Origin of the sequence: Roseibium sediminis (genome assembly GCF_008711325.1) — a bacterium.
Classification (GTDB): Bacteria; Pseudomonadota; Alphaproteobacteria; order Rhizobiales; family Stappiaceae; genus Roseibium; species Roseibium sediminis.
Genome location: NZ_VXDB01000003.1, coordinates 227326 through 284436, shown reverse-complemented (window position 1 = coordinate 284436; position 57111 = coordinate 227326). Strand labels below are relative to the sequence as shown.

Below are 57111 nucleotides of genomic sequence, written 5' to 3'. Positions count from 1 at the left end.
TCATCGATTCGCTTCTGGAGATCGGGGATCTTTCACAGGACGAAAGGCGGCAGATCGAACTGCAGGTACATGCCTCCACGCGCGCAAATTCCGTCGAACAGGTGCTGACCGAAGCCAGCCAGATGCTGTCCGGCCTGTCTGCCGGCGCAGGTGTTGTTCTGACGCACAAGTCGGACATGCGCCTCAAACACATTGAATTCGTCCGCATTGAACCGCTGCGGGCGCTGGCCATTCTTGTCGGTGAGGATGGCAGCGTGGAAAACCGGGTGGTCGACCTTCCTGCCGGATTGCCCTCGTCGGCTCTGGTTGAGGCGGGAAACTATCTGAATGCCCATCTTAAGGGTCGAACGATACCTGAAGTGCGGGCGGAGCTGGAAAAGGTGAAGGCCGCTGGCGAAGCGGAACTGGACCAGCTCAGCCGAAAAGTGATCGATGCCGGCCTTGCGGTCTGGAGTGGAAACAATAGCGAAGAGGCCGGAACCCTCATCGTGCGCGGTCAGTCCAACCTTTTGACGGATGTCGGCGCGGTTGAGGATCTGGAACGCATTCGCCTTCTCTTTGATGACCTTGAGAACAAGCGCGATCTCATCCAGCTGCTTGGCCTTGCCGAAAAGGGCGACGGAGTTCGGATTTTCATCGGATCGGAAAACAACCTGTTTTCCCTGTCCGGTTCCTCGCTGGTTGTCTCGCCTTATCGGGACCGGGATCAGCGCATCATCGGCGTTCTGGGCGTGATTGGACCAACCCGGCTCAACTATGCCCGCGTTATTCCCATGGTGGATTATACAGCGCGCATGGTCAGCAAGATCCTCGGGTGATAAGAGAGCTGACAGACCAACACGACCAACGGAATACAGATGCTGTCACCTGCCGAACTGGAACGCTATGCCCGCCATATCATCATGCAGGATATCGGCGGGGCTGGTCAGCAAAAGCTGAAACAGGCCCGTGTTCTTGTTGTGGGGGCAGGTGGCCTGGGTGCGCCAGTGTTGCAGTACCTTGCCGCTGCCGGTGTCGGAACACTTGGAATTGTCGACGACGACACCGTGTCGTTGTCGAACCTGCAGCGGCAGGTGATCCATGGCACGGATCAGCTGAGCGAACCCAAGGTGGCCAGTGCCGCGGAAGCAATTGCCCGGCTCAATCCGAATGTTCACGTCGAGCCACACCCGACCCGCATCGCCGGGCATAACGCCATGGCCCTTGTTTCCAATTATGACCTGGTGGTCGACGGGTCGGACAATTTCGACACGCGCTATCTTTTGTCTGATGCCTGCTTCTTTGCCAAGAAACCTTTGGTGACCGCGGCCGTTGGTCAATTCGATGGCTCGATCACCACCTTGCGCCCCTTCGAAAACCGCGAGGACGGCACGCCCAATCCGACCTACAGATGCCTGTTTCCGCAAAAGCCCAAGGCAGGTCTGCTTCCAACCTGTGCCGAAGCGGGTGTCCTCGGCGCCCTGACAGGCATCATCGGAACAATGCAGGCCATGGAAGTCATCAAGGAGATCGTCGGCTTCGGCGACCGCCTGACAGGGCGACTGATCCTTTTTGACGCAAAGAGCTTTCGGATGGAGATAATCCGCTACAAACACTCTGCCAAAAATCCCCTGTCCGGGGACGAGCCACGATCCTGGCCTCAGATGCTGGAATTACAATAGCTCGCCACGTCTCGTTTCAGCGAACCATTGATACCTGAACCCGACCTCATTTCGGCAACCCTTGCCGCGTCAATGCATCGTAGATAACCCAAAGTATATGTCGGCAGCCTGATCGACCCTTACCCTATTGAAATTTTTGCTGATTTCCTCCGTTTTTCTGACTATCAGATAGCACCTAATGCGTGAAATCCCATACGTCATATTACCAATTTTTCTATCTGTGATTGTTTTATTAACTCCTCATATACTTTTGAGTGTTGATGTATTCACATAACAAATAATATAAAAAGTATAAATATAAAAACTATTAAAACTATAAATCTTGATGGTTTGACGTATTTATACTTCAAAACTGTAAAATTGAAGAGAATAGCCAAATAATATTGGCGATTTTCTTTTCGTTTGGAAAATTTTCCTTAGCCGCTGAACACAGCGGCAAGTACTTCTGGAGATTGCCATGTGGAACCGAATGTCTGTTCGCGCGAAAATTCCGACCGCCATTCTTGGCTGCGTCTTTCTGGTCGGCATCGGTATCGGCACGAGCAGCTACCTGACCGCATCAAATGAAATCACCCGTATGACGGAGGAACGGCTGAATGCGGCCTCCCAGAACCGCTCCCGCGAGTTGGGTGACTATCTGAATTCAATCGAGAAAGATCTTGCGTTCGTCTCCGAACTGCCTTCCACCGTGGCAGCACTGGAGGCGTTCAATGCCGCTTTTTCCACCCTTGGGTCAGATGCAACGAACGCACTCAAAACAGCCTATATCCGAAACAATCCGAACCCCTTGGGAGAAAAGCACAAGCTCGACTTTGCCCAGACAGGTTCTGGCTATGATCTGGTGCACAAGGCACACCACCCGCGGTTCCGCAAATTGCTGAGTGATCAGGGCTACTATGACATCTTCCTGTTCAACGCCAACGGGGATCTCGTTTACACGGTGTTCAAGGAAGAAGACTTTGCCACCAATTTTTCCGCAGACGGTCAATGGGCTGCAACTGACCTTGGAAAGGCTTACAGGGCGGCTCGCGACGGCCAACCGGGAGCCGTGCATTTCTTCGATTTCAAGCCCTACGCACCAAGCCATGATGTTCCGGCAAGCTTCATCTCAACGCCCGTCATGGACAATGGCACGCTTGCAGGTGTTCTCGTTTATCAAATGCCCATCGACAATCTGAATGCGGTCATGGCGCGCAAAACAGGACTTGGTGAAACCGGCGAAACACTGATCCTTGGTGACGACGGTTTCCTGCGCAACGACTCCGCCCATACAGAGCAAAACGATATCCTCGTTGCCAGCCTGCCGCGCGAGACGATGATTCAGGCCGTTTCTTCGGGAACCCATCTTTTCCAGATGGAGACCTGGCGCGACATGCAGATGGTTGGGGTTGCCAGTCAACTGGAGTTCGGCGGAACCCACTGGACGCTGCTGACACTGCAGAGCGCGGATGAAGCCTATTCCGCCCTGCAAAGCCTGCGCCTGACCATGATCGGCTCCGCGGCCGCCTTCCTGTTGATTGCATCCGTATTCGGCTGGTTGCTCGCCCGCTCGCTGACAAATCCACTCGGCGTTCTGGTCAAGAACATCAAGGCTCTGGTGGACGGCAAGCTCGATATCGAAATCAGCGACATCAAGCGGCAAGATGAAATTGGTGACATGGAACAGGCGTTGAAGGTGTTCCGCGAAAACGCCATCGCCCGCGCGAGCATGGAGGCCCAATCCGCAGATCGGGCGACACGGGCAATCGAGACCCGTCGTCAGATGAATGACGTTGTGGCGACATTCCGCAGACAGGTACAGGCCATTCAGGAACAGCTAAACACCCAAACCAGCGAGATGTCACATATCGCGAGCCAGATGGTGCAGATCACCCAGGTCGCGACAGGGGCCAGCGAAAGCGCCATCAAGGCGAGCGAGACCTCCGACCACAGTGTGCAGGCCTCCGCTTCGGCTGCCGAGGAACTGCGGGTTTCAATCGAGGAAATCAGCCGTCACGCAGATCAGGCCCTGAAGATCTCCGGGGAAGCGTCAAATGTCGCCGATCGGACCAACGCAGATGTGACCGCCTTGACCAATGCTGCGGACAAGATCGGAGAAGTGATCAACATGATCCGCGAGATTGCCGAGCAGACCAATCTTCTCGCTCTCAATGCAACCATTGAGGCGGCCCGCGCCGGAGATGCCGGCAAGGGATTTGCCGTGGTTGCTGCGGAGGTGAAGGAGCTTTCAAACCAGACCGCGCATGCGACCAACGAAATCTCGTCGCAGGTGGCGGAAGTCCAGACCTCGACCGCACAGGCAGTGGAGGCCATTCGCCTGATCAGTGAGCATATCGGCTCTGTTCGTCAGGTCACCTCGTCGATCGCGGCAGCTGTCGAGGAGCAGGGGGCTGCAACCGGGGAAATCAGCCGCGCCATGATCATTGCAGCAGAAGGAAGTTCCAACGCGTCGGACAGCGTCAACCAGCTGAGATCAAACATCAAGCAAACGCAGGAAAATTCGCAGACGGTCCAGAATGCCTCGACAACTCTCGCCCAGGTCGGAGCGGAGCTGACGGCAGCGGTCGAGAGTTTCCTGTCGGCAGATGTCTGGCAACAGGGTGACGACCAAAATCAGGATGGCGGACCAAGACTGGCTGCCTGAGGCCGGAAAGGGCGGCGCCACAACGGTGCCGCCTTTTTTCCCTGCCGGTGTCTCGAACCCGTCCCGTCTTATCTCAGACTGGCTTGACCGAGGGTAACCGAATACTGTTTGCACCAGATCAGCACGTGGGACGCGCCCTTGTAACCCTTGGGTTTTTTGATGCTGAAGGACTGGGCACCACTATTTTTCTTCAGCAGGCTGAACAGCGCGATTGGCCTGCGGGTTCCGTTGGCGAGTGCAACGTATGGGTCAGGTGCACCGTCAAAAGAGAAGTCCTTGCCCAATGTCACGGTAATCGTGTCGCCGGTTTCCTTCACGACTACGCTGCCTGAAGTAACGTGGCGATTTACTCCCTTGAAGGATCCGCGCACTGTTTGTGATGACGCCGAACGTGCCTTTTCGCTCGCGCCGGGCCGGACCCATTCGGCAAGGGCTGGTTGAACTGCAAGCGCTGCAATCAGTGTCAGGAAAAGGAATAGCTTTTTCACACGAGTGTCCTCCGTAAGTTACGCATGGACACTTGCAGTCGCTTTCGATCCGAAACAAGTCTGTCTCCGCTTTGGTGCGGACACATTTTTTGACGGGTTCGTGATCGGAAACAAGAAAGGGCCGCAAACGAGTGGTTTGCAGCCCTTCTGTACGAATAGCCGGAAAGCTTAGTTCGGCTTCTGCTCTGCGGCGGCTGCCTGCTGCGCCATGTTCTGGCGATAGAGCTGAGCGAAATCGATCGGATCGAGCAGCAGCGGCGGGAACCCACCATTGCGCGTTGCTTCCGCGAGAATGTTGCGGGCGAACGGGAAGATCATCCGCGGGCATTCGATCATGACGAACGGATGCATGTGCTCGTTCGGCACGCCAGTGATGCGGAAGAGGCCAGCATAAACCAGCTCCACATTGAACATCACCATGTCCGGGCGCTGGGCCTTTGCATTCAGCGTCAGAGTAACCTCGAACTGGCCTTCTCCGAGCTGCTGGGCACCGACATTGACGTTGATATCCAGCTTCGGCTGCTCACCCTGTTGCAGGGAGCGCGGAGCGTTCGGGTTTTCAAAAGACAGATCCTTGATGTACTGGCCAAGGATGTGCATTCCCGGTGCTGCGGTTTCGCCGCCTGCCTGCGCCGTTGCGCCACTGTCATTCGTGTCAGTCATCGTGTCCCATTTCGTTTCGCGGTCCCATGTCGGGCGATCGGGCTTGTTTCGAGCGCCCCAAGTCGGCGGCCCGCTGACACCGCACAACCTGATGTGACGAGGTGGCTAGCATTAAGTGGCAACTTGTACAAGACAATCTGCCTTGCCAGCGGTTTCATAGGGGTCCAAAACTACCGATATGTTGCAAAGAACACTGCCAAATGCCTATCTCGCCAGTCGCCGGTTGAAACTGGACACGCTGGTCCGCCTGCGCTGGCTTGCCGTTGCCGGCCAGACCTCCGCCCTGCTTGTCGTCAATATCGGGCTGGGGTATCCGCTTCCCGTCGGGCTGACATTTTCGCTCGTCGCCCTTTCTGCCTGGCTGAATGTCATCCTGAAAATACGCTATCCGTCGGCTCTGCGCCTGTCGGAGAGAGCGGCCTCGCTGCAGCTGGCCTATGACATCATCCAGATGAGCGGACTGCTGTTTCTCACCGGCGGCCTTGGCAACCCCTTTGCGTTTCTGCTTTTGGCACCTGTCATGGTTTCGGCGACCGCTCTGTCTGCGCAAAAGACGGTCGCTTTGGGGATATTGGCAACAATATCCGCCAGCTTTCTGGCCATGTACCATTTGCCACTCCCATGGCCAGAAGGCACGGAATACCACCTCCATCCGGTCTATTCCGTTGGCGTCTGGATCGCGCTGGTGTCCTCGCTCGGCTTCATGGCGGCCTATGCCTTCCGGGTTGCCGAAGAAGGCAGACAGCTCGCCGATGCCCTGGCGGCGACCGAACTGGTGCTTGCCCGTGAGCAGCACCTCAATGCGCTTGACGGCCTCGCTACGGCCGCAGCGCATGAACTGGGAACTCCCCTTGCCACCATCTATCTGGCGGCCAAGGAACTGACCGACGAGTTCGAGCAGGATGACCCACGCGGTGAAGATGTTGCCCTCATTTACTCGCAGGCCGAACGCTGCCGAAGCATTCTCAGGCAATTGACTTCCCTTTCCAGCGATCAGGACCACACCTATCAGCGCATGCCCGTTTCGCAGTTGATCGAGGAAGTCATCGATCCCCATCGCGGTCCGGACGTGACAATTGCCGTCCATACATCCGGGGACGGTCCGGAACCCGTGGGCTCGCGGAACACGGCCATTCGATACGGACTTGGCAACATCGTTGAAAACGCGGCCGACTTTGCCCGCGAAACAGTCACCGTCAGCGCAGTTTGGGATGAAAAGAACGTTGCCATTTCGATCATGGACGATGGACCAGGCTTTTCCCCGGAGGTGCTGGCCAAGATTGGAGACCCCTATATTTCCAACCGGGGCGGCAAACAGTCGCAAAGCCATTCCGGGGGCCTCGGCCTGGGGTTCTTCATTGCCAAGACCCTTCTGGAACGGACCGGAGCCAAGGTTTCCCTGCAGAACCGCCCAAGCCCCGAAAGAGGGGCTCATGTGCGGGTCACATGGCCGCGCTCGGCAATAGAAAGGGGCAACATGGTGGACGAAACGGACGATCCCGCCATATAAGGTAAGCAGAACCACTCAGATTGCGGTCAATTTGCCAGCACAAGTGTCGGCAATGTCCGCGTCCGACACGTAAATCGGAACAAATGCATGACTGATGCGACCGCCGCTCTTGGTGAATTTGAAGACAAGAGCCTTTTGATTGTTGACGATGACAAACCGTTTCAACAAAGACTCGCGCGCGCCATGGAAAAACGTGGTTTTACGGTCGATACCGCTGATGGTGTTCGTGAGGCTGTCGCCAAACTTTCCAGCACATCGCCGGCCTTCGCTGTCGTGGACATGCGCCTTGAGGACGGGAACGGTCTGGATGTCATCGACACGATCCGCCAGAGGCGCCCCGAATGCCGGGCCGTCATCCTGACCGGATACGGCAACATCGCCACGGCCGTGACCGCAGTCAAACTCGGCGCAGTCGATTACCTGTCCAAACCGGCAGACCCTGACGACATCATTGCCGCGCTGGCCCGCAAGCCGGAAGACAAGGCTCCACCGCCGGAAAATCCGATGTCCGCGGACCGGGTGAGATGGGAGCACATCCAGCGGGTTTTCGAACTGTGCGACCGAAATGTTTCGGAAACGGCAAGACGCCTCAACATGCATCGTCGAACCCTGCAACGAATTCTGGCTAAAAGAGCCCCACGTTAACCTCCGGTCTTGCCCTTTCTTTGCCATCATGCGCATTTACTGCGTCAAATCACGTATAGGGCAACGTCGGGAGCAGGTTCAGTATGTCAGGCAATAAAGGGGTCGCGACGTCGGCATGGCGTCTCTTGATGGTCGCACCCTTGACACTTGCAGCGCTTTCTCCGGCAACCCCTTCCCTTGCCCAGACACCGCCGGAAACCATACGGATCAACGTCCTTCCCGCCTCGCCGAGCATCCGTTCGGTTCTGATCGACAAGAAGTATCGACCGATCATCAACCGCGACAAGGACGGCGTGATCATCGATACGCTCGGCAGCAGCGGAACCACCCCGCCTTGCGACGTCAAACTTGAAGTCACGCTTGAAAACAGCCGCGTTCTGCATCGTGACGCCCATCTTTGCAGCGGTGACACGCTCGTGGTGGATGTCGAACTGGATGGCAAGCCGGGCCAGGCCCGTGTCATTCAGGGAACGGGCGGAACCGTACCCTCGACAAAAGCACCCGCGACTCAGAAAACCCAAACAGTTACAAGCACCCCGACCACGCCCTCAAAGTCAACTGAAGCCCAGCAAAAGTCCGGGCTGGAGGCGGTCTCCCCCTCCACGGACTCGCCCTTGAAGCCGCTGGAACCGGTCAACACCCCGATCGATGCTCCGGCCACCACGACAACAGCTGCCCTTGACCCTCAAGCAGCTCAGCCAGCTGGGGTCATTTCCGGATTTTTGGGTACGACACCGAGCGATGCCCGAACATGGAAGGTTGAGACGGGATCAGCGCCGGGTGCCCCATCCACTCTCGTTCACGAAGGTGGCGGTGCAAATGATGCTGACTTTCTTGCCCGCTGTGACACACAGAGCGGCGTTGCGACCATAACGTTGAGACGAACGTCCGCTGCCATCTCTGCAGGTCTTTCCCATCCGGTGCGCATTGGGACGGATACTTTTTCCGCGACCCATTATGCCATCGGCTCTTCGGCGAATAATTTTCAGAACGCCTCCTTCCCGGAAGTCGAACTGCCGATGACAGACCCGCTCTGGCAGGGGCTGATCAAGGATTCAGTCGTCAATGTTGCCGTTGATGGTCTTCCGCCCTATTCGATTTCCCTGAAGGGCAGCGCTTCACCGGTCCGCCTGTTCGTAGCTGCCTGCTCCGAAGCACAGGTCATCGTTGGCGAAGAACAAAATGGTGTTGGCGGGGCCGACGGCTCGACATTGAGCGATCGCTCCTGTTCAGAAGTTGGCAGAGTGGTTTCGGCACAAGCCGACAGACCCGGCCAGATTATCTTCCGCAACAGCTCCAACAGCGCCATCGAAGTTCATTGGGTAGATTATTACGGCGGTGAGCGGCCCTATGCCCGCCTGGAACCGGGTCAGATCCTCGAGCAACAGACCTACGTGTCCCACGCCTGGATCGTTCGCGGCGCAGGTGGGCAGTGCCGGGGTATCTATGTCAGCAACACGCCGTATCGCGAAGTGGTGATACAAGATGGCGGCGGTGCCTCTACCAACAATGACTGGATCGCAACCGGCAACCCGCTGCCACCGGCAGATGTCGGCCCTCAGGGCGGCCAGACCTTCTCGGCGGCCCGCACGGTTGCAGACTATCTTTGCACCGCAGGAGTGGACCTCAACGTCGTTTATGCCGATGACGGCAGCTCGGCGACCATTGCCGAAATGGGCTACGGGGTCGTGACACTTCGAAATCTCGGTGCCGCTGGCGGTTTCAATTACAGCGGTGACGGGCACAGTCTGAAGGGCCAGGTCAACAATCTGACCTGGTCGCGCCCCGGACTGCGCGAGGTATTTTGCGCCCGCCGCTAAATCCTGCCGCAGCCGTCAATTTTCACGGTGCCTGATCGCTGGCAATGACTTTGCCGACCGTTGCCCGTTTGCGGGTGAGGCGTTCCGACAATGGCTTACCGTTGAATTTCTCGCTGCAATATTGAGACTCAATACAACTGAGATATACTTGCACTGACATATATTACCATCAGCACAATAAATTCATTGCTGTTTTTCTCTTTTATTTACTTGGCTCGAAATATCAAAGTTTAATACTGACGTAACTGATATAGGCATAATCAGCCCTCTGATCACCTTCTGGGGGCAAATGATGACCTATAAGAACTGGCCTTTATCGTGGAAGATATGCCTTCCCATCGCGACTATACTTATTTTTACGGTTGCTCTTTCTTTCGTAAGCCTGAACAAGTTGCATGTTTCCATGCATGGAGAGCGGTTGAATCAGATCAAGCATGTTTCAGACAGTGCAAAATCGATCGCCGAGCATTTCCACGCCTTGGAGAAGGCCGGTAAACTGACGACGGACGCAGCCAAAAAAGCTGCGCTCGAGGCGATAGGGGCCATCCGATATGAAGACGGGAACTATGTTTATGTTCTCGATTATGACGGTACTGTCATTGCGCATGCCAAGGCTGAGATCGTAGGCAAATCCCTGCTGGGCGCGAAAGATCCTAATGGCGTGGAGTCCATCAAGGCCCTGGTGGAGAAAGCCCGCACCAACAGTGAAACGGCAATCGAATATATGTGGCCGCGCGCAGGGGACAGTGCACCGGTAGAAAAACACGGCTGGGGCAGTAACTTTGCTCCTTGGGGGTGGGTGATCGGTACCGGGGTCTATGTCGATGATATCCACGAAGCCTATATGGAAGAGGCGTATATTCTGCTTCTTCTCACCGTCCTTGGCACGGCTGCCGCGCTGACCGTTGCCTTTTTTGCAGTCCGCAGCACGGTGTCTCCGCTACGTTCCTTTGCATCAAACATGGATTCCCTTGCGAACGGGGATCTGGACATTCATCTGCCCGAAGACGATCGCCACGACGAAATCGGAAAAATGGCCACGGCCATGAAGGTGTTTCTTGCCAACGAGGTGAAACGCCGCGAATTGGAAAGCCAGCAGCAGGCGCATCACGAGAGCGACCTCATGAAGGCGAACCATATCCGTCAACTGGGTGCCGATTTTGATCTCCAGATCGTCAACCTGGTCTCCGAGTTCGAGGCGTCCGTTGCAGCGCTTCGTCAGGCCTCCAGTGAAATGGCACGGGGCGCGGAGAATACAAACGCCGAAAGCAACATGGTTGCCGATGCTTCCCTGCAGGCTTCCGGCAATGTGGACACGGTGGCAGCCGCTGCCGAGGAACTGTCGTCTTCCGTCAACGAGATTGGCCGACAGGTCCAGTCGTCCAGCGAAATCGCTGCCCAGGCGACGGACGAAGCACGTTCCACCAGCGAACGCATGGCGAGCCTGTCACAGGCTGCAGAACGCATCGGGGAAGTGGTCACGTTGATCCAGACGATTGCCGAACAGACCAATCTTCTGGCGCTCAACGCCACCATTGAAGCAGCGCGAGCCGGGGAAGCAGGCAAGGGTTTTGCGGTCGTCGCTGCGGAAGTGAAGGAGCTTGCGACCCAAACGTCAAAGGCAACGGAAGAGATTTCAAGCCAGATCACTGCGATCCAGAGCGAAACCCGTGACACGGTTCAGGCTATTTCCTCGGTGGAAGCGATCGTCGACCAGATGAACGAGATCGCCCGTTCCATCGCCAATTCGGTCGAGGAGCAAAAGCAGGCCACTCACGAGATCGCCCAGAATGCGACCCTTGCCTCGCAGGGAACCGGGCAGGTGACATCGCGCATCAAGTCGGTATCCACCTGTACGGAGGAAACCCAGCGCTCTGCGCGTGATCTCAACGATTCTGCGCAGCATCTGCAGGAGATCGTGGACACGCTGAAGGCGCAGGTTCATCACTTCAGCGATGAAATCCGGGCAACATCGGCCGCTTGATCAGCAAGCACAAAAAGGCCAGCGACCAGTAGGCTTCGATCGGCTGAAAGGTCGCTGGCCTCAACCTTTCTAGAGCACGTCTCGCATTCACTGAATCACTCGACGTGCTCTAAATATTTGATTTGGCGCATTTCCTGACGGCGAACCGGTATCCACTTCGCCTGGAAATGCTCTAGATTTTCCGGAGAGCCACCTTCGAAATTTTGTGGCTCTTGTCCTTTGTCAGGATCAGATCCGCCCGCGGACGCGTCGGGAAAATGTTTTCGCGCAAATTCACCAGGTTGATATCCCGCCAGATACGCAGCGCGGTTTCCAGCGCTTCTTCGTCATTGATGCGCGAATAGCGGTGGAAGTAGGAGCTCGGATCCCGGAATGCTGTCTCGCGCAGGCGCATGAAGCGCTCCACATACCAGTCTTCCAGAAGCTGCTCGTCTGCATCGATATAGACGGAGAAGTCGAAGAAGTCAGAGACAAACGGGACCGCGCGCCCATCCTTGGGCAGCTCCCGCGTCTGCAGGACATTCAAGCCTTCCACGATCAGGATGTCGGGCTTGTCGACCGTCACCGAATGGCCGGGCATCACATCATAGTAGAAGTGGGAATAGACCGGGGCGCGAACGTTCCGTTTGCCGGCCTTGATGTCGGACAGGAACTTCAACAGGCTCGGCCTGTCAAAGCTTTCCGGAAAGCCCTTCTTTCCCATGAGGCCTTCACGCTCCAGCACCGCGTTGGGGTGCAAGAACCCGTCGGTGGTCACAAGATCAACCTTGGGGCTGGCTGGCCAGCGGGCCAAGAGTTCTCTCAACACGCGCGATGTGGTCGACTTCCCGACGGAAACCGAACCTGCAACCCCGATGATAAACGGGATTTTACTGTCCCTGGTGCCGAGGAATTGCTGGGTCGCGGTATGCAGTCCGAAGGTGGATTCGGCATAAAAAGCCAGAAGCCGGGAGAGCGGCAGATAGATCTTTTCCACCTGCTCGATGGACATCGGGTCATTGAGCCCCTGCAGTTGCGTGACCTCTGCCTCGGTCAGCGTCATCGGCGTGTCCGCCCTCAGGCGCGCCCATTGCTTCTCGTCGAAGACCCGATAGGGCGACAGGTCCATTTCCTGTTTCACAAGGACTTTTTGATCCATGGCAGCGTCAACCCCGTCGCCCCAATCGCCTGCGCCGCCTAGTTGGCCGGACGCTGCGCCTTTTCTTCCAAACCGGTCTGTGCTGTCCGGCGTTCAAGTTCGCTCATGACGTCGCTCAAGGGCACACCGGATGCCTTCAGGACAACAAGCAGATGATACAGGACATCGGCCGCTTCACCGGTCAGGTCTTGCTTGTCACCCTGAACCGCCGCAATCGCTGCCTCGACGGCCTCCTCACCCAGTTTCTGCGCGCATTTGGCAACGCCCTTGCCCATCAATTTGCGGGTATAGGACTTTTCGTCATCGCTTTCCGCGCGCCGGGCGATAATGGCGTCGAGATCCGACAGTGTGAAGATCGTCATTGGTCGAGTACGCCCTGTTGGACAGCCGGATCAGGGATCCAGACGGACTTCAAGGCCCGCTTGCTGCATGTGTTTCTTGGTTTCCTGAATGGAATATTCGCCAAAGTGGAAGATCGACGCTGCAAGCACCGCGGTCGCGTGGCCGTCGCGGATGCCTTCCACCATATGGTCCAGCGTGCCGACACCGCCCGAAGCGATGACCGGAACGGTGACCGCATCGGCGATGGCGCGGGTGAGCGCGAGATTGTAGCCCGACTTCGTGCCGTCCCGGTCCATGGAGGTCACCAGAAGCTCGCCGGCGCCAAGCTCCACCACCTTTTTTGCAAACTCGATGGCATCAATACCGGTGGCGTTGCGTCCACCGTGGGTGAAGATCTCGAACTTGTCCGGCTCTCCCGGCGCATTCACCTGCTTGGCGTCAATGGAGACAACAATGCACTGGGAGCCGAATTTTTCCGCGGCGTCGCGCACGAAATCCGGATTGTTCACGGCAGCCGTGTTGATCGAAACCTTGTCTGCACCCGAGAGGAGCAGCTTGCGGATGTCCTCGACACTTCGCACACCGCCGCCAACGGTCACTGGCATGAAGCAGGCCTCTGCCGTGCGCCGCACTACGTCATAGATCGTGTCGCGGCCTTCATGGCTTGCCGTGATATCGAGAAAGCAAAGTTCGTCTGCACCTGCCGCGTCATAGGCCTTGGCGGCCTCGACCGGGTCTCCGGCATCCACCAGATCGACGAAATTGACGCCCTTGACCACACGGCCATCCTTGACGTCCAGGCAGGGAATGATACGCGCCTTCAAGGTCATGATGCAGCCTTTCGTGCAGCCAGGATCAGGTCCATGGCTTCGGCAGGGTCCAGACGCCCATCATAAAGCGCCCGACCGGAAATGGCACCTTCCAGAATGGCGCAATCAGGCTCCAGAAGGCGCTTGATGTCGTCGATCGACGCCAAGCCACCAGATGCAATGACCGGAATGGCAACCGAATTGGCAAGTTCCAGCGTGGAGGGGATATTGAGACCCTTCAGCACGCCGTCTCTGTCGATGTCGGTGTAGATGATCGCCGAAACGCCAGCGTCCTCGAACTTCTTCGCCAAATCGATGGCGGTCAGTTCCGAGGTCTCAGCCCAGCCTTCAACGGCGACATAACCGCCCTTTGCATCGATGCCGACCGCGACCTTGCCCGGAAAGGCACGGCAGGCTTCCTTCACGAGGTTCGGGTCGCGAACCGCCACCGTTCCAAGGATCACACGGGAGATCCCCTTGTCGAGCCAGTTCTCGATATGCTGGAGCGTCCGAATACCGCCGCCCAGCTGAACCGGGTTCTTCGTCGACGCCAGAATGGCCTCCACGGCCGCGCCATTGACGCTTTCGCCCGCAAAGGCGCCGTTCAGGTCAACCACATGCAGCCATTCGAATCCCTGATCCTCGAAGGCCTTTGCCTGCGCGCCAGGATCGTCGTTGAAGACCGTGGCCTGCTCCATGTCGCCTAGCTTGAGGCGAACGCACTGGCCGTCCTTGAGATCAATTGCCGGAAAAAGGATCATTGTCTTGCTTTTCTTCTCAAGGGGTCCAGTCAAGGAAATTGGCGATCAGGGCCAGACCCAGATGCTGGCTCTTTTCCGGGTGGAACTGGGTGCCGACCATGTTGTCCTTTGCAACCATGGCCGTGAATGTCCCGCCATAATCAAAGCTTGCGAGGCGATCGGCATCCTTCGTGGTCGCAAAGTGATAGGAGTGGACGAAATAGGCGTGCAGTCCGTTGGCGCCGGTTTCAATCCCCTTCAGGACCGGGTGCGCCGGATTGGACACGTTGATCGTGTTCCAGCCCATATGCGGGATCTTGAGCGAGGGGTCTGACAGCTTCATGGCTGTCACATCGCCCTCAATCCAGCCAAGGCCTTCACTCGTCTCAAACTCCAGACCGCGTTCAGCCATCAGCTGCATGCCGACGCAAATGCCCATGAACGGGCGTGCCTTGCTATGCACGGCTTCCTCAAGTGCTTCCGCCATGCCCTCAACGGCCCAGAGGCCGCGCTTGCAGTCCGCGAAGGCACCGACGCCGGGCAACACGATCCTGTCCGCCTTCAGAACCTGATCCGGATCGGACGTGACGAGAATGTCAGGCGACGTTGCGTGGGCACGGGCCGCACGTTCAAACGCCTTTGCGGCCGAGCGCAGGTTGCCCGACCCGTAGTCAATGATTGTGATTGTCATCTATGCGTCTCCGGCCTCAGGGTCAGGCCGATAACCTGTTCTGTTCCCACGCGGGGAATGATCGGATTGGATTTCGGTTTTGCCGAGGGGCCATCACTGGTCGCTGCAGGAGCAGGCAAGGCTCCGGAAAAGGCAAGACGCAAGATGCGCGCTTCGGCTTCCTCTGCATTGGCTGCAACGACATGACCGATCACGGTCCAGCCCTTGCGTTCCAAAGACCAGCGGCGCAGGTTCTGAGCTTCAAAGCCTATTGCTACGGAAATGACCAGAGTCATGATGGTTGGGGCAACGCCGCCGATCTGGATGGCCAAAAGCTCAAGGCCGACTGTCACCGCCAGATAACCAAGCACGAACAGCCACATGCGATGATAGGCAAACCACAGGAGCGAAAACGCAAAAGCCCAGAAGCTGAACTGGTCCGGCACCAGAACGAGCCGGTCCGCATCGGCTTCTGTCCGGATGCGGCCACCGGCTTCAGGTGGTGCCAAGGCTATGTAAGTCGTCATCGCACTAGCCGCCCAGCTGGCCCTTGGTCGTCGGAATCCGGTCTGCCTGTCGCGGATCAATCTCCACGGCCTTGCGCAATGTGCGGGCAACGGCCTTGAAACAGGTTTCCGCGATATGGTGACAGTTTGACCCATAGAGGTTGGCAATGTGAAGGGTAATTCCGGCATTCATCGCAAAGGCGCGGAAAAACTCCTCGAACAATTCGGTGTCGAACTCACCGACCTTGTCGCGGTCGAATGTCACGTCCCAGACGAGGAACGGCCGCCCGGACACATCCAGAGCGCAGCGCGTCAGCGCCTCGTCCATCGCCAGATGCGTGTCGCCATAGCGGGTGATGCCTGCCATGTCGCCCAGCGCCTCGCGCAGGGCCTGACCGAGGGCAATCCCCGTGTCCTCGACCGTGTGGTGGAAATCGATATGCGTGTCGCCTTCCGTACGGATCTTGATGTCGATAAGGGAATGTCGGGCCAGCTGGTCAAGCATATGGTCGAAGAAGCCGACACCGGTCTGGATGTCATAGGCGCCGGTGCCGTCCAGGTTTACCTCGACAGAGATCCGGGTTTCCTTCGTGTTCCGCTTAACGGATGCTGTCCGCATGCCAAAATTCCTTCCGTAGCCTTGCCGATCCCAACCATGCGTAGTTCATGCAAGCGGCGGTGTTGTAGCAGGCCGGTCGGTTATTGGGAATAGGCCGCAGGGTCAATGAGTTCTGACAGATAACCGAAACAGTTTGGCTGGCACTTGGGCCGAGGCTTTGATATGTCGACTTGGTTCTCTCAGAAAAAAGGTTCTTCCCATGCCCAGCAGTCGTTTTGCGCCGACCTCTGCCATAGATCGGCTTGTTCTGCCGCTCGACGTTCCGACGGTTGATGCAGCCCGTGAACTGGTTGCCGCCACGCGCGGAACCGTTGGCGTCTACAAGATCGGCATGGAGCTGCAATTTGCCGGTGGACTTGAGTTCGCCCGCGAGTTGGCAGGCGAGGGGCACAAGATCTTTCTCGATGTCAAACTGCACGACATCGACAACACGATCACGCAGGCCGTGCGCAACGTCGCCAGAATGGGCATGACCTTCATGACGATCCATGCCTATCCGAAAACCATGCGGGCTGCCGTCAAGGCGATCACCGAGGACAAGGTGGAGAGCCTCTGCGTGCTCGGCGTTACGGTTCTCACATCCATGAGCGAGGGCGACCTTGTGGAAGCAGGATACAAGGGGCCGATTTCGAACGTGGTCGAGGCACGGGCACGAGATGCACGAGCCTGTGGCATGGGCGGGATCGTCTGCGCGGCAACAGAGGCATCTGCCATGCACAAGGTGCTGGGCGGCGAGCTTGTGATCGTAACCCCGGGTATTCGCCCGGCAGGAAGCGCTGCCGGGGATCAGCAACGGATTATGACGCCTGCAGATGCGATCAAGGCGGGCAGCGACTATCTGGTTGTCGGCAGACCCATTTCAAAGGCCGATGACCCCCGCAAGGCTGCGGAGGCCGTCGTGCGCGAAATCGAGGCAGCGCTTTAAGGCGCTACCCTCTTTTTGAATGTTGGCGCGGTCAGGCGACTGCGCCATTGCCCGCATCGCGAGAGCGCAGAACCATTCCGAAAAGATCGCGCGGATCATCCGGGTCTGCCAGAAGGTCGAGCTTTTCGAAATACCCGGTCTTTGGCAGGAGATCGCGGACGAAACGCAGGGCCGAGAAGTCCTCGATCGCGAAACCAACGCTGTCAAAGAGGGTGATCTGCTCGTCGGACGTGCGGCCTGCCGCCTTGCCCGCATAAACCTGCCAGAGCTCGGTCACCGGATGATCTTCGGAGAGCTGCTGGATTTCACCTTCGATGAAGGTCTGTTCCGGGTATTCGACGAAAATGTCCGAGCGCAGCAGGATATCCTTGTGCAGCTCGGTCTTGCCCGGGCAGTCTCCGCCAATGGCGTTGATGTGAACGCCAGAGCCAACCATGTTGTCGGTCAGGATGGTCGCGTATTTCTTGTCCGCCGTAACGGTCGTGATGATCTGCGCGCCTTCAATTGCATCTTCCGGCGTCTTGCAGATGGTGATGTTCAGACCGGAATTCGCCAGATTGCGCGCTAGGCGAATGCTTGCCTCCGGGTCAATGTCATAGGCGCGGATTTCAGTGATGCCGACCATCGACTTGAAGGCCAGGCACTGGAAGTCCGACTGGGCGCCATTGCCGATGATTGCCATCGTCTTTGAGCCCTTGGGCGCAAGATATTTGGCAGCCAATGCCGAGTTCGCCGCCGTGCGCAGGGCGGTCAGAATGGTCATTTCCGTGAACAGGACAGGATAACCGGTCGACAGTTCGGACAAGACGCCAAAGCCGGTTACGGTCTGGCGGCCTTCCTTGGTGTTGTCCGGGTGACCGTTGACATATTTGAAACCGAAGGTCTCGCCGTCATCCGTCGGCATCAGCTCGATGACGCCCTGCGGCGCATGAGCGGGAATGCGCGGCTTCTTGTCGAAGCTTTCCCAACGCAGAAAATCTTCCTCGATGTATTTCGCGATCCCGACCATGAACTCCTCCACACCGTAGGAATTCAGGTTTTTCATCATGTTTTCTACGCTGACGAAAGGAACATACGCCAGCTCAGACGGCAGTTTACCCATAATCAGAAGCTCCGTGTCGGACGATCAAAGACGCGGCGGCCAAAGAGGCTTGCGGTCAGTTCGACCATCAGCCGCGCCGTCTTGCCGCGCTCATCAAGGAAGGGGTTGAGTTCAACGAGATCGAGAGACGTCACAAGACCGCTGTCATGCAGCATCTCCATGACCAGATGGGCCTCGCGGAAGGTTGCCCCGCCGGGAACCGTTGTTCCGACCGCAGGCGCAATCGACGGGTCGAGGAAATCGACATCCAGGCTGACATGAAGGAGACCGTTTGCTGCGGCAACCCGGTCCAGGAACGGACGAAGCAGGGCACCGATGCCATGTTCATCAATCCGGCGCATGTCATCCACACCAGCGCCAGCTTCCAGCAACAGGCGGTGTTCATGCGGATCAATGGAGCGCACACCAAGGATTTCGACATTTGACGGGTCGACCGTGTGCTCCAGCGGATGCCCGAGCAGTACATCAAACCCCTTCAGCCCGCAGGAAAAGGCCAGCGGCGTGCCATGCAGGTTGCCGCTTTCGGTCGTTTCCATGGTGTGGAAGTCGGAATGCGCATCAAGCCAAAGCACAAACAAGGGCCTGCCAAGCGCTGCGGCTGCCGCTGCCTGACCGGGAACGGTGCCAAGGGCAAGCGCATGATCACCGCCCATATAGATCGGGAATTCATCGCCCTTGCCGATCTCGCTTGCAGTTTCGAACAGCACGCGGGTCCAGCCGGCAATCTCATCCAGATGATGAACTGCAGGATTGGCGCAGCTGAGGGGGCCTGTGTCCGGACGCACGAGATTGCCGGCATCGATGACCTTGTGACCAAGGTCTTCCAGGTTTTTCTTCAAACCCGCTGTTCGATAGGCATCCGGCCCCATGAGGCAACCGCGCCGACCGGCGCCCTCATCGACCGGCGCACCGATCAATCTAACTGTTCGTTTCGTCACCCTGTGGCCTCCAGAGAATGGGAAAGGCGCTATGATCTCCCTCACGGGTGGCGCTGTAAATCCGCAGAGTTGACCAATTGGGCATTACTTTTTATCATTTTGGCATCTTCTTCTGATCAAAATGGCAAACATGGACGATCTGGACTATCAACTGCTCGCCTTGCTGCGCACCGATGGACGCCGGTCCGTTTCCGATCTGGCCAAAGATCTGGGTGTTGCCCGGGCAACTGTTCGTGGGCGATTGGAGCGGCTTGTGGAAACCGGCGAAATCCTCGGCTTCACGGCTGTTTTGCGCGATGACTGGCGCGATCTGCCAATTCGCGCTGTGACCCTGGTGGAGATCGCCGGCCGCAATACGGAACCCGCCACCCGCATTCTCGGCGCCATGACAGAGGTTCGGGCCATTCATTCCACGAACGGCAAGTGGGATCTGGTGCTGGATATTGCCACGCGCGATCTGGCTGCTTTTGACGACGTGCTCAACCGCATCCGATTGATTGAAGGCATTGCCAATACCGAGACCAATCTCCTGCTCAATACGCGCAAAAGTCCGGTTGGGGCGGCCAACCACTATGCGGATTTGCGCTCTTGAAACAGCGCTCTGTCAGGCGCTCGCAAATCGGGTAGCGCAGCGGCAATTGGACGGATAGGGTTTTCGACAAACACGCATTTGCAGGATACCCATGACAAAGCCTGTCCCTCCCTCAAGCCTTGATGATGGCCCAGTCAAGATTTCTGTCGGGCCGGAAGCAGAGGCGGATTACAAGGTCGTACGCCGGACCCTGGAACGCATCACGCGCGACTGGCGCGACCAGCCAAGTCTTGAAGATCTGGCGCGGGAAGTTGACCTGCAACCAATCCAGCTGCAGCGGGTCTTTTCGCGCTGGGCGGGGCTGACTCCCAAGCAGTTTCTTCAGGCCATCACACTGGACTATGCCAAATCGCTCCTGCGCGACTCCGCCAGTGTTCTGGACACGACCTTCGAGGTTGGCCTTTCCGGACCAGCGCGCCTGCATGACCTCTTTGTCACTCATGAAGCGATGACGCCGGGCGCCTATCGAACACGTGGCGCGGGGTTGACAGTTTTCTATGGTTTCCACCCGTGCCCCTTCGGATCGGTGCTCATCATGGCGACCAACAAGGGGCTCGCAGGGCTCGCCTTTGCCGATCCGGGCGAGGAAGATGCGGCGTTTGAGGACATGGCATTGCGCTGGCCTGCCGCTGCCTTCGAGGCTGACCTTGAACGCACAAGGCCCTATGCTGATCGGGTCTTCGATCCCGAAACATGGCAGCAGGACCAGCCCCTCAATGTTGTGCTGATCGGGACAGACTTTGAAATTCGCGTCTGGAAAACGCTGCTGAAGATACCGATGGGACGCGCGACCACCTATTCGGACATTGCCAGCCATCTGGGAAAACCGTCAGCTTCTCGCGCGGTTGGCACGGCGGTCGGAAAAAACCCGATATCCTTCGTGGTACCATGTCATCGTGTTCTGGGTCGGCACGGCGACCTGTGCGGCTATCACTGGGGCCTTACACGCAAGCGCGCGATCCTTGGCTGGGAGGCCGGCTTGTCCTCTCCTGTGCTGGAAAGCGTCTAGAAACGGGCGCGTTTCACCCAACAGCTCAAGTGCAGAATTGCCCGGCTTAATGCACTGGCCCTTCGGGCATCGGATACTCTGCGGTGATCGCCCAGCCGAAAGAGGAAAGGTTTTGGGCCGCAAGGTCCGTCACACTGCCTGTCGTCAGGAAATCGACGCTTTTGGGCGGAAAGGGCTGGGAGGTCATGCCATTGTGAACCGAAGCAAAGGCGGCGCTCGTTACTTCGGTCCAGGCCACCATGTCGAGAGGAGCAACCAGAGCGGCCGCCCCATCTGCGCGAATAGCCACCGGATATCCGGCCACTGATCTGAAACCGGTGAAGCGGGCAATGGTGCGATGATAGGTTTCGCTCAAAACCACCTTGCGCAGCTGGAAATAGGCCTCGTCTCTTGTTTGAGCCGAGGCCGCGCGGGATACAAGAAGGTCGCGCCCCTGAACGTTCGTCATGGCTTGCAGGCGATAGGCGAATACCACGCGTTCCGATGCGGTATAGTTCGGGTTCCGCACAAAGGCCGAAATATCCCCAGACCGGGCACCGGCATTTCGAAGGGCACCAACAGCACGTTCTTCAAGCTCTGTCGGAGTGCTGTCGATAATCATCGTGCGCAGGCTGTCGGCTGTACCTGCAGCTTGCGCGATAATCCCCCCCGGTATAAGCGCCGTGATCGCTGTCACTGTCCATTTCCCGGCAGTGGTGACGCTCGCCGTTTCCGTCAGCTTATCGGACAAGGGGGCGTAGGTCGTGTAGGGATCAACATTCAATGCCACGGCCAGCTCCCGGCGTGACCGGTCAGCCCCGGTGACAGCCTTCAAAAGCTCATCCGGCGAACCGGTATTGCCAGTGACGACATTTTCCACACCCTGACCAATGCGGCCAAACAGGCGACCAACTCCACTCACCGTACTTTTTGTCGTTCCCAGAGGATCCTGAACAGCGCTTTTCACAAAGTCTGCCGGACGCTTTGCCGCCTCTTTGAGACCCTCGAGGAAGGACTGATCGGCTTTCAGACTGTCCAGAGCGGCGAGGGCCCTCAGTTCGGAAAGACGCAGCCTCAGAAGACCATCGCCAACCACCTCTTCCACACCTTGCGCCGTTTCAAGCTGGTAGATCCTCAAGAACCCGTCGCTGCGAACGTTCGAGCGAACGCGGTATCCGGGCCCGGTTGCCGATTTTTGCAATACCTGTGAAGCCTGTTGAACGGGCGGAGCCTCAAACTCGTTTGCAAGGGAAGCGCTGGACAAGACCAAGCATCCGAAAACGACCAGTCCTGCGCGTTTGATCAGTTGCATCTTGGGTCTCCCTGAAACTTTGTATTGCCCTGCCTAGTCGGGCGTCATTGCGTTCAGCTTGAGGATTTCTCCCGCCAGATAAAGCGAACCGCAGATGAGCACTCGCGGGCTTTCGCCATCCTTTTGAGCGCAGGACACAATGTCCTGAAGCGCATCTTCAATGGTCTTGAAAGGGGTTGCTTCCAGACCGGCTGTTCTGGCGCAATCAGCCAGTTCAAGCGGGTCAACTGCAATGGACACCGTCGGGATCGGAACAGTCGCCACGTGGCGAACGAGGCCTTCATAGGGCCTGAAATATCCGATAGGGTTCTTGGTGTTCAGCATTCCGGTCACGAGATAGAGCGGTTTCGGGTTCTGCTCCTCACGCTCGCCCATGAAGGATGCAATGGACACCGCTGCATCGGGATTATGTCCCCCGTCCAGCCAGACCTCCGCGTCCTTGGGCAATAGGTCAAGGAGCGGTCCATGCGACAATGACTGGAGGCGCCCCGGCCAGACAATGGACCGCAGCCCTTTTGCAGCGATCTCTTCTCCTGGCCAGAACCCCGCGGCTTTCAACGCAGCAATTGCAGTCGCAGCGTTTGAAACCTGATGCGCACCAATCAGATTGGGCAGGGGCAGGTCGTGGAGCCCGGCTTCATCCTGAAAGGCAAGGCGGCCCTGATCGGCGAAGGCGGTATAGTCCTGACCGAAAATCGACAACCGGTTACGCAAGCGTGCGGCCGCCATTTCCATAACTGGCAGCGCTTCATCCTGCTGGGGTCCGATGACTGCCGGGCAGCCGGGTTTCAGGATCCCCGCCTTCTCCACCGCGATCTCTGCAATGCTGGTCCCAAGATAGGCCTCGTGATCCATGGACACGGGCGTAATCACACAGGCTGCAGGAGACTCGATCACATTGGTGGCATCCAGTCGCCCGCCGAGGCCGACTTCAAGCAACAAGACATCCGCCGGATGTTCCGAAAACAGCAGGAAAGCTGCGGCTGTGGTCATTTCAAAGAAAGTGATTTCACGACCGGCATTGGCCACTTCACAGCGACGCAGGGCATCGATCAGCTTTTCATCCGAGACCAACCTGCCGTCAGTTCCAAGGCGAATGCGCTCATTGAACCTTACAAGATGCGGAGATGTGTAGACGTGACACCGCTTTCCGCTGGCTTCCAGGATCGCCCGCATCGTGGCCGTCACCGACCCTTTGCCATTTGTCCCTGCAATATGGATGACCGGGGGAAGGGAAAGCTCTGGCGAGCCCAACGCCTCCAGCAGGCGCTCCATCCGGTCAAGTGTCAGGTCGATTTCTTTTGGATGCAGGGAATACAGGCGATCAAGGAGTGTCGAGACCTGGTCCATTAGCCCTCTGCTTGCTCAATCGCCGCGCACCGTTTGCTCCGGTCACTCCCCATGAGCAGGACCGGACCCCTCAGCGCCCTGAAGGGTCAAACAGGGTCAGGCCTTTTCGGTTGTTTCCGATTTTTCTTCCGGCTTGGCCGCTGCGACTTCGGCTGGAGCCTTTTCGTCGCTTGCCTGCTCTTCGGCTTCCTCAACGACCGGAAGCTGGATTTCGCGCTTCAGGAGAATGCCGCAAATCCGCGAGATCGTGTCCTTCAGCTTGTGGCGGCTGACAACCATGTCGACCATGCCATGATCCAGCAGGTATTCGGCACTCTGGAAGCCTTCTGGCAGCTTTTCGCGGATGGTCTGCTCGATCACACGGCGCCCGGCGAAGCCGATCTGTGCGCCCGGCTCGGCAATGTGAACATCACCAAGCATTGCGTAGGAAGCCGACACGCCACCCGTGGTCGGGTTGGTCAGGACAACGATATAGGGAAGGCCAGCCTCGCGCAGCATCTGCACACCAACCGTCGTGCGCGGCATCTGCATGAGCGAAAGAATGCCTTCCTGCATGCGGGCGCCACCGGATGCGGCAAACAACACAAAAGGTGTCTTTGCCTCAACCGCCTTCAGCATGCCCGTGAGGATTGCCTCACCGGCTGCCATGCCGAGCGACCCGCCCATGAAGGCAAAATCCTGCACCGCAGCGGTCATTTCCATGCCGTTGACGTTGCCCTTGGCGATCAGAACCGCATCGGTTTCACCGGATTTTGCCCGGTATTCCTTGATACGGTCAGTATAGCGCTTGGTGTCACGGAACTTCAGCGGGTCTGCATGGACCTCTGGTGTCTGAATCCGCTCATACGCGCCATCATCGAAAAACACGTCGAGACGCTTTTTCGCGGGCATGCGCATGTGGTGACCGGAATTCGGCACGACCCAGTGATTTGCTTCCAGATCACGATGGAAAACCATCTCGCCCGTTTCCGGGCACTTGATCCAAAGGTTTTCCGGTACTTCCCGTTTCTTGAGAAGGTCGCGGATTTTGGGCCGTACGAGAGAGTTGATCCAGTTCACGGGAAGCGTGTCCGTTTGTTAAAGGTCGTTGCTACGGTGTTCAGTCAGTCGGCTTTGTCTCACGAGCGGCGTGCGCGAGCAACACCACTTGCAAGATCGGCCACCAACGTGGTTACCGCCGAAACAGTGTTATCGGTTGCAAATCCGGCATCATCAAGGCTGTCACGAATGGCATTGACGAGAACCGACCCGACGACAACACCATCGGCATCCTTGCCGATTTCTGCGGCCTGATCTGCAGTCTTCACGCCAAATCCGACAGCAACCGGCAGGCTGGTGTGGCCCTTGATGCGGTTGACGGCAGAGGCAACGCGGGTCGTGTCGGCAATAGCCGAACCCGTGATGCCGGTGACAGAGACGTAGTAGACGAAGCCTGAGGTGTTGGCGAGAACAGCGGGAAGGCGCGCATCATCCGTGGTCGGCGTAGCAAGGCGAATGAAGTTGATGCCAGCTTCCAGAGCGGGAATGCACAGCTCATCATCGGCTTCCGGCGGAATGTCGACAATTATCAGGCCGTCGACACCAGCGTCTTTCGCTTCGCGAACAAAGGCCTTCGGATCGCGCACATAGATCGGATTGTAGTAGCCCATCAGAACGATCGGAGTGTCATCGTCCTTCTTGCGGAAATCCCGCACCATCTGCAGGGTCTTGGCCATGGTCTGGCCAGCCTTCAGCGCCCGTTGGGTCGCAAGCTGAATCGGCACGCCCTCGGCCATGGGATCGGAAAACGGCATACCAAGCTCGATCACGTCGGCACCGGCTGCCGGGAGCGCGTCCAGAACGGCCTGCGACGTCTTGAGGTCGGGATCACCTGCCGTGATGAAGGTCACGAGCGCCGGGCGCCCTGCTTGCGCACATGCCTTGAACCGGCGATCAATCCGCGTTTCCGTCATTCCAATCCACCCTTGCCGTTCAGGAGCTTGCAAGCTCCCTGTTGCAAGGGATGTAGGGGTGCAGCATTCCCGCTGTCAATGCGCCTTTGACCCCTTGATGTCATTTTCAGCGATGTTCGCTGGCTCCGGGCGGGATTTTTACGCTTCGCGGTCGTCAAAAACGCGCCGGAAGACTGTTCGGGCAACGTGATCCCGCTGAAGGCCCATATCCGCAAGCTGTTCGTCGCTGAGCGCAGACATGTGCTCGTAAAGCGCGGCGGCGGCGCGGGCCTTGCCATAGTTTTCGGCGGCCCGTCTTACACTGCGACCCAGCGATGATACGGAATTGAAGACAAAATCGGCGAATGAAGCGGTTTGGAAGGCAGACATGATCCTGATCCGGTTATCGATGGAGCGGCACCGACCTTCGGCGTCACCAACTGACCGCTACCTAGGATTTGATACCCTTCGGCACAACAGACAGTCCCGGAACGCTGGCTTGCGAAATGAACATGGCTGTCACCCACATTTTTGCCCGGTTCCGGTGCAGCCGGTATGAAAAAAGGCCGCCGGATGATTCCGACGGCCCTTCCAAGACTTTCTGCAAGACTTACTTCGATCAGGATCAGAGATCGAAACCGAGCATTCCGCCTACCGTGAAGACGTCCTTGTCGCCGCGCCCACAAAGGTTCATGACGATGATCTGGTCCTTGTCCATGGTCGGAGCCATCTTGATGACATGAGCCAGAGCATGGGAGGGCTCGAGAGCAGGAATGATACCTTCGACGCGGGTCAGCATCTGGAACGCGTTCAGCGCCTCGTCGTCCATGATCGGCACATAATTCACGCGGCCGATTTCCTTCAGCCAAGAGTGTTCCGGCCCAATGCCCGGATAGTCGAGACCGGCGGAAATGGAATGACCTTCGAGGATCTGGCCGTCATCGTCCTGAAGCAGGTATGTGCGGTTGCCATGCAGAACGCCCGGCTTTCCGGCTGTCAGGGAAGCGCAGTGCTCTTCGCCTTGAAGTCCCCGGCCACCGGCTTCTACACCGACGATCTGGACGTCCTTGTCATCGAGGAACGGGTGGAACATGCCAATGGCGTTGGACCCGCCGCCCACAGCGGCCACAATGGCATCCGGCAGGCGGCCTTCGGCGGCCATGATCTGCTCCCGCAATTCCTTGCCAATCACAGACTGGAAGTCGCGGACCAGCTCGGGATAGGGATGCGGACCAGCCGCCGTGCCAATCAGGTAATAGGTGTTGTCGACATTGGTCACCCAGTCGCGCAACGCCTCGTTCATGGCGTCCTTGAGAGTGCCGGCGCCAGCTGTAACAGGAACGATCTCCGCGCCCAGAAGCTTCATGCGGAAGACGTTCGGCTTTTGACGCTCGACATCCGTCGCACCCATATAGACGACGCAGGGTAGACCGAAGCGGGCACAGACCGTGGCCGTTGCCACACCGTGCTGTCCGGCACCGGTTTCAGCAATGATGCGTGTCTTGCCCATGCGCTTGGCGAGCAGGATCTGACCGATGCAGTTGTTGATCTTGTGCGAACCGGTGTGGTTCAGCTCGTCGCGCTTGAAATAGATCTTCGCACCGCCGAGATGTTCCGTCAGGCGCTCTGCGAAATAGAGCGGCGAGGGACGTCCCGTATAGTGGGTGTTCAGGTTTTCGACTTCCGCCGCAAAGGCCGGATCATTCTTGGCATCCTTGTAGGCCTGCTCCAGATCCAGAATAAGCGGCATCAGCGTTTCGGCAACATAACGTCCGCCGAATATGCCGAAATGACCCCGTTCGTCCGGACCGGTCCGGATGCTGTTTGCCATCGTGGTCATTGCCACCTAACTCCCTGATACATTCGCACCCTTGGCCGCTGCCAGGAATGCCCTGATTAATGTCTCGTCCTTGACGCCAGGCTCCCTCTCCACCCCGGAGGAGACATCCAGCGCCCTTGTCCCGCTTTGCCGTATGGCTTCCACGACGTTTTCCGGGTTCAGACCTCCCGAAAGCATGAAGGGCTTCGCAAGGTCAAGGTCTTTCAACAGGCTCCAGTCATAGGACACCCCATTGCCGCCCGGCAATTCCGATCCTTTGGGCGGCTTGGCGTCAAACAGGATCCAGTCAGCAACTATAGAGTAGAACTGCGCCTGTTCCAGATCTGCCCGTTCAGAAACGGCAACCGCTTTCATGACCTTCACGCCATGCATGACCTTCACGGCAGCGCAGGCTTCGGGCGGCTCGGAACCATGAAACTGGACGATGTCGGGACCGACCAACTCGCGAATGCGCGAAAGGCCGTCGAGATCCATATTGACGGTCACGGCCACGATTTCCGCCCTGCCGCGTGCCATGTCCGCGAGCTTGCACGCCTGAGACAGCGTGACATGACGCGGGCTCTTGGGAAAGAACATGAGGCCGATCATGTCTGCACCCGCGTCCAGCGCAGCTTCCATGGTCGCTTCCGTCGAAAGGCCGCAGATCTTGACTTTCATGTCCTCGCCTCAGGTTCTTGTCATCATGTCCGGTCTTAGCAGACAATCGCCCAAACAATCCAGCCGGTGACCAGCGCCGCCAAAAGCCATGTGGCCGCTATCAGCAGAAAACCCGTCCGACGGTCCATTTCGACAGATTGCAATTCGGCCTTTTCTTCCAGTTCCGCCAGAAGACCGGGCGGCAAACAACGGATGACCAGCCATACGCCCAACGGTACGAGCAGAAGATCATCCAGAAGGCCAAAGACGGGAATGAAGTCGGGGATCAGATCAATCGGTGACAGGGCATAAATGGCAACGATCGCCGCAAGCGCCCTGACGAGCCATGGCACCCGATTGTCGCGGGCTGCGAGCCAGACAAGCACAGCCTTCTTCAGAAGAAGCCTTGCCCAGCGCCGCAGCCGCGCAATCATGCAGTTCTCAGGTCACGTTGTAGGCAGCAATCGCCGCCATGTTGACGATATCGCTGTCCTTCGCTCCCATGGGAATGATCTGTACCGGCTTGTCGAGACCGACAAGCAGTGGGCCGATGACCGTCGATCCGCCGAGTTCCTGCAGCATCTTGGTGGAGATGGATGCTGAGTGGAAGGCCGGCATCACCAGAACGTTGGCCGGGCCGGACAGACGACAGAACGGATAGACCGACATCTTGTCCATGTTCAGCGCAACATCAGCAGCCATTTCGCCGTCATATTCGAAATCGACACGGCGACGATCCAGAATGCGGACAGCTTCCTGTACCTTTTCCGAACGCTCGCCGCGTGGATGACCGAATGTGGAATAGGCCAGCATGGCAACACGCGGTTCGTAACCCAGACGACGGGCAACGTGAGCTGCCTCTTCTGCAATATCCGCCAGTTCTTCCGCTGTCGGCATGTCAATCACGGCGGTATCAGCGATGAGAACGGTCCGGCCACGGGCAAGCGCCAGTGAAACCCCGATCATCCGGTGCCCAGGTTTCACGTCCAGACAGGCGCGAACCGTATCAAGTGCAACGGAATAGTTTCGGGTCAGACCCGTCACCATGGCATCGGCATCGCCCCGTGCAACCATGATCGCAGCCCAGTAGTTACGATCATTGTTGACCATGCGCTGGCAATCGCGCAGCAGGTAGCCCTTGCGCTGCAGGCGACCATAAAGGTAGGCCGCATAATCCTTGCCGCGATCGGCAAGGCGGGCGTTTTGAACTCTGATCCCCGGACGATCAATGTCCACACCGGCCTGCTGGGCAACCGCACGGACTTCATCCTCACGGCCAATCAGGATTGCTTCACCAAGGCTCTGGTTGACGAAGCTTGCAGCTGCACGGATGACCGGCTCTTCCTCACCTTCGGCAAACACAACACGCTTGGGCTGCTGGCGAACCTTGGAGAAGATGCGCTGCAGGGTGCCGGCGACCGGATCGCGTCGCGCCGACAGTTCATGGCGATACTGGTCCATGTCGACGATCGGGCGCTGGGCAACACCGCTGTCCATTGCGGCTTGAGCCACTGCCGGTGGAATTGCATGGATCAGACGTGGATCGAAGGGTACGGGAATGATGTATTCCGGCCCGAATTTCGGACGGGTTCCCCGATAGGCGGCCGCCACTTCATCCGGCACTTCCTCACGAGCAAGCTTGGCGAGCGCCTCCGCGCAGGCAACCTTCATTGCTTCATTGATCGTGGTGGCCCGAACATCCAGTGCCCCACGGAAAATATAGGGGAAACCAAGGACGTTGTTGACCTGATTGGGATAGTCAGAACGGCCCGTTGCCACAATGGCATCATCGCGAACTTCAGCTGCCTCTTCCGGAGTAATCTCCGGGTCCGGATTGGCCATCGCGAAAATGATGGGATTGGGGGCCATCGCACGAAGCATGTCCGGCGTGAGGGCGCCTTTCACCGACACACCGAAAAAGACATCGGCACCTTTCAGAGCATCGTAGAGTGACCGGGCGTCTGTCTCAATAGCATGGGCGGACTTCCACTGGTTCATGCCTTCGGCACGCCCCTTGTAGATAACACCCTTGGTGTCACACAGGGTCACGTTCTGGTGGGGAACGCCCATGGCCTTGACCAGCTCGATACACGCGATACCTGCGGCCCCTGCGCCGTTGCAGACGATTTTGGTCGTTGCCATGTCGCGGCCAGTCAGGTGCAGCGCGTTGATCAATCCGGCTGCGGCAATGATCGCGGTGCCATGCTGGTCGTCATGGAAAACCGGAATGTCCATCAGTTCGCGCAGACGTTGCTCGATAATGAAGCAGTCCGGTGCCTTGATGTCCTCCAGATTGATCCCGCCGAAGGATGGTCCGAGATACCGTACGGAATTGATGAACTCCTCGACTTCTTCCGTATCGACTTCAAGATCGATGGAGTCGACATCAGCAAAGCGCTTGAAGAGAACGGACTTGCCTTCCATCACCGGCTTGGAGGCAAGCGCGCCGAGATTGCCAAGACCCAGAATGGCTGTGCCGTTTGAAATCACCGCAACGAGGTTGCCGCGTGTCGTGTAGTCAAAGGCGCGGCTCGGGTCTTCCGCGATGGCCCGCACGGGCACCGCAACGCCGGGAGAATAGGCAAGCGACAGGTCTCGCTGCGTGGCCATGGGTTTGGTCGGGGTGATTTCCAGCTTACCCGGTCGTCCGTCCTGGTGGAAATTCAGCGCTTCCTGATCAGTGAAGCTGACGGCGGTTTTCTTGGTGTCCTTGGAGGCCATTTATGCAGCGTTTCCTTGCTTGCCATTATTTGCGAAGGGACACAGACCTTATCCCCTGAAAATTGCCCACTCAAGCCGTGATATTGCATCGCGAATATGAAAGCGACGTCGCTGTTTGCTAGGTTCGCCCCATGTCACAGGCTAGCGCTACAAATCCCGCCCCGGCAGACACCAAAGTCACGCCGATGATGGCCCAGTATATCGAAATCAAGACCGCCAATCCGGACAGCCTGCTGTTCTATCGGATGGGGGACTTTTACGAACTGTTCTTCGAAGATGCAGAAGTGGCCTCTCGAGCGCTGGGCATCACGCTGACCAAGCGCGGCAAGCATCAGGGAGAAGATATCCCGATGTGCGGCGTGCCGGTTCATGCAGCCGACGATTATCTGCAAAAACTGATCTCGTTGGGTCACAGGGTTTCGGTTTGCGAACAGACCGAGGATCCGGCAGAGGCGAAGAAACGCGGATCGAAGTCCGTGGTTCGCCGCGATGTCGTGCGGCTTGTCACTCCGGGAACCCTCACCGAAGACCGACTGCTAGATGCAGGTTCCAACAACTTCCTTGCCGCGCTTGCCCGCGTGCGCACAGGATCACTGGATGGGGATGCGGTCTATGGCCTTGCCTGGATCGACATGTCGACCGGAAGCTTTCAGGTCTCGGAAACAGACCATTCGCGCCTTGCCGCCGATCTTGCCCAGATCGCACCGCGTGAGTTGATCCTTGCGGACAATCTCTTGCAGGAAGCCGAGATCCGGATCATTGCCGAACAATCCGGTGGCTCCTTGTCGCCGGTGCCCCGCGCCTTTTTTGATGGTGCAACCGCATCTGATCGGCTTTCCCACTATTTCGGCGTGAAGACACTCGACGGGTTTGGCACCTTTTCACGCGCGGAGCTGACAGCTGCCTCCGGCGTTCTGGCCTATATCGAGAAGACCCAGCTCGGTGAGCGCCCACCGCTTGACCCGCCAACGCGTGAGGCAGGAAGCGGGCGCATGCTCATCGATCCTGCCACTCGCGCCAATCTGGAATTGGCCCGGACCTTGTCTGGTGAAAAGCAGGGCAGTTTGCTGACCACCATTGATCGCACGGTGACGGGTGGAGGCGCGCGCCTTCTTGCCAGCCGTCTTGCAGGCCCCCTTGTTTGCCCGAAAACCATCGGGCAACGGCATGATTCCGTCGATTTCTTCCTCACGCACGAATTGATGCGTGAGCAGTTGCGACAGACCCTGAAAGGCGCGCCGGACATGGCCCGCGCCCTGTCGCGCATCGCGCTTCAGCGGGGCGGCCCCCGAGACATCCTGTCGATAGCCCAAGGCCTGCAGGCCGCCAAAACCATCCTCGACATGACCGGTCAGGCCGGTGACGTTCCGCACGAACTTGCCGAGGCACGATCAAGTCTGGAACAGGCCCCACACCAACTGGGGAGTGAGCTCTCTTCCGCGATCAAGGAAGATCCGCCTCTTCTCAAGCGGGACGGTGGATTTTTGGCTGCCGGCTACAACCCGGACCTTGATGAACTGAGAGCCCTTCGCGATGAAAGCCGAAAGGTGATAGCCCGCCTTCAGGCGGAGTATGCCGAGGAGCTCGGCCTGCGCTCCCTGAAGATCAAGCACAACAATGTGCTCGGCTGGTTCATCGAAACGCCGACGGCTCAGGCTGACAAGCTCAAGGACGACCCGAGCCGCTTCATTCACCGCCAGACAATGGCCGGCGCGATGCGCTTCACCACAACGGAACTCGCTGATCTGGAATCCCGCATTGCGAGTGCAGGCGAACGGGCGATGGCCATCGAGCTGGAAATTTTCGACCGGCTTGCGGACCAGATCATTTCCGCTGGCAACGCCATCAAGGCGGCGGCGCACGGACTATCGATCCTTGATGTTTCGGCTGCCCTCGCCAAACTGGCGCAGGAAGAAAATTACACCCGGCCCCTGATCGATGAGAGCCGTGCTTTCGACATCAAGGGCGGGCGCCACCCTGTCGTGGAACGAGCGCTCAGACATTCGGGCGGAGACAGTTTCGTTGCCAATGACGCAGACCTTGGCCCCGTCGAGAAGGGCGATACCGGCTGCATCTGGCTGATTACGGGCCCGAACATGGCCGGTAAGTCCACGTTCCTGCGCCAGAATGCCCTGATCGCCGTCCTCGCACAAATGGGTGCCTTCGTTCCTGCAAACCATGCCCATATCGGCATTGTCGACCGCCTGTTTTCACGTGTCGGCGCGGCGGACGATCTTGCACGCGGGCGCTCGACCTTCATGGTGGAGATGGTGGAAACAGCCGCGATCCTCAATCAGGCAGGCGATCGTTCGCTGGTCATTCTGGATGAAATTGGTCGCGGGACGGCCACTTTCGACGGCTTGTCGATTGCCTGGGCAACGATTGAACACCTGCATGAAGTCAACAAGTCGCGGGCCCTGTTCGCAACCCATTATCATGAGCTGACGGCGCTCTCCCAGAAGCTGGACCGACTGTCGAATGCGACAGTGTCAGTGAAAGAATGGGATGGCGAGGTCATTTTCCTGCACGAGATCGTGCCGGGCGCCGCTGACCGCTCCTATGGTATTCAGGTTGCCAAGCTGGCCGGACTTCCGGGAAGCGTTGTCGAACGTTCCAAACAGGTGTTGAGCCAACTGGAAGAACAGGATCGCCAATCCCCGGCGCAGGCGCTGATTGATGAATTGCCCCTGTTTGCCGCCGTTCCTAAACCGAAACAGGCGCCCGCAGCTGATCAACCCGATCAGCTGCGTTTAGCCTTGTCGGACATCAACCCGGACGACATGACGCCTCGCGAAGCGCTTGAGAGCCTCTATCGCCTGAAGGCCCTATCGGCGAAGCCTGATCAAGGATAACAGAAGACAGGGCGCACAAGCAGTGCGATGGCGCCCTGTTTTCTCTTGTCAGGTCTTTTGATGTTGAACTTTTCTGGACTTCCGAGATCGGCGTTGCTGATCTGCCTGCTTCAGCTGTCCTACAGCCTTTGCATTTCCATGCTCATTCCGCTGATGAGCTTTTTCATCGTGGAGGGGCTGGGTGCCGAACCGTGGCAGGTGGGCCTTTATACCGGATTGCTTCTACCGCTCACGCTTTTGGCAAATCGCTGGGTTGGCGAAAGGTTGGACAAGGGCGCAAGGGTTCGCCGTCTTCTGCTCGTCTCAAGCTTTGCGCTCTTAAGTGTCACGCTTGTCCTGACACAAGTCTCCAGCCTGCTTGGATTGATCACATTTGTGATCCCCTTCATGGTCCTCGCCAACACGGGAGCCGGGATCGTCTTCACCTTCGCGCGGTTTTTCGCCGAGGCCCGGTCCCTTGATATTGCCCGGGTCAATGCCTGGGTGCGCATGTCCGTGTCACTCGGGTGGATGGTCGGGCCGGCGCTCTCCTACACGATTGTCGGCCAACAAGGCTTTCAGACCGCATTTTTGGTCGCGTTTCTCCTCGGTTTCGGCTTCCTTGCTCTTGGATGGTTCGTGGTGCCGGGTGATTTTCACCGGCAGAAAAGCTCCGATACGCCGTTGGATGATGGCAGCATCAATTACGGGCTCTTGATCGCAGGTCTGGCCTGTGTCGGCTTCACCGCAACCAATTCGTTGTTCGTGTCCTCGATGCCGCTGTTTTTTGTCAAGGAAACCGGCCTTCCGACCTCAACGCCGGGCATTTCACTTGCGGTTAAATGCTTCATGGAGGTCCTGGTGATCTTTGCCTCCATACCGCTTGCCAGAAAAGTCGGACCGCGCCCGGTCCTGATGACCTCTGCTCTGATGGCCAGCGGCAGTATGCTTTTGTTTGCGCAGGTCGAAACCGTCACCCATGTCGTTCTGGTCTCAATTCTGGAGGGGGCTTATTACGGGCTCTTTGCAGGCGTCGCGATCACCTTTGTTCAAGGCTTTGCGCCAGATCGTCCGGGGCGGGCAACAGCTGTGTACATGAACAGCCTGTTCCTCGGCGGCGTGATCGGAAGTGTCTCAATGGGGTTCATTGCCAGCGCAGCCAACTACAAAACCGTTCTTTATGTCGCCAGCATTTCGTCGCTCGTCGCACTTGTTGTGATTGCGGTGACCTACAAGGTGAAGCCCAGAAAAACCCTCATGCGCCCGTGAGAGGTCCATTTTCTTCGACTAGCCAGCTGTCGGTACATACCCGCTTTTGGAGGCCGAGAGTGCCCGTGTGATTGCGGTTGCGAAGCTCGTACGATCATCAGGATTCAGGAAGCTTCCCAATTCCACTTTCTGCTCGCGGTTCAAGAGGGAGATGTTGGTCACCCCTTCGTCGGCCAGCTTTGTGACCGATAGACGCACCCAGAAGGGATTGAAGACAAACTGCTCTCTCCGCTTTCCCGGTCCAACCTTGCGTATGATGATCTGTGTTCTCGATATGCTGACTTCCTCGTAAGTCCGTGCCGAGGCGTAATTCAAACGAAACGCGACATAGATCAGCAAAACATCCAGACCGATAAAGCCGAAGACCGGCCAGGCCCCGATCATCAGGAACAGGACCCCCGCCACGAAACTCACCACACCGAGACAGACCATGAGGATCAGAAAGCCGTTGGGACCCAGAGAACGATGTGGTGTCAGCACCGCCGTAAAAAACGGCAGGTCCGCAGCCTCTGCGGTGTTTTCCTCTGGTTTCGGATTGTCCTTGCTCATGGGACATGATTATAGAGTGGTCATGGTGAATTCAAAGACCGCTTCGCGCTCTGCCGCAGCTGCAAAGACCAGAAATAAGTCGAAGACCCGCAAGAAGGCGCCGTCTGTCGACAATCCGGGCAAGATCCTCAAGAAGTCCCGCTACTCGAAAGCCGAGACTGCAGAGATCTTTGCAAGGTTCCATGCCGATAATCCGGAACCGGAAGGTGAACTGGATTACGTGAATGCCTTCACGCTGCTTGTTGCCGTCGTTCTTTCTGCGCAGGCAACCGATGTTGGCGTGAACAGGGCAACCAAAACCCTGTTCCAGATCGCTGATACTCCACAGAAAATGGTCGCCCTCGGTGAGGATCGGGTGCGCGAGGAAATTCGTACGATCGGCCTTTTCAAGACCAAGGCGAAAAACGTCATTCTCCTGTCCGAGTTGCTTATTCGCGATCATGGCGGTGAGGTTCCGGAAGACCGTGAGGCTCTGGAAAAGCTGCCGGGGGTGGGGCGCAAGACAGCGAATGTGGTGTTGAATATCTTCTTCGGGCACCCGACGATCGCCGTCGATACGCATCTCTTTCGGCTGGCCAACCGGATTGGCATGGCACCGGGCAAGACCCCACTCGATGTTGAAAAAGCGCTTGAGAAAGTCGTTCCGCCGGAATTCGGGCTTCATGCCCATCACTGGCTGATCCTGCATGGCCGGTATATTTGCAAGGCGCGCAAGCCCGAGTGCCGCCGCTGTGTGATCTACGATCTCTGCAAGAGCCCGGAGCGGGAGAAATATGACTCCATTCCCGAAATTGCCGTGAAAACCGCAGCTCTCGTGGCGCGCTCGGCAAGTGGCACCTGCGAATGAAGCCCGCTCCGCAGTCAACCGCCCGGCTGAGGTTTCGCGAACCGACACCGGCGGATGCGGCCTTTTATCTGCGCCTGATGAACGATCCGGCCTACCACCGCTTCATCGGGGATAGGGGTTTGCGCATTCTGGAGGACGCTGAAACCTATATCCTGGACAAGCTGCTTCCCAGTTTTTCCAAAAAGGGCTTTGGCTTGTGGCTTGTCGAGGAAATCGCCAGCGGTGAATCTGTCGGGATGAACGGGCTTGTCGACCGGGACGGGTTCGAAGAACCGGACCTTGGCTATGCGTTTGTTGAAACTGCGCGAGGCAAGGGATATGCCCGCGAAAGCATTGTTGCCGTACAAGGATTTGCCACGCAGGTGCTCGGACTAACCGGGCTCCCCGCTTATGTTCACCCGGACAACGCGGCATCCGCCAAGGTGCTGGAGCAAACCGGCTTCGTAAAGGCAGGCACAATTATCTGGCCGACAACGGGCGACCCGGCCGTGAAATTTGAATGGATTGCCTGAAGATCAGGATTTGGGCCGAACGCGCACCACGACATCGACGCGCACGATTTCCATGCCTTCCGGCGCTTCAGGCACCTTGTCGATGCCAACGCCTTCACCTGGAATGTCCACCACCTTGTTTTCCCCTTCGATGAAGAAATGGTGGTGATCGGACACATTGGTGTCGAAATAGGTCTTGGTTCCGTCAATTGCCACTTCGCGCAGCAAACCGGCCTCAGTGAACTGATGCAAGGTGTTGTAAACGGTGGCCAGCGATACCGGGACATTTGCAGCCACGGCTTCTTCATGCAGATGCTCAGCGGAAATATGGCGGTCGCCCTTGGAATAGAGCAACTCGGCGAGGGATACGCGCTGCCGTGTCGGGCGCAATCCGGCATTTCTCAACATGTTGGATACGTCGGTATACTGAACGTGTATCGGCGTAAAATGAGTCATGTCAGGCCTTTGTCATATTTCCGGTCGCGTCGGCGGTCCAGATCCCTCGATCCGGCATTCGAGCCGAAACACCACGTACTACCTATGCTAGCACGTCGCGTCCGCAATCCATACTTGCCATTTCTTGCATGGAAAATGCAAGTTTTTCATCCCCAAAGCGACTGGATCCGGCTTGGGGCGCACCAAAAATAGACGGCTAAATGCAATTTGGGCTGCAATTCCCGCCGAGTTGCGGATCGCCAACCCTTTCAGTAGCGTTTCCCCTGTGTTAGGAAGTCGACCAGCCACAACGATCAAAAACGTGGAGCCTCGATCATGACTGCGCATGGTCAGGCACCTGAGACAAGACGGAAATTGAATGACCGAACGTCGCTCCAGCTACGACTATGAGGACCTCCTCTCCTGCGCTCGCGGTGAGCTTTTCGGCGAGGGCAATGCCCAGTTGCCTCTGCCCCCCATGCTGATGTTCGACCGGATTACGGATATCTCGGAAACCGGTGGCGAATTTGACAAGGGCTACGCCCGTGCCGAGTTTGAAATCAAACCGGACCACTGGTTCTTCCCGTGCCACTTTCACGGCAATCCGATCATGCCGGGCTGTCTCGGACTTGATGCCCTTTGGCAGCTGACCGGCTTTTACCTCGGCTGGCTTGGCCTTCCGGGCAAAGGCATGGCCCTGTCGACTGGTGAAGTGAAGTTCAAGGGCATGGTGACACCGAGCGTGAAGCTCGTTGAATACGGCGTTGACTTCAAGCGGATCATGAAAGGACGCCTCGTCCTCGGCATCGCCAATGGATGGCTGAAAGCCGATGGCGAGCAGATCTACGCTGCCACCGATCTTCGCGTCGGCCTGTCCACCGCCTGAACCAATTCGTTTCAGACCAGTGAATTCGGCCGGCGCTTTCTTTAAAAGCGCCGGTTTGCATATTATTTGAGCCCTGAACCCGAGCTACCCTATGGCTCGGACATAACAAATGGGAGACCGCAATGAGACGCGTTGTCGTCACCGGGATCGGGATCGTTTCCTCCATCGGCGCAAATGCCGACGAAGTCCTGACAAGCCTCAAGGAAGGCAAGTCCGGCATCAGCTTTGCTCCGGATTACGCCGAACACGGCTTCCGCAGCCAGGTTCACGGCAAGCCGAATGTCGATATCGCTTCCCTGATCGACAAGCGCCAATTGCGGTTCATGGGCGATGGCGCTGCCTATAACTACATCGCCATGGAACAGGCTCTCAAGGACAGTGGTCTTGAGGAAAAGGATGTTTCCAATCCGCGCACAGGCCTGATCATGGGGTCCGGTGGTCCGTCCACCAAAAACCTCTTCCAGGCACACCAGATCGTTCTGGAAAAGGGTTCACCCAAGCGCATGGGCCCGTTCATGGTGACCCGCGGTATGAGTTCAACCAACTCTGCCTGCCTTGCGACGCCGTTCAAGATCAAGGGCATCAACTATTCCATCACCTCTGCCTGCTCGACCTCTGCGCACTGCATTGGCGCTGCGACCGAGCAGATCCAGTTCGGAAAACAGGATGTGATGTTCGCAGGTGGCGGAGAAGAACTCGACTGGACGCTGTCCTGCCTGTTCGACGCCATGGGCGCCATGTCCTCCAAGTACAATGACACGCCTGCGACGGCTTCGCGCGCCTATGACGCGACCCGCGATGGGTTTGTGATTGCTGGTGGTGGCGGTGTTGTCGTTCTCGAAGAACTGGAACATGCCAAGGCACGCGGTGCAAAAATCTATGCCGAAATCACCGGTTATGCCGCGAATTCAGACGGCTATGACATGGTTGCGCCATCCGGCGAGGGCGGTGAGCGTTGCATGCGCCTTGCCATTGATGGCCTCGGTGACCGCAAGGTCAGTTACATCAACACCCATGGAACATCGACCCCGGTCGGCGACGTGGGCGAGATCGAAGCCATCCGCCGCGTCTTTGGCGAAAACCAGCCGAAAGCATCCTCGACCAAGTCCCTCACCGGTCACAGCCTTGGGGCAACCGGCGTTCAGGAAGCTATCTATTGTCTCCTGATGCTGGAAAACGACTTCATGACCGCGTCGGCCAACATCAACGAGCTTGATCCGGCCATCAAGCCGGAGGAAATCGTGACAACGCGGATCGACAACGCCGGGCTCGACACGGTTCTGTCCAACAGCTTCGGCTTTGGCGGCACAAATGCGTCGCTCGTTATGTCGCGCTATCACGGCTAAGGAAAACTCTATGTCTGACTTGATGAAGGGCAAACGCGGCCTTGTGATGGGGGTTGCCAACAACCACTCCATCGCATGGGGCATTGCCAAGACCCTGGCCGATCACGGCGCGGAGCTCGCGTTTACCTATCAGGGTGATGCATTCGGAAAGCGGGCCAAGCCGCTGGCTGAATCCGTTGGCTCCAACATTCTGCTTCCCTGCGACGTTGAGGACGAAAACTCCCTCGACGAAGTGTTTTCCACGCTGAAGGCCGAGTGGGGCACGATCGACTTCCTCGTCCACGCGATTGCCTTTTCCGACAAGAACGAGCTTCGGGGCAAATACGCGGATACGTCGAAAGACAACTTCATCCGCACAATGGTGATCTCCTGCTACTCGTTCACGGACATTGCGCGCCGGGCTGCCGAGATCATGCCAAATGGCGGGTCCATGATCACGCTGACCTATGGCGGATCAACGCGCGTCATGCCGAACTACAACGTGATGGGCGTTGCAAAGGCTGCGCTTGAGAGCTCGGTTCGCTATCTGGCTGTCGATTACGGCGAGCAAAACATCCGTGTGAACGCGCTTTCGGCTGGCCCGGTGCGTACACTGGCAGGATCCGGGGTTTCCGATGCCCGCCTGATGTTCAATTTCCAGAAGCGTAACTCCCCGCTTTGCCGGACCGTTTCGCTGGAAGAAATCGGTGGCACGGGCCTTTATCTTCTCTCCGACCTTTCCGGCGGTGTAACCGGTGAAGTCCACTTTGTGGACAGCGGCTACAACATCATGTCGATGCCGCGTCTGGCAGAACTGAAGGTTCAGGACCCGGCTGACTGATGCATCTATCCGAAATGAACAAGGAAAAGGGGCGGTCCAACGTGGCCGCCCCTTTTTTGTAACCCAGTGATGTAACTCTATTCTACCTGCTCGTCGGGGTAGACACCGAAAAGTCGCGTCTGATCGAGCCAGCCATCGAATTTTTCGCCCTGAATGCGGCACCAGCCACCTGCGCATTCCTTGATCGTAGCCAGGACCAACGGCTCTAGCTCGGCAACGATAACTGCATCCGACTTCGAACGCTGTCGCAGGGGCGTGCGGGAGCTTTTCTCCCAAGGTGTTACGAGCGCTGTGCGGCGACCCGAGAGCAGGGTGTGAAAGACCCAGCCTTCTTTGCCTTCCCAATCACGAATACGGCGCCAGTTGTCGAATTCCTGAACGATTTCAACGGGAAGACCGGCAATGACATAGGTCCAGGCCACATCGTGCTCGCGGGACGGGCCGACGCGGACATTGACCTTGTCAGACTTCAGGCTGACAAACCGGGGAATGGGATAGCCGGAGGGTCCGGTTTTGGTGGCCTGCGCGAGAGCCGTGACAGGTGCCAGTGTCAGCACCAAAAGGCACAGGCCGGCGAAAAATCGAATTGCAGACTTGGATATCATCCCAACCATATTATTCGCTTGTCCAATTGTTCGACGGGCATTTCTCTTGCAAAAAGCTTTAACGATCCCTGCCACAGAACACCAGCATGCCCTCTCGTCATTCCTGTGACCAGACGGGTAATCCCAAGCGTCCACTTGTTTCTACGCGCCCATCTGGTAAGGAAAAGTAACGTTCCGTGTTTGGCGGGATTGGTAATTGTAATCATGTCAGCGGTGCAAGCCCTGACGGAAGGCACAAGGCGGAAAATATGCCGAAAAAGAAGCCTGTGGTCGTTGTTACCCGGAAATTGCCCGACGTTGTGGAAACACGTATGCGGGAATTGTTCGAAACACGGCTGAATGACACCGATCGCCCCTTTACGCAGGCTGAACTGGTGGAAGCTGTTCGAACGGCGGATGTGCTTGTTCCAACCGTTACCGACCGGATTGATTCGTCCGTGCTCGCACAGGCCGGACCCAATCTCAAGCTCGTCGCCAATTTCGGGAATGGTGTCGACAACATTGATGTGGTGACCGCAAACAATCGCGGCATCAATGTTACCAACACCCCGGGCGTTCTGACCGAAGATACAGCCGACATGACCATGGCGCTGATCCTTTCGGTGCCGCGCCGCCTTGCCGCTGGCATCAAGTCTCTGGAAGCAGGCGAATGGGCTGGCTGGTCGCCAACCTGGATGCTCGGCCACCGGATCTGGGGCAAGCGCCTCGGGATCATCGGCATGGGCCGTATTGGTCAGGCTGTTGCTCGCCGGGCCAAGGCTTTCGGCATGTCGATCCATTACCACAATCGCCGCAGGGTGCCGACGGATGTGGAAGAATCCCTTGAAGCGACCTATTGGGACAGCCTCGACCAGATGCTGGCGCGCATGGATGTGGTGTCGGTTCATTGCCCGCACACACCCGGCACGTTCCATCTTCTGTCCGCTCGTCGGCTGAAGCTGATGAAAAAGGACGCCTATGTGGTCAACACGGCCCGAGGTGAGGTCATCGATGAAAACGCACTGATCCGCATGCTTGAAGCAGGTGAACTGGGCGGTGCTGGCCTAGACGTGTTTGAACATGAACCGGCCGTTAATCCGAAGCTCGTCAAGCTGGAGAACGTGGTTCTGCTTCCGCATATGGGCTCGGCGACCATGGAAGGCCGCATCGAAATGGGTGAGAAGGTCATCATCAACATCAAGACCTTCATGGACGGGCACCGTCCGCCGGATCGCGTGTTGCCGTCAATGCTTTGACAGACTGCCTTTTCGAGAAAACTTTTGCGCGGGGCCCTTGGTCCCGCGTTTTTCATGCGCCGTATTTGTTCCAGATTGCAGTTTCGCCCATGCCTTCAACAAAGGCTTTGTGGGCGGCAAATTCCTCATCTGCAATCGGGCGCACGAGGGGGACGGGGCGCTTTCGCGCATTGAACGAGCTAAGCTCACCCGGTTCGCTTTTCTCTCCTGCAGATTGGTTTGTCTCCTCGTCCGGCACCAGGCCCAGTGCCGTCTGACGACCACCGATCAGCTCCAGATAGACTTCAGCGAGGATTTCCGCATCGAGCAACGCGCCGTGCTTGATACGTTTCGAATTGTCGATGCCATAGCGGGAGCAGAGCGCATCCAGCGAATTCGGCCCGCTTGGATGTTTTCGCCGGGCCAAATCAAGCGTGTCGAGAACCTGATCGTTGCCAATGGTCCGCCGTCCGCATTTTTCCAGCTCCATGTTGATGAAGCCCATGTCGAAGGCGGCATTGTGAATGACCAGCCGCGCATCGCCAACAAATTCCAGAAACTCGTCAGCCACCTGCTCAAACAGCGGTTTGTCGGACAGGAACTCCTCAGAAAGGCCGTGAACCCGAAAGGCGCCTTCCGGCATGTCACGCTGGGGGTTTATGTAGACGTGATAGCTCTTGCCGGTTGGAATGTGGTTCCAGAGCTCCACACCGCCGATTTCCACCAGACGGTCACCGCCGCGCGGGTTCAGGCCCGTGGTTTCCGTATCAAAGGATATTTCGCGCATGTTCTGCCTCTTTCGCCATCCGGTTCACTTTGCCGCGCTCAGATCACGAAGCAAGGGGAGGGAGTGGTTTTCCCAAGCTTCAACAGGCTGTCTGCCTAATTCATGGCTGCAAGAGAGCGCATGAGCGAGGCCACGGAGCGTTGGGTCATTTCGAGATTTCGACCCGTATCGATGACGAAATGCGCACGTTTGCGCTTTTCCTCGTCTGCCATCTGGCGGCCAAGAATGGCTTCAAACCGATCCGCGGTCATGCCCGGTCGCGCCATTACCCTTGCGCGTTGAACATCGGCGGGAGCCGATACCACCACGATGACATCGACCCTTCCTTCACCAGCAGTCTCAAAAAGCAACGGAATATCCAAAAGTACGGCCCGTCGACGTTCTGAAGCCGCTTTTTGGAGAAACGCTGTCTCTTCCTCTCGAACGAGAGGATGGACGATGGATTCCAGACGTTTCATGGCGTCCGGTTTTCCAAGCACATGTGGAGACAAAAGCGTTCGGTCGACCGCGCCGTTAACGGTCGTCCCCGGAAAGGCCTGCTCGATCAACGGTGCCGCGCGGCCGGAATACAGCTTGTGAACGGTCGCATCTGCGTCGTGACCGGGAACACCCAGATCAGCGAACATGCGCGCCGTGGTCGACTTGCCCATGCCGATGGAACCAGTCAATCCAATCCGGATCACGCCTGAACTCCCAGATCCTTTACCACCAGCGCCCTCAGCTCATCATCAACCTCTGGCAGAACCCCAAACCACTTTTCAAATCCCGGTGCGGCCTGATGGAGCAGCATTCCAAGACCGTCCACCGTCGGATTGCCGCGTTCGCGGGCTGCTCTCAACAAGTCCGTTTCGAGCGGCACATAAACGATATCCGTTACCAGGGCTTTGCGCGGCAGGTTCGCCAGGTCAATTTGCAACGGGTCCTTGCCGCTCATTCCCAGCGCGGTGGTGTTGACGAGGAGATCAGCTTTTCCAAGATAACTCCCCAGTTCATCCCATGGATGTGCAATCGAACCGGCTCCGAATTCATCGGCAATTATCTGAGCCTTTTCGAAGGTCCGATTAAAGATACGCACATAGGAGAACTTTCGCTCCAGCAAAGCCCAGACAATCGCTCGCGCAGCTCCGCCTGCTCCCAGAACAATCGCCTCGTCATGGCGGTTATCCCACCCGGGATGTTGCTGGTCGAGATTTCCCAAAAAGCCGAGACCATCGGTATTTGCGCCGCACAGCTCACCGGCGTCGTTCAGCCAGAGCGTGTTTGCTGCACCCATGGCTTTTGCCGCATCATCGAGATGAACACAGGCCTTGGCCGCCGTTTCCTTGTGGGGCACGGTGACATTGCAGCCGACCAGTCCATGCTCCGGCAGGGATCGATAGAAGGCTTCCGCAGCCTCCGGCTCCACACCGCAGCGGTCATAACTTCCTTCAAGACCGTGCTTTTTCAGCCAGTATCCATGGATGAGCGGGGATCTGGAGTGGGTTACCGGCCAGCCGGTGACCGCAGACTTTCTGGGTCCGGTCATCTGTCAACAACACCCTGATTACGAAGCTCTTCGAGAAGCGGAAGAAGCGGAAGACCGAGAATGGTGAAATAGTCTCCGTCGATCCGATCAAAAAGCTGAATTCCGCGGGATTCCAGCTGATAAGCACCGACGCTGGTCAGGGCAACATCACCGACCGACGCCAGATACCGCCCGACAAATTCCGGACCATAGGGCCGCATGGTCAAACGGGCGACAGAAAGGTGCCGCCATAGTGTCTCGCCGTTCTTCGCAATGACAACTGCTGACAGGAGTTCGTGGGTTTTTCCGGAAAATTTCAACAACTGGCGGCGCGCTGCTTCCATATCTTCCGGTTTGGTGTAGCGCTCGCCTTCAAATGCCAGGATCTGATCCGCGCCTACAACCAGATCATTTGACCGACGCTCGCTGACATCCTGCGCTTTGGCTTCCGCCAGAATTGTCGCCAGATCTTCCGGGCAAAGGCCTGCCTCCAGAAGGGGGGCTTCCACGGCGCGTTCGTCGACCGTTGCCGGATCCACCTCGAAAGTCAGTCCTGCATTTTTCAGAAGCTCAGCCCGAATGCGGCTTCCGCTGGCAAGCACAAGGGTCATTCCCAACCTCGTCCATCCTGTAATGCGCTTTAAAGGTCAACAGGCCTACGCGCTTTGAAAGCCTTGAACAAGGTCATGATTTCCGCAGCGGTTTCTTCGACGGAGCGGCGCGTGACGTCAATCAAGGGCCAGTTGTTTTCGGTACAAAGGCGCCGGGCCATGGTGATTTCCCGAGCTATTTCCTTACGGTCAATGTAGGTATCGTTGTAACCATCTGAATTCATGGAAAGAATTCTATTCTTTCGGATTTGCTGAATCCGTTCTGCCGAGGCGACCAGACCAACGATCAAAGGGTTTTTTAGTTCCTTGACGTGATCCGGCAACGGGATTTGGGGAACAAGGGGAATATTCGCAGCCTTGATGCCGCGATTGGCGAGATAGATGCAGGTTGGGGTTTTTGAAGTTCTCGAAATTCCCAGAAGCACGATATCCGCAGACTCCAGATCGTCCCAGATCTGACCATCGTCGTGCAACATCGTATAGTTCAGCGCTTCCATGCGCTTGAAATACTCTGCGTCGAGCTCGTGCTGTCCGCCTATCCGATGTGTCTGTGTGACATTGAGATAGGACTGAAACACGGCAAACACGGGATCGAGGATATTGACGAAGGGAACACCGAGTTCGCGGCATTTTTGTTCAAGCCGCCCGGAAATTTCCTCGTCCACGAGCGTATAAAGGACAATTCCAGGAGCTGCCTCGACTTCCGAGATGACCCGGTCCAGCTGCATGTGCGCACGAACCAGCGGATAGACGTGCTCGATCGCCTGGACATTCTCGTACTGCGCTGTTGCCGCTCGGGAAACCGTCATCAGCGTTTCGCCGGTGGAGTCGGACACGAGATGGAGGTGAAAGTAATGTCTGGACTTGCTCACACTGTCATCCCCAGCCCTGTTGATGAATTGGGTCTATCTTGCTCACGGCACTGCCTTGGTCGGAAACTATGCCCGTTAACGAAAAATTATGAACAGCATCGGGTTTTCCGATGACTCCCGCCGAAACAAATCGGCAGACCTGTTGATTAACACGCGGTTCCACCAATTTCGACAGCTCATCCACACCAAGAAAATTCGTTAACGAATGGTTAACAAATTTACAAACTATTGCGACATTATGTTTTTTTGAGTTATCGACTCTTGGGGAGTATATGTTGTCCAGAACTTCAGGAAACTTGTCCTGAGGCGGGAATGAACGTGATCGTGTGTGGACAACAATTGATCCCGGCAATCCACGCACAATAAGAAAAAACAGATTCAAAATAAGAATCTTTTTTGTTTTGAAGTTGGGAAAGGCAGAGATCTCATGAAGTCTGAAGACCGTGCCGTGATGCGCGTATTGGCGGGTGAAAAAATGTGGCCGCCACCAATCTGGATGATGCGCCAAGCCGGTCGGTATCTCCCGGAGTATCGTGAGGTTCGAAAGAAGGCAGCGAACTTCCTGGAGTTCTGCTATTCACCGGATCTGGCAACAGAAGTGACCCTTCAACCGATCCGCAGATATGGCTTTGATGCGTCTATTCTGTTCTCGGACATCTTCGTTGTTCCCGATGCAATCGGATATCCTGTTCGCTTTGAAGAGGGACGGGGCCCTGTTCTTGAACCTCTCAATGCGGCTCTTATCGATCGTCTCGATCAGGACCGTGCCGAGAAACACCTGGAACCGGTCATAGAGACGGTTACCCGGCTTCGGGCGGAGCTACCCACTGAAACGACCCTTCTGGGCTTCTGTGGCGCTCCCTGGACCGTTGCATGCTATTCTGTTGCCGGACATACCACTCCAGACCAGACAGCAGCGCGTGTTGGCGCCTATCGTGATCCTGACCTGATGGGTCGCTTCATCGATCACCTTGTGACGGCGTCGATCCGCTACCTTGTTCGTCAGCTGGATGCCGGTGCTGATGCGGTCCAGATTTTCGATACATGGGCAGGTGTGCTTGACGATGCCGGATTTGAACGGTGGTCCATCCGGCCGACCCGCGCCATAGTCGATGGTGTGAAGGCTGAGCGGCCAAACGCAAAGATCATCGGTTTCCCCAAGGCATCGTCCGCACGTATCCTGAAATACATTGAAGGAACGGGCGTCGACGCGGTGGGCTTCGACTGGACGGCGCCGGACGAAATCGCGCTTGAGGTTCAAAAGAAGGTGCCGATCCAGGGCAATCTCGATCCCATGCGCCTTGTTGCCGGAGGCAAGGCACTGGATGAAGGGATCGACCACATTCTGTCCACTTTCGACAAGGGACCGCTGATCTTCAATCTGGGACACGGTGTCACACCGGATGCTGATCCGGAGAACGTCGCCCGCATGGTTGAACGGGTGAAGCGAGGCTAGGTGCGGTGGATCTCTACAGCTGGGTCAAATCACTTCATGTGATTTCCATCATCGCGTGGATGGCGGGGATGCTCTATCTTCCCCGTCTCTTCGTCTATCATGCCGAAGCGGCAGTCGGGTCCGACAAGTCCGAAACCTTCAAGGTGATGGAACGCCGTCTTTTGAAGGCGATCATCAATCCGGCCATGATATCGGCTTGGATCTTCGGTCTTTGGGCGGCCTATGAAATCGGTGCTTTTTCGCAAGGATGGTTCCACGCAAAGCTCACCCTCGTGCTGATCATGTCGGGAGTACACGGGTATCTGGCACGCTACGTGAAGATCTTTGCACGGGACGAGAATACCAGATCCACCAAGTTTTACCGGATCTTGAACGAAGTCCCCACTGTTCTGATGATCGGTATTGTTATCCTTGTCATTGGAAAGCCGTTCTAGGTTCACTTGGATCCGTTCTCACAAGACTGCTGCCCCGGATGAACTTCATTATCCGGGGTTGTTTATTATTCCTTTTGCGGACTTGCGAAGAAAATAAAATCAGCTTATCGTCGCGACAACTTCCATATGGTGCTTCCAGAGTTTGCCTTACGCGAAGCGCCTCTGTCCGATACAGATCTGATTGGTAGTTCCCTCAGTACACTTTCGCCGGGTTAAAGCTCCTCAAGCGGAAGTCCCCCCTCGATACATCAATCTATAGAAATGATCCCATCTTCATGCGGGAAATGAAACTTAAAGATCTCAAAGAGAAAACACCGACCGAGCTGCTTCAGACTGCTGAAGAACTGGAGGTCGAAAACGCCAGCACGATGCGCAAACAGGAATTGATGTTTGCGATCCTCAAGAACCTGGCTGCCCAGGACGTTGAAATCATCGGCGAAGGTGTCGTCGAGGTTCTTCAGGACGGGTTTGGCTTCCTCAGATCGCCGGATGCGAATTATCTGCCTGGGCCTGATGACATTTATGTCTCGCCGTCCCAGATCCGCCGGTTTTCACTCAGAACCGGGGATACGGTCGAAGGGCAGATCAGAAGCCCGAAGGACGGAGAACGCTATTTCGCGCTTCTCAAGGTCAACACAATCAATTTTGAAGAGCCGGAAAAAGCTCGCCACAAGGTTCATTTCGACAATCTGACGCCGCTCTATCCAGACGAGCGCTTCAAGATGGAAATCGAAGATCCGACGAACAAGAAAGATCTCTCCTCACGAGTGATCGATCTGGTTGCTCCGCTTGGCAAGGGACAGCGTGGTCTTATCACCGCGCCGCCGAGAACCGGTAAGACGGTTTTTCTGCAGAACGTTGCCCAGTCGATTACCACGAACCATCCGGAATGTTATCTGATCGTTCTCTTGATCGACGAGCGCCCGGAAGAAGTGACAGACATGCAGCGCACGGTGAAGGGGGAGGTTGTTTCCTCCACCTTTGACGAACCGGCCGTTCGTCACGTTCAGGTAGCCGAAATGGTCATCGAGAAGGCCAAGCGCCTCGTCGAACATGGCCGTGACGTTGTGATCCTGCTGGACTCCATCACGCGTCTTGGCCGCGCCTATAACACGGTTGTTCCGTCTTCAGGCAAGGTTCTGACCGGTGGTGTGGACGCTAACGCCTTGCAGCGTCCGAAGCGCTTCTTCGGTGCTGCCCGTAACATCGAGGAAGGCGGATCGCTGACGATCATCGCGACGGCCCTGATCGATACCGGCAGCCGCATGGATGAAGTCATCTTTGAAGAGTTCAAGGGAACGGGTAACTCTGAAATCATCCTTGACCGCAAGATCTCTGACAAGCGTGTTTACCCGGCTATCGACATTCAACGGTCTGGCACTCGTAAGGAAGAGCTTCTTGTTCCGGCCGAGCGCCTCAAGAAAACTTTCGTTCTGCGGCGTATCCTCAATCCGATGGGCACAGTTGACGCGATCGAATTCCTGCTCGACAAGCTGCGGCAGACCAAGTCGAACGATGATTTCTTCGACAGCATGAATACGTGATCTGAATCGGATCCGTATCAATCGGTTTGGAGAGGCGCAGCTGAGACTGCGCCTTTCTGCTTTTTGGAAACTCACCTGTTTCACGTGAATCGCCTTTTTTGAATCGGGATCAAAATGACATTCCCATCGAAACTGGAAACTGACCGGCTCTTCGTGCGCCCTTGGCGCTCCGATGACATTGATGATCTTTATGAACTCTGCAGCGATGCCGCGGTCATGCGCTACTTTGCGCAGGTATATGATCGGGGTGAAACCGAGCTGTTTCTGGAGAAGCTTCTGGACCGGCAGAGCAGGAACGGGTTTTGCTTTGATCCGGTTTTTGAAAAGGCGACCGGCGCATTTGTCGGGTTTGTCGGATTGAACAGACCAGGATTGTCAAAACCCTTGCCGTTCGATCCATGTGTCGAAATCGGATGGAGACTGCATAAGAGATATTGGGGGAAGGGTTACGCAAGCGAGGCCGCAAGAGAGTGGCTTCGATTCGGATTCGAAATCCTGAAACTGGACGAAATCGTTGCCTTCACCATTCCTGAAAATATCCCTTCGCAAAATGTAATGAAGCGAATTGGGATGTCTCATGATCCGCAGGGCGATTTCAAACACCCCAGTCTGCCGAATGATCATCCCATGGCCATGCACGTGCTTTATCGGCTTACAGCTTCGGACTGGCTAGTATCGAAGACGCATGCGCTTTGACTGCCATTCTGCTACTCATTGATTCACGTGAAACAGCATTTTGACGGATTCGGATCCGGAATGCTTACGCCTGAAATCTCGGACTATTACTGCAGATGAACGATACGATTTACGCCCTGTCGAGTGGTGCCGTGCCTTCGGGTGTGGCGGTCATCCGTATTTCAGGTGGTCAAACACGCAAGATCATCAAAAGCCTGTGCGGTGCTGTGCCGCCAGTTCGAAAGGCATCGGTGCGCGTGTTGCGTGACAAGGACGGAACGCCACTTGATGAGGCTCTTGTCCTCTTCTTCGGCGGTCCTGCCAGTTTCACTGGGGAGGATGTAGCAGAACTGCAATGCCATGGTGGTCGTGCCGTGGTTGCTTCGATCCTCAATGCGTTGTCATCCTTTGAAGGTTGCAGGCCAGCTGAGCCTGGTGAGTTCACACGTCGGGCGTTTGAGCAGGGCCGCCTTGACCTAACCGAAGTTGAAGGCCTTTCAGACCTGATCGCTGCTGAAACCGAGCAACAACGCCGCCAGGCGTTTAGGCAGATGGGTGGTGCGCTTGGTTCGCTTTATGAGGATTGGCGCAAGAGGCTCATCCATATGCGCGCCATGATCGAAGCAGATTTCGATTTTGCCGATGAAGAGGATGTGCCCGGGAGCGTTGCCGACGAAGTCTGGCGTGAAGCGAGCGACCTGGCAGCTGAAATAACCGACCATCTCAACAAGTCGAAAAGTGGAGAGCGGCTTCGCTCCGGCCTGCAGGTCGTTCTCATGGGCGCGCCCAATGCCGGAAAGTCGAGCTTGTTAAATGCGCTGGCCGGGCGCGACGTTGCCATCGTCACGGAAGAGGCAGGGACAACACGGGACGTGATTGAGGTTCATATGGACCTCGGTGGTTATCCTGTGACCCTGGTAGATACAGCCGGCCTTCGCCAGACAGAAGGTATTGTTGAGCGTGAAGGGATACGTCGTGCCGAAGAACGGGGGCAGGGCGCTGACCTCATCTTGTGGGCGGTAGAGCCTGAAGGCATTGAACCCACAGACCCTGATCAAGGTTTGAAGCCAAGTATTCGTGAGGTTGTGCCATTGAGGGTGGTTAGAACCAAGCAGGATCGCGATCGTTTCGACTCCCGATTCCTTGGCGTGACAGACGATATCCGCTGCTCCACTAAAGACGTCGATGGGATGCGTGACCTCTTGGCTTTCCTTACTCGATTCGCAGAAGAAACCATTTCTGTCGGCGAAGCTCCATTGGCGACCCGCGCGCGACACAGGCATTATCTCAATGAGGCCGAGACCTCCCTGAGGCTTGCCGTTGATCAGATGCATTTGCCGGTTGAACTCCGGGCAGAGGATTTGCGCCGCGCAGCAGATGCTCTGGGCAGAATTACCGGGCGTATAGATGTCGAGGATCTTCTGGATGTCATATTCAGGGATTTCTGCATCGGAAAATAATCGTTTCTGTTTCACGTGAATCATTGAAGAGTCTCGGTTGATTCAGAATCGAAACATGTTTCACGTGAATCATTTTGCGACGTAGCGGTATCGATCGGTTACTCATGTCTCTAGGCTTTGACGATTGACCCGTCTGCGCCTATAACACGCATTAAATTCTGCGGCTGGATGCCGGGTGCCTCGCTAATCCGAGTTGACGCTTTTGGTTCCTGCGGAACGCAGTGTATCTTCGAAAATCAGAACGTCGGTCCAATATGGGCCGAAGCCAGATCAGAGGGTGAGACTGGTGTCAGAGTTTGACCTGTCGTTTGATGTTGTTGTGATAGGTGGCGGGCATGCCGGATGCGAGGCCGCGGCGGCCGCGGCGCGCGTGGGGGCGGATACCGCTCTGGTGACCCACAAGTTCGATACGATCGGAGTAATGTCCTGCAACCCTGCCATCGGCGGGTTGGGGAAGGGACATCTTGTTCGCGAGATCGACGCTCTCGACGGGTTGATGGGCCGTGTCGCGGATCAGGCCGGTATCCAGTATCGGATGCTGAACCGTCGCAAGGGACCGGCGGTTCGAGGGCCTCGAGCTCAGGCAGACCGCAAGCTTTATCGGCAGGCGATGCAGCGGGCCATTTCCGAGATCGAGAATCTCAAGGTCGTCGAAGGTGAAGCACATGCGTTCGTTCTGGAGGAAGGTAAGGTCGTTGGCCTGGAGCTTTCCGACGGGCGTCGTCTTTCGGCGAAGAGCGTTGTCCTGACCTCTGGTACTTTCCTGCGCGGGTTGATCCATATCGGGGACAAGAAGATCCCTGCTGGACGCGCGGGCGAGGAGCCGGCGATGGGCTTGTCTCAATCACTGGAGCAAATCGGCTTTGATCTTGGTCGCCTCAAGACGGGGACGCCTGCGCGCCTTGATGGGCGCACCATTCATTGGGAACGCCTGGAGGCACAGCCTGCAGATGATGATCCTGTTCCTTTCTCTACGCTGACGGACAAGATCACGGTTCCCCAGATTGCGTGTCATATCACCCGGACGACACCGGAGACCCATAGGATCATTCGGGAGAACCTGTCCCGGTCGGCGATGTATTCGGGTGAGATCAAGGGGCGGGGCCCACGGTATTGCCCGTCAATCGAGGACAAGATCGTTCGGTTTGGTGACCGCGATGGCCACCAGATTTTCCTGGAGCCGGAAGGTCTGGATGACCACACGGTCTATCCAAATGGCATATCCACATCCCTGCCGGAGGACGCACAGCTTGCCTTCCTCAAGACTATTCCGGGGTTGGAAGATGTTGTCGTCATACAGCCGGGATATGCCATTGAATATGATCATGTCGATCCTCGTGAACTGAAGGCAACGCTTGAAGCCAAGAAGTGTTCCGGTCTCTTTCTGGCCGGCCAGATCAATGGCACCACCGGGTATGAAGAAGCGGGAGCCCAGGGATTGGTGGCTGGCCTCAATGCGGGGCTTTTAGCTCAGGGTAAAGACGCTTTCGTAGTGGATCGGTCTCAGGGCTATATCGGTGTAATGATCGATGACCTGATCACCCGTGGGATCACGGAACCCTACCGCATGTTCACATCGAGAGCCGAGTATCGCTTGTCACTGCGGGCGGATAATGCAGATCAGCGGCTGACCCCGTTGGGACTCAAAATTGGATGTGTTGGCGAGCAGCGTCGAGTCGCTTTCGAAACGAAACTCGTTTCACTGAAACAGGCAGAAGAGCTTTTGAAGGCGCTGACGATCACTCCGGCGGAAGCCAGCCGGAAGGGTCTGCCGGTCAATCAGGATGGGATCCGTCGATCCGCGTTTGACCTTCTGTCCTATCCGGATATGACTTTCGAACGACTTGCTGAAGTATGGCCGGAACTGAAGGATATCGATCCGGCCATCGCAGAGCAGGTCTCAACGGATGCGCTCTATGCTGTCTATCTGGAACGTCAGGCGGCGGATATCGAAGCGCTGAAGAAGGATGAGGCGTTGGCAATCCCGGCAGAGTTCGACTTTGCCGGCCTTGTTGGCCTTTCCAACGAAGTGAAACAGAAGCTTGAAGTTGTCAGACCCGCTACACTCGGGCAGGCATCGCGTATGGACGGAATGACACCGGCCGCCCTGACATTGATCCTTTCTCATTTGAAACGCCAGAAGAAGCCGGGAGCAGCAGCCTGACCGTGTCTGTGGAGAAGCTGAACAACACTGCACAGGTTGTGCATAAGTATGGGGATGTTTCACGTGAAACTCTCGACCGCCTCCAGATCTATGCTGATCTGGTTTTGAAGTGGCAAAAGGCGCAGAACCTCATTGCGCCGTCGACGATCCCTGATCTCTGGGTGCGACATATCGCAGACAGCCTACAAACCGCGTGGTCCTTGCCGGAAGCAAAGGTCTGGGTGGACATTGGGAGCGGGGGCGGGTTCCCGGGAATCGTGACCGCCATTGTGCTGGCGGATGATCCCGACGGACATGTGCATCTTATCGAGAGCAATCAGAAAAAGGCGGCTTTCCTCAGAACGGCTCTTCGGGAGACCGGGTCGAAGGGGACTGTCTATCCCGGACGGATCGAATCGGTTGCGAAATCCTGGAGCCATGGGGCAGTGGATGCGGTTTCCGCTCGCGCCCTTGCCTCTTTGGACAGTCTTTTGTCATTGGCAGAGCCCTTTACAAGCGCCGGAGCCAAGGCCGTTTTCCACAAAGGTCAAGATTTCCAGCGAGAAGTTGACGAAGCGTCTCACACTTGGAATTTCGATCTGTTAGAAAAGAAGAGTGTCATCGACCCTACGAGCCGGATGCTTGTTGTTTCAAACATTTCCGCCCGGCCAAGTTAGGAAGGTATCGTCCGAATGAGCATGCTTCCGGAAAATCCTCGCGTGTTGGCGTTGGCCAATCAGAAGGGGGGCGTTGGAAAAACCACGACCGCCATCAATCTTGGGACGGCCCTTGCTGCGGTGGGGGAAAAGGTTCTGGTCATCGATCTTGATCCCCAGGGCAACGCGTCCACGGGTCTCGGTATCGAGCGCCGTGATCGTGGCCTCTCAACCTATGATGTGTTGAGCGGGGATTGTGAACTTGATGAAGCCATCAAGGAAACCGCGGTCAATCGCCTTTGGGTGGCTCCGTCCACAATGGACCTTCTGGGGCTGGAGCTTGAAATCGCGTCCAGTGGTGATCGCGCTTTTCGGTTGCGAAACGCAATCCAGAACCTGACCCGCTCGCGGCTCTATCAGGACATCGGCTTCACCTATGTGTTGGTTGATTGTCCGCCGTCGCTGAACCTCCTGACCATCAATGCGCTGGCCGCTTCGCACTCAATCCTTGTTCCGCTGCAATGCGAGTTCTTTGCACTGGAAGGTCTGAGCCAGTTGCTCAGCACGGTTGAACAGGTGCGCAACGCACTGAACGGCGAATTGACGATCCATGGCATCGTCCTGACCATGTATGACAGCCGCAACAATTTGTCGGCGCAGGTGGTTGCGGATGTGCGCGAGACCATGGGCGATGCGGTTTATGAAACGGTGATCCCGCGAAACGTCCGCATTTCTGAAGCTCCGTCCTACGGAAAGCCTGCGCTTCTGTATGATCTGAAATGCGCGGGTAGTCAGGCCTATCTCAAGCTGGCCTCCGAGATTATACAGCGGGAACGCGATTTGCGCCGTGTTGCGGCCTGAGCGGACCGGCTCAAGAACCGATTCGGAAGCGAAGTGATTAGCCGGTGTTCGGAAAACACTTCGGTTTCGACTTAAGTATCTGAAATAAAAAATAAAAAGAGTAGGGTTGTATGATGGCTGAAGAAGGCGGAAAGCAGAAGCGATTGGGCCGTGGTCTTGCGGCTCTTATTGGCGATGCGTCTACACAACCAGCCTCGGAGGCTCCGTCGGAGCGCATTCATCGGGATACGAAACGTGTTCCGATCGAGCACCTGACTCCAAATCCGCGAAACCCACGCAAGACTTTTGCCGAAAAGGATCTCGCCGATCTGTCCGAATCGCTTCGGGCAAAAGGCATTGTCCAACCTATCCTCGTTCGTCCGGCTGCAGGGCAGGTGGATCGATATGAGATCATCGCCGGCGAGCGCCGTTGGCGTGCCGCGCAGAGGGCAGGGTTGCACGAGGCGCCGATCATCATTCGCGACGTTACTGATCAGGAAGCGCTTGAGCTTGCGATCATTGAAAACGTCCAGCGCGCGGACCTGAACCCGATCGAAGAAGCAATGGGCTATGAGCAACTGGTCGCGGAGTTCAAATACAGCCAGGGTGAGTTGGCCAAGGTGATCGGCAAGAGCCGCAGCCATGTTGCCAATACGATGCGCCTGATGAAACTGCCCAACTCCGTGAAGGACTATCTTGCCGAGGGACTTTTGACGGCTGGCCACGCCAGAGCACTTATCACCGTTGAAGACCCGGCAGCGCTTGCCGAGATTCTGGTGGAACGCGGCTTGACCGTCCGCGATGCCGAAAAGCTGGCGCAAGATCCAGAAGCCCTTGCCCGTCTTCTTGGAAAGGGCAAGGAACCTTCGACAAAGGCGGAGAAGGACGCGGATACCAAGTCCCTCGAGAAGCGTCTTTCCGATACGCTGGGATTGAAGGTCACGCTTGGCCATAAGCCGGGCAAGGAAACGGGTGATCTGAAGATCAAGTATACTTCGCTGGAGCAGTTGGACGAGATCTGCAAGAAGCTTGGCGTCGAGGTGCGCTGAGGCGACTGGTCGAATCGAAACCGAAACCTCGATCAAAGGCGGTACATGTGTGCCGCCTTATCTGTTTCTGGAACTGCGAGCCTTTGCAACGCGGGCAATTGTCAAAAGCGCCTCAGAGAGCACTGGAACACCCAGATTGTCATTCAGGCGGGAAACCTTGGTTGCGTCTGCCAGGATGCTCAGAGCCTTCTCCAAATCCCTTGAAGCCCATATCTGGAGTTGTCTGGACATGGAGGGGCGCCTACCAAAGAAAATTGGCGGACGCTGTCCATCGACCACCTGAGACGCGCTGCGCCCCTGATCAACGTCTGCCCGCATGCGATGCAGGAGCTGGAAGTGTTTCAGGGCCTGATTTGCAATGACGGAGGCATTTGAACCGGCTGCCGAGAGCCTTTCCAGGCCGTGGTCCAGCGTGGCGAGATCTCCGGTCGCAGCCGCATCGATCAATTCGGACGTTTCAAATGCCGATGCATCACCGATGATGGCGGTGATGTCTTCGGTTTCGATCCGGTCCTTGCCGAGCGTGTAGAGGCAGAGCTTCTTGAGCTCGCCGCGGCTTGCCATGCGATCGCCCCCCAGAAGGCTGTGCAGGGCCGCGCGTGCCTCTCTGGAAATCGTGATCCCGGCCTCACGGGTTTCCTCGTCAATCAACTGATCGATTGTTCGCTCCCCATCGACGTAACAGGGGATTGCGACGGCGCGTTTGTGCGGCTCGATGAGCTTTCTGAGGCCGACACCCTTCTTGATGTCACCGCCCTCGATAACCACCAGAGAGGGCCAGTCGTCGAGTTTGAGAAGCGGGTCGAGGGCAGGATTAAGGTTCTTGCCTGAGGTTTCCTTGATCCAGATGATCCGCCGCCCGCCAAAAAGGGGAATGGTCAGGACTTCATCCATCAAACGAGTCGGATCAGAAACGAGTTCCGATGCATCGAGTTTGGCAAGGTTGAATGGGTCGCTATCGCCTTCTGACGCCTTCTGGACGAGGCGTGTCGCCCGTTCGGACACCAACCCGGTATCCGGGCCGAAGATCAGGATCACACCGCCCGCTGGAGGGGGATAGGATACAAACCTGTCGGCCTCGGATGCCTTGAGCGTTGTCACGAATGCCTCCGGGTGCAGGTGTTATCGGTTTTGCGCGAAATAGCCTGCAAGTCGGGCATGAATGTCCTGAGCAACCGCACGGGCAACCCGTTCTTCCGCATCCCGGCTTGCC

At 57.0% G+C, this 57111-nt stretch carries 57 protein-coding genes (2 of these 57 cut by a window edge); 27 read left to right on the top strand and 30 right to left on the bottom strand.

Going from position 1 to position 57111, the window contains the following annotated elements:
- From hrcA to F0155_RS04800, 3 genes are all read left to right on the top strand, one after another.
- On the top strand, positions 1-818 hold the 3' portion of the coding sequence (hrcA, locus tag F0155_RS04810; RefSeq protein ID WP_150523336.1) for a heat-inducible transcriptional repressor HrcA. Its footprint begins 262 nt before the window's first position; the window shows 818 of its 1080 coding nt (coding positions 263-1080); its start codon lies beyond the left edge, outside the window; the stop codon is at positions 816-818.
- Between the two features lie 39 nt (positions 819-857).
- Positions 858-1661 (top strand): HesA/MoeB/ThiF family protein, encoded by an 804-nt coding sequence (locus F0155_RS04805; protein ID WP_150523335.1) that lies wholly within the window; start codon positions 858-860, stop codon positions 1659-1661.
- Positions 1662-2118: 457 nt separating this feature from the next.
- On the top strand, positions 2119-4305 hold the full coding sequence (locus F0155_RS04800) for a methyl-accepting chemotaxis protein (RefSeq protein ID WP_150523334.1): 2187 nt from the start codon (positions 2119-2121) through the stop codon (positions 4303-4305).
- A 68-nt stretch (positions 4306-4373) separates the two neighbouring features.
- Here the strand turns inward: F0155_RS04800 and F0155_RS04795 are convergent, their stop codons facing one another.
- On the bottom strand, positions 4374-4793 hold the full coding sequence (locus F0155_RS04795) for a DM13 domain-containing protein (RefSeq protein ID WP_150523333.1): 420 nt from the start codon (positions 4791-4793) through the stop codon (positions 4374-4376).
- Positions 4794-4961: 168 nt separating this feature from the next.
- Positions 4962-5456 carry a protein-export chaperone SecB gene (gene secB, locus F0155_RS04790; RefSeq protein ID WP_150523332.1) on the bottom strand — a complete coding sequence of 165 codons (495 nt, stop codon included), beginning with the start codon at positions 5454-5456 and terminating at the stop codon, positions 4962-4964.
- 178 nt (positions 5457-5634) lie between these two features.
- Here secB and F0155_RS04785 point away from each other — a divergent pair, with 178 nt between their 5' ends.
- The 4 genes from F0155_RS04785 to F0155_RS04770 all read left to right on the top strand — a co-directional run bounded on the left by F0155_RS04785 (position 5635) and on the right by F0155_RS04770 (position 11415).
- Positions 5635-6966 carry an ActS/PrrB/RegB family redox-sensitive histidine kinase gene (locus F0155_RS04785; protein ID WP_150523331.1) on the top strand — a complete coding sequence of 444 codons (1332 nt, stop codon included), beginning with the start codon at positions 5635-5637 and terminating at the stop codon, positions 6964-6966.
- Positions 6967-7053: 87 nt separating this feature from the next.
- A complete protein-coding gene (locus F0155_RS04780; RefSeq protein WP_150523330.1) occupies positions 7054-7611 on the top strand; it encodes an ActR/PrrA/RegA family redox response regulator transcription factor in 558 nt (185 codons plus the stop codon).
- A gap of 83 nt (positions 7612-7694) precedes the next feature.
- Positions 7695-9431, top strand: a complete 1737-nt coding sequence (locus F0155_RS04775) for a VHL beta domain-containing protein (protein WP_150523329.1) — start codon at positions 7695-7697, stop codon at positions 9429-9431.
- A 418-nt stretch (positions 9432-9849) separates the two neighbouring features.
- Complete coding sequence (locus F0155_RS04770; RefSeq protein WP_208999128.1) at positions 9850-11415, top strand: methyl-accepting chemotaxis protein; 1566 nt, start codon at positions 9850-9852, stop codon at positions 11413-11415.
- 172 nt (positions 11416-11587) lie between these two features.
- Here F0155_RS04770 and coaA read toward each other — a convergent pair whose 3' ends face one another.
- Genes coaA through hisB form a run of 7 tightly spaced genes read right to left on the bottom strand, consistent with a single transcriptional unit; the run spans position 11588 to position 16239 of the window.
- Positions 11588-12553 carry a type I pantothenate kinase gene (gene coaA / locus F0155_RS04765; protein ID WP_150523327.1) on the bottom strand — a complete coding sequence of 322 codons (966 nt, stop codon included), beginning with the start codon at positions 12551-12553 and terminating at the stop codon, positions 11588-11590.
- A gap of 38 nt (positions 12554-12591) precedes the next feature.
- Positions 12592-12915, bottom strand: coding sequence for a phosphoribosyl-ATP diphosphatase (locus F0155_RS04760; protein ID WP_150523326.1), 324 nt, complete (start codon positions 12913-12915; stop codon positions 12592-12594).
- 30 nt (positions 12916-12945) lie between these two features.
- Positions 12946-13725, bottom strand: coding sequence for an imidazole glycerol phosphate synthase subunit HisF (gene hisF, locus F0155_RS04755; RefSeq protein WP_150523325.1), 780 nt, complete (start codon positions 13723-13725; stop codon positions 12946-12948).
- Positions 13722-14465 (bottom strand): 1-(5-phosphoribosyl)-5-[(5-phosphoribosylamino)methylideneamino]imidazole-4-carboxamide isomerase, encoded by a 744-nt coding sequence (gene hisA / locus F0155_RS04750; protein ID WP_150523324.1) that lies wholly within the window; start codon positions 14463-14465, stop codon positions 13722-13724. The genes hisF and hisA overlap by 4 nt, the downstream gene beginning before the upstream one ends.
- A gap of 16 nt (positions 14466-14481) precedes the next feature.
- Positions 14482-15135 (bottom strand): imidazole glycerol phosphate synthase subunit HisH, encoded by a 654-nt coding sequence (gene hisH, locus F0155_RS04745; protein ID WP_150523323.1) that lies wholly within the window; start codon positions 15133-15135, stop codon positions 14482-14484.
- The gene (locus F0155_RS04740; protein WP_150523322.1) at positions 15132-15641 is read right to left on the bottom strand and encodes a DUF2628 domain-containing protein; all 510 of its coding nucleotides are present in this window, start codon (positions 15639-15641) and stop codon (positions 15132-15134) included. The genes hisH and F0155_RS04740 overlap by 4 nt, the downstream gene beginning before the upstream one ends.
- 4 nt (positions 15642-15645) lie before the next feature.
- Positions 15646-16239, bottom strand: coding sequence for an imidazoleglycerol-phosphate dehydratase HisB (gene hisB, locus F0155_RS04735; protein WP_150523321.1), 594 nt, complete (start codon positions 16237-16239; stop codon positions 15646-15648).
- 199 nt (positions 16240-16438) lie between these two features.
- On the opposite strand from hisB, the gene pyrF reads away from it, so the two are divergent.
- Positions 16439-17164 carry an orotidine-5'-phosphate decarboxylase gene (gene pyrF, locus F0155_RS04730; RefSeq protein WP_150523320.1) on the top strand — a complete coding sequence of 242 codons (726 nt, stop codon included), beginning with the start codon at positions 16439-16441 and terminating at the stop codon, positions 17162-17164.
- 31 nt (positions 17165-17195) lie between these two features.
- Here the strand turns inward: pyrF and F0155_RS04725 are convergent, their stop codons facing one another.
- Together F0155_RS04725 and rocF are read right to left on the bottom strand one after the other, a co-directional pair.
- Positions 17196-18266: an ornithine cyclodeaminase gene (locus F0155_RS04725; RefSeq protein WP_150523319.1), complete on the bottom strand. Its 1071-nt coding sequence runs from the start codon at positions 18264-18266 to the stop codon at positions 17196-17198.
- A 2-nt stretch (positions 18267-18268) separates the two neighbouring features.
- Entirely contained in the window at positions 18269-19204 is a 936-nt protein-coding gene (gene rocF / locus F0155_RS04720) for an arginase (RefSeq protein ID WP_150523318.1), read from the bottom strand.
- A gap of 130 nt (positions 19205-19334) precedes the next feature.
- On the opposite strand from rocF, the gene F0155_RS04715 reads away from it, so the two are divergent.
- Both F0155_RS04715 and F0155_RS04710 read left to right on the top strand, forming a co-directional pair.
- Positions 19335-19796: an Lrp/AsnC family transcriptional regulator gene (locus F0155_RS04715; RefSeq protein ID WP_192913757.1), complete on the top strand. Its 462-nt coding sequence runs from the start codon at positions 19335-19337 to the stop codon at positions 19794-19796.
- Between the two features lie 91 nt (positions 19797-19887).
- Entirely contained in the window at positions 19888-20805 is a 918-nt protein-coding gene (locus F0155_RS04710; protein ID WP_150523316.1) for a methylated-DNA--[protein]-cysteine S-methyltransferase, read from the top strand.
- Positions 20806-20851: 46 nt separating this feature from the next.
- On the opposite strand, the gene F0155_RS04705 is transcribed toward F0155_RS04710, so the two are convergent.
- The 9 genes from F0155_RS04705 to F0155_RS04665 form a co-directional block, all read right to left on the bottom strand.
- On the bottom strand, positions 20852-22096 hold the full coding sequence (locus F0155_RS04705; protein ID WP_150523315.1) for a hypothetical protein: 1245 nt from the start codon (positions 22094-22096) through the stop codon (positions 20852-20854).
- 33 nt (positions 22097-22129) lie between these two features.
- Positions 22130-23446 (bottom strand): bifunctional folylpolyglutamate synthase/dihydrofolate synthase, encoded by a 1317-nt coding sequence (locus F0155_RS04700; protein WP_150523314.1) that lies wholly within the window; start codon positions 23444-23446, stop codon positions 22130-22132.
- Positions 23447-23542: 96 nt separating this feature from the next.
- Complete coding sequence (accD, locus tag F0155_RS04695; RefSeq protein WP_150523313.1) at positions 23543-24505, bottom strand: acetyl-CoA carboxylase, carboxyltransferase subunit beta; 963 nt, start codon at positions 24503-24505, stop codon at positions 23543-23545.
- 59 nt (positions 24506-24564) lie between these two features.
- Positions 24565-25398, bottom strand: a complete 834-nt coding sequence (gene trpA / locus F0155_RS04690; protein ID WP_150523312.1) for a tryptophan synthase subunit alpha — start codon at positions 25396-25398, stop codon at positions 24565-24567.
- A gap of 138 nt (positions 25399-25536) precedes the next feature.
- Positions 25537-25767 (bottom strand): DUF1127 domain-containing protein, encoded by a 231-nt coding sequence (locus F0155_RS04685; protein ID WP_150523311.1) that lies wholly within the window; start codon positions 25765-25767, stop codon positions 25537-25539.
- A 235-nt stretch (positions 25768-26002) separates the two neighbouring features.
- Entirely contained in the window at positions 26003-27217 is a 1215-nt protein-coding gene (trpB, locus tag F0155_RS04680; RefSeq protein WP_150523310.1) for a tryptophan synthase subunit beta, read from the bottom strand.
- A gap of 6 nt (positions 27218-27223) precedes the next feature.
- Positions 27224-27874 carry a phosphoribosylanthranilate isomerase gene (locus F0155_RS04675; protein WP_150523309.1) on the bottom strand — a complete coding sequence of 217 codons (651 nt, stop codon included), beginning with the start codon at positions 27872-27874 and terminating at the stop codon, positions 27224-27226.
- A 35-nt stretch (positions 27875-27909) separates the two neighbouring features.
- On the bottom strand, positions 27910-28287 hold the full coding sequence (locus tag F0155_RS04670) for a YkvA family protein (protein ID WP_150523308.1): 378 nt from the start codon (positions 28285-28287) through the stop codon (positions 27910-27912).
- A gap of 7 nt (positions 28288-28294) precedes the next feature.
- Positions 28295-30574 carry an NADP-dependent malic enzyme gene (locus F0155_RS04665; RefSeq protein ID WP_150523307.1) on the bottom strand — a complete coding sequence of 760 codons (2280 nt, stop codon included), beginning with the start codon at positions 30572-30574 and terminating at the stop codon, positions 28295-28297.
- A gap of 131 nt (positions 30575-30705) precedes the next feature.
- Between F0155_RS04665 and mutS the strand changes: the two genes are divergently transcribed.
- Together mutS and F0155_RS04655 are read left to right on the top strand one after the other, a co-directional pair.
- On the top strand, positions 30706-33426 hold the full coding sequence (gene mutS, locus F0155_RS04660; protein WP_150523306.1) for a DNA mismatch repair protein MutS: 2721 nt from the start codon (positions 30706-30708) through the stop codon (positions 33424-33426).
- A 60-nt stretch (positions 33427-33486) separates the two neighbouring features.
- The gene (locus tag F0155_RS04655; RefSeq protein ID WP_150523305.1) at positions 33487-34674 is read left to right on the top strand and encodes an MFS transporter; all 1188 of its coding nucleotides are present in this window, start codon (positions 33487-33489) and stop codon (positions 34672-34674) included.
- Between the two features lie 18 nt (positions 34675-34692).
- Here the strand turns inward: F0155_RS04655 and F0155_RS04650 are convergent, their stop codons facing one another.
- A complete protein-coding gene (locus F0155_RS04650; RefSeq protein WP_150523304.1) occupies positions 34693-35223 on the bottom strand; it encodes a DUF2244 domain-containing protein in 531 nt (176 codons plus the stop codon).
- 22 nt (positions 35224-35245) lie between these two features.
- On the opposite strand from F0155_RS04650, the gene nth reads away from it, so the two are divergent.
- Both nth and F0155_RS04640 read left to right on the top strand, forming a co-directional pair.
- A complete protein-coding gene (gene nth / locus F0155_RS04645; protein ID WP_150523378.1) occupies positions 35246-36070 on the top strand; it encodes an endonuclease III in 825 nt (274 codons plus the stop codon).
- Positions 36067-36582 carry a GNAT family N-acetyltransferase gene (locus tag F0155_RS04640; protein WP_150523303.1) on the top strand — a complete coding sequence of 172 codons (516 nt, stop codon included), beginning with the start codon at positions 36067-36069 and terminating at the stop codon, positions 36580-36582. Before nth ends, F0155_RS04640 begins: the two co-directional genes overlap by 4 nt.
- Before the next feature lie 3 nt (positions 36583-36585).
- On the opposite strand, the gene irrA is transcribed toward F0155_RS04640, so the two are convergent.
- Entirely contained in the window at positions 36586-37017 is a 432-nt protein-coding gene (gene irrA, locus F0155_RS04635; RefSeq protein WP_208999127.1) for an iron response transcriptional regulator IrrA, read from the bottom strand.
- Positions 37018-37375: 358 nt separating this feature from the next.
- Between irrA and fabA the strand changes: the two genes are divergently transcribed.
- From fabA to fabI, 3 genes are all read left to right on the top strand, one after another.
- Positions 37376-37882 (top strand): 3-hydroxyacyl-[acyl-carrier-protein] dehydratase FabA, encoded by a 507-nt coding sequence (fabA, locus tag F0155_RS04630; protein ID WP_150523302.1) that lies wholly within the window; start codon positions 37376-37378, stop codon positions 37880-37882.
- 122 nt (positions 37883-38004) lie between these two features.
- Entirely contained in the window at positions 38005-39228 is a 1224-nt protein-coding gene (gene fabB, locus F0155_RS04625) for a beta-ketoacyl-ACP synthase I (RefSeq protein ID WP_150523301.1), read from the top strand.
- 10 nt (positions 39229-39238) lie between these two features.
- Entirely contained in the window at positions 39239-40048 is an 810-nt protein-coding gene (gene fabI, locus F0155_RS04620) for an enoyl-ACP reductase FabI (RefSeq protein ID WP_150523300.1), read from the top strand.
- A gap of 77 nt (positions 40049-40125) precedes the next feature.
- On the opposite strand, the gene F0155_RS04615 is transcribed toward fabI, so the two are convergent.
- Entirely contained in the window at positions 40126-40662 is a 537-nt protein-coding gene (locus F0155_RS04615) for an SH3 domain-containing protein (RefSeq protein WP_208999126.1), read from the bottom strand.
- Positions 40663-40901: 239 nt separating this feature from the next.
- Here F0155_RS04615 and F0155_RS04610 point away from each other — a divergent pair, with 239 nt between their 5' ends.
- Positions 40902-41888, top strand: coding sequence for a 2-hydroxyacid dehydrogenase (locus tag F0155_RS04610; RefSeq protein ID WP_150523299.1), 987 nt, complete (start codon positions 40902-40904; stop codon positions 41886-41888).
- Between the two features lie 52 nt (positions 41889-41940).
- Here the strand turns inward: F0155_RS04610 and dnaQ are convergent, their stop codons facing one another.
- From dnaQ to F0155_RS04585, 5 genes are all read right to left on the bottom strand, one after another.
- The gene (dnaQ, locus tag F0155_RS04605; protein WP_150523298.1) at positions 41941-42654 is read right to left on the bottom strand and encodes a DNA polymerase III subunit epsilon; all 714 of its coding nucleotides are present in this window, start codon (positions 42652-42654) and stop codon (positions 41941-41943) included.
- Positions 42655-42749: 95 nt separating this feature from the next.
- A complete protein-coding gene (gene coaE, locus F0155_RS04600) occupies positions 42750-43337 on the bottom strand; it encodes a dephospho-CoA kinase (protein WP_150523297.1) in 588 nt (195 codons plus the stop codon).
- Entirely contained in the window at positions 43334-44179 is an 846-nt protein-coding gene (locus F0155_RS04595; protein WP_150523296.1) for a shikimate dehydrogenase, read from the bottom strand. Before F0155_RS04595 ends, coaE begins: the two co-directional genes overlap by 4 nt.
- Positions 44176-44775, bottom strand: a complete 600-nt coding sequence (locus tag F0155_RS04590) for a Maf-like protein (protein WP_192913750.1) — start codon at positions 44773-44775, stop codon at positions 44176-44178. Before F0155_RS04590 ends, F0155_RS04595 begins: the two co-directional genes overlap by 4 nt.
- 23 nt (positions 44776-44798) lie before the next feature.
- Complete coding sequence (locus F0155_RS04585; RefSeq protein ID WP_150523294.1) at positions 44799-45641, bottom strand: pyruvate, water dikinase regulatory protein; 843 nt, start codon at positions 45639-45641, stop codon at positions 44799-44801.
- A gap of 427 nt (positions 45642-46068) precedes the next feature.
- On the opposite strand from F0155_RS04585, the gene hemE reads away from it, so the two are divergent.
- The 9 genes from hemE (at position 46069) to F0155_RS04540 (ending at position 55898) form a co-directional block, all read left to right on the top strand.
- A complete protein-coding gene (hemE, locus tag F0155_RS04580) occupies positions 46069-47097 on the top strand; it encodes a uroporphyrinogen decarboxylase (RefSeq protein ID WP_204934388.1) in 1029 nt (342 codons plus the stop codon).
- Positions 47098-47102: 5 nt separating this feature from the next.
- Positions 47103-47531, top strand: coding sequence for a protoporphyrinogen oxidase HemJ (gene hemJ / locus F0155_RS04575; RefSeq protein WP_150523293.1), 429 nt, complete (start codon positions 47103-47105; stop codon positions 47529-47531).
- A gap of 275 nt (positions 47532-47806) precedes the next feature.
- A complete protein-coding gene (rho, locus tag F0155_RS04570) occupies positions 47807-49075 on the top strand; it encodes a transcription termination factor Rho (protein ID WP_150523292.1) in 1269 nt (422 codons plus the stop codon).
- Positions 49076-49189: 114 nt separating this feature from the next.
- Positions 49190-49771, top strand: a complete 582-nt coding sequence (locus F0155_RS04565; RefSeq protein ID WP_150523291.1) for a GNAT family N-acetyltransferase — start codon at positions 49190-49192, stop codon at positions 49769-49771.
- 95 nt (positions 49772-49866) lie between these two features.
- Positions 49867-51210 (top strand): tRNA uridine-5-carboxymethylaminomethyl(34) synthesis GTPase MnmE, encoded by a 1344-nt coding sequence (gene mnmE, locus F0155_RS04560; RefSeq protein ID WP_150523290.1) that lies wholly within the window; start codon positions 49867-49869, stop codon positions 51208-51210.
- Positions 51211-51496: 286 nt separating this feature from the next.
- Positions 51497-53374 carry a tRNA uridine-5-carboxymethylaminomethyl(34) synthesis enzyme MnmG gene (gene mnmG / locus F0155_RS04555; protein WP_150523289.1) on the top strand — a complete coding sequence of 626 codons (1878 nt, stop codon included), beginning with the start codon at positions 51497-51499 and terminating at the stop codon, positions 53372-53374.
- Positions 53375-53376: 2 nt separating this feature from the next.
- Positions 53377-54030 (top strand): 16S rRNA (guanine(527)-N(7))-methyltransferase RsmG, encoded by a 654-nt coding sequence (gene rsmG / locus F0155_RS04550; protein ID WP_150523288.1) that lies wholly within the window; start codon positions 53377-53379, stop codon positions 54028-54030.
- 15 nt (positions 54031-54045) lie between these two features.
- Positions 54046-54870, top strand: coding sequence for a ParA family protein (locus tag F0155_RS04545; protein ID WP_150523287.1), 825 nt, complete (start codon positions 54046-54048; stop codon positions 54868-54870).
- Positions 54871-54983: 113 nt separating this feature from the next.
- Positions 54984-55898 carry a ParB/RepB/Spo0J family partition protein gene (locus tag F0155_RS04540; RefSeq protein ID WP_150523286.1) on the top strand — a complete coding sequence of 305 codons (915 nt, stop codon included), beginning with the start codon at positions 54984-54986 and terminating at the stop codon, positions 55896-55898.
- Between the two features lie 57 nt (positions 55899-55955).
- Here F0155_RS04540 and holA read toward each other — a convergent pair whose 3' ends face one another.
- Together holA and lptE are read right to left on the bottom strand one after the other, a co-directional pair.
- Positions 55956-56999, bottom strand: coding sequence for a DNA polymerase III subunit delta (gene holA, locus F0155_RS04535; protein ID WP_150523285.1), 1044 nt, complete (start codon positions 56997-56999; stop codon positions 55956-55958).
- 21 nt (positions 57000-57020) lie between these two features.
- Positions 57021-57111, bottom strand: partial view of an LPS assembly lipoprotein LptE gene (gene lptE, locus F0155_RS04530; RefSeq protein ID WP_150523284.1) — the end only. 470 nt of this gene lie beyond the right edge of the window; 91 of the gene's 561 nt are visible here — the last part of the coding sequence; its start codon lies off the right edge, out of view; its stop codon occupies positions 57021-57023.

Coding starts and splice junctions, on each gene's coding strand:
- trpB (WP_150523310.1), bottom strand. CDS start 27,217: ATGACCACGATGGCAAACAGCATCCGGACCGGTCCGGACGAACGGGGT.
- F0155_RS04595 (WP_150523296.1), bottom strand. CDS start 44,179: ATGACCGGACCCAGAAAGTCTGCGGTCACCGGCTGGCCGGTAACCCAC.
- fabI (WP_150523300.1), top strand. CDS start 39,239: ATGTCTGACTTGATGAAGGGCAAACGCGGCCTTGTGATGGGGGTTGCC.
- coaA (WP_150523327.1), bottom strand. CDS start 12,553: ATGGATCAAAAAGTCCTTGTGAAACAGGAAATGGACCTGTCGCCCTAT.
- F0155_RS04665 (WP_150523307.1), bottom strand. CDS start 30,574: ATGGCCTCCAAGGACACCAAGAAAACCGCCGTCAGCTTCACTGATCAG.
- F0155_RS04740 (WP_150523322.1), bottom strand. CDS start 15,641: ATGACGACTTACATAGCCTTGGCACCACCTGAAGCCGGTGGCCGCATC.
- hisA (WP_150523324.1), bottom strand. CDS start 14,465: ATGATCCTTTTTCCGGCAATTGATCTCAAGGACGGCCAGTGCGTTCGC.
- secB (WP_150523332.1), bottom strand. CDS start 5,456: ATGACTGACACGAATGACAGTGGCGCAACGGCGCAGGCAGGCGGCGAA.
- mutS (WP_150523306.1), top strand. CDS start 30,706: ATGTCACAGGCTAGCGCTACAAATCCCGCCCCGGCAGACACCAAAGTC.
- hisB (WP_150523321.1), bottom strand. CDS start 16,239: ATGCGGACAGCATCCGTTAAGCGGAACACGAAGGAAACCCGGATCTCT.
- F0155_RS04545 (WP_150523287.1), top strand. CDS start 54,046: ATGAGCATGCTTCCGGAAAATCCTCGCGTGTTGGCGTTGGCCAATCAG.
- hemE (WP_204934388.1), top strand. CDS start 46,069: ATGAAGTCTGAAGACCGTGCCGTGATGCGCGTATTGGCGGGTGAAAAA.
- F0155_RS04705 (WP_150523315.1), bottom strand. CDS start 22,096: ATGCAACTGATCAAACGCGCAGGACTGGTCGTTTTCGGATGCTTGGTC.
- fabB (WP_150523301.1), top strand. CDS start 38,005: ATGAGACGCGTTGTCGTCACCGGGATCGGGATCGTTTCCTCCATCGGC.
- nth (WP_150523378.1), top strand. CDS start 35,246: ATGGTGAATTCAAAGACCGCTTCGCGCTCTGCCGCAGCTGCAAAGACC.
- hisF (WP_150523325.1), bottom strand. CDS start 13,725: ATGACCTTGAAGGCGCGTATCATTCCCTGCCTGGACGTCAAGGATGGC.
- F0155_RS04685 (WP_150523311.1), bottom strand. CDS start 25,767: ATGTCTGCCTTCCAAACCGCTTCATTCGCCGATTTTGTCTTCAATTCC.
- F0155_RS04760 (WP_150523326.1), bottom strand. CDS start 12,915: ATGACGATCTTCACACTGTCGGATCTCGACGCCATTATCGCCCGGCGC.
- F0155_RS04655 (WP_150523305.1), top strand. CDS start 33,487: ATGTTGAACTTTTCTGGACTTCCGAGATCGGCGTTGCTGATCTGCCTG.
- trpA (WP_150523312.1), bottom strand. CDS start 25,398: ATGACGGAAACGCGGATTGATCGCCGGTTCAAGGCATGTGCGCAAGCA.
- pyrF (WP_150523320.1), top strand. CDS start 16,439: ATGCCCAGCAGTCGTTTTGCGCCGACCTCTGCCATAGATCGGCTTGTT.
- F0155_RS04610 (WP_150523299.1), top strand. CDS start 40,902: ATGCCGAAAAAGAAGCCTGTGGTCGTTGTTACCCGGAAATTGCCCGAC.
- hisH (WP_150523323.1), bottom strand. CDS start 15,135: ATGACAATCACAATCATTGACTACGGGTCGGGCAACCTGCGCTCGGCC.
- F0155_RS04775 (WP_150523329.1), top strand. CDS start 7,695: ATGTCAGGCAATAAAGGGGTCGCGACGTCGGCATGGCGTCTCTTGATG.
- F0155_RS04710 (WP_150523316.1), top strand. CDS start 19,888: ATGACAAAGCCTGTCCCTCCCTCAAGCCTTGATGATGGCCCAGTCAAG.
- F0155_RS04540 (WP_150523286.1), top strand. CDS start 54,984: ATGGCTGAAGAAGGCGGAAAGCAGAAGCGATTGGGCCGTGGTCTTGCG.
- F0155_RS04640 (WP_150523303.1), top strand. CDS start 36,067: ATGAAGCCCGCTCCGCAGTCAACCGCCCGGCTGAGGTTTCGCGAACCG.
- F0155_RS04700 (WP_150523314.1), bottom strand. CDS start 23,446: ATGGACCAGGTCTCGACACTCCTTGATCGCCTGTATTCCCTGCATCCA.
- F0155_RS04715 (WP_192913757.1), top strand. CDS start 19,335: ATGGACGATCTGGACTATCAACTGCTCGCCTTGCTGCGCACCGATGGA.
- F0155_RS04785 (WP_150523331.1), top strand. CDS start 5,635: ATGTTGCAAAGAACACTGCCAAATGCCTATCTCGCCAGTCGCCGGTTG.
- F0155_RS04670 (WP_150523308.1), bottom strand. CDS start 28,287: ATGATTGCGCGGCTGCGGCGCTGGGCAAGGCTTCTTCTGAAGAAGGCT.
- rho (WP_150523292.1), top strand. CDS start 47,807: ATGCGGGAAATGAAACTTAAAGATCTCAAAGAGAAAACACCGACCGAG.
- dnaQ (WP_150523298.1), bottom strand. CDS start 42,654: ATGCGCGAAATATCCTTTGATACGGAAACCACGGGCCTGAACCCGCGC.
- irrA (WP_208999127.1), bottom strand. CDS start 37,017: ATGACTCATTTTACGCCGATACACGTTCAGTATACCGACGTATCCAAC.
- F0155_RS04725 (WP_150523319.1), bottom strand. CDS start 18,266: ATGGGTAAACTGCCGTCTGAGCTGGCGTATGTTCCTTTCGTCAGCGTA.
- F0155_RS04615 (WP_208999126.1), bottom strand. CDS start 40,662: ATGGTTGGGATGATATCCAAGTCTGCAATTCGATTTTTCGCCGGCCTG.
- F0155_RS04650 (WP_150523304.1), bottom strand. CDS start 35,223: ATGAGCAAGGACAATCCGAAACCAGAGGAAAACACCGCAGAGGCTGCG.
- F0155_RS04780 (WP_150523330.1), top strand. CDS start 7,054: ATGACTGATGCGACCGCCGCTCTTGGTGAATTTGAAGACAAGAGCCTT.
- F0155_RS04805 (WP_150523335.1), top strand. CDS start 858: ATGCTGTCACCTGCCGAACTGGAACGCTATGCCCGCCATATCATCATG.
- mnmE (WP_150523290.1), top strand. CDS start 49,867: ATGAACGATACGATTTACGCCCTGTCGAGTGGTGCCGTGCCTTCGGGT.
- fabA (WP_150523302.1), top strand. CDS start 37,376: ATGACCGAACGTCGCTCCAGCTACGACTATGAGGACCTCCTCTCCTGC.
- F0155_RS04565 (WP_150523291.1), top strand. CDS start 49,190: ATGACATTCCCATCGAAACTGGAAACTGACCGGCTCTTCGTGCGCCCT.
- F0155_RS04800 (WP_150523334.1), top strand. CDS start 2,119: ATGTGGAACCGAATGTCTGTTCGCGCGAAAATTCCGACCGCCATTCTT.
- F0155_RS04675 (WP_150523309.1), bottom strand. CDS start 27,874: ATGAAAGTCAAGATCTGCGGCCTTTCGACGGAAGCGACCATGGAAGCT.